Origin of the sequence: Mesorhizobium sp. M1D.F.Ca.ET.043.01.1.1, assembly GCF_003952385.1 — a bacterium.
Classification (GTDB): Bacteria; Pseudomonadota; Alphaproteobacteria; order Rhizobiales; family Rhizobiaceae; genus Mesorhizobium.
The window spans coordinates 4,068,436-4,126,106 of sequence record NZ_CP034444.1; the positions used below are offsets into that span (position 1 = coordinate 4,068,436).

General features: G+C 59.4%; 48 protein-coding genes and 4 pseudogenes (1 of these 52 running past the window's edge). 24 read left to right on the top strand and 28 right to left on the bottom strand.

The window, feature by feature from the left end:
* Positions 1–1,010: 1,010 nt before the first annotated feature.
* A complete protein-coding gene (locus EJ067_RS19755; protein ID WP_245454733.1) occupies positions 1,011–3,125 on the top strand; it encodes a hypothetical protein in 2,115 nt (704 codons plus the stop codon).
* A gap of 525 nt (positions 3,126–3,650) precedes the next feature.
* Here the strand turns inward: EJ067_RS19755 and EJ067_RS19760 are convergent.
* From EJ067_RS19760 to EJ067_RS19815, 12 genes are all read right to left on the bottom strand, one after another.
* Positions 3,651–4,454 carry a hypothetical protein gene (locus EJ067_RS19760; protein WP_024505378.1) on the bottom strand — a complete coding sequence of 268 codons (804 nt, stop codon included), beginning with the start codon at positions 4,452–4,454 and terminating at the stop codon, positions 3,651–3,653.
* Between the two features lie 356 nt (positions 4,455–4,810).
* Entirely contained in the window at positions 4,811–5,848 is a 1,038-nt protein-coding gene (locus tag EJ067_RS19765; RefSeq protein ID WP_024505377.1) for an EscU/YscU/HrcU family type III secretion system export apparatus switch protein, read from the bottom strand.
* Entirely contained in the window at positions 5,845–6,663 is an 819-nt protein-coding gene (gene sctT, locus EJ067_RS19770) for a type III secretion system export apparatus subunit SctT (protein WP_024505376.1), read from the bottom strand. Before sctT ends, EJ067_RS19765 begins: the two co-directional genes overlap by 4 nt.
* An 8-nt stretch (positions 6,664–6,671) precedes the next feature.
* Complete coding sequence (locus EJ067_RS19775) at positions 6,672–6,947, bottom strand: EscS/YscS/HrcS family type III secretion system export apparatus protein (protein ID WP_024505375.1); 276 nt, start codon at positions 6,945–6,947, stop codon at positions 6,672–6,674.
* Positions 6,948–6,949: 2 nt separating this feature from the next.
* On the bottom strand, positions 6,950–7,615 hold the full coding sequence (sctR, locus tag EJ067_RS19780) for a type III secretion system export apparatus subunit SctR (RefSeq protein WP_029354851.1): 666 nt from the start codon (positions 7,613–7,615) through the stop codon (positions 6,950–6,952).
* Positions 7,608–8,636 carry a type III secretion system cytoplasmic ring protein SctQ gene (sctQ, locus tag EJ067_RS19785; RefSeq protein WP_095769044.1) on the bottom strand — a complete coding sequence of 343 codons (1,029 nt, stop codon included), beginning with the start codon at positions 8,634–8,636 and terminating at the stop codon, positions 7,608–7,610. Before sctQ ends, sctR begins: the two co-directional genes overlap by 8 nt.
* An 89-nt stretch (positions 8,637–8,725) precedes the next feature.
* On the bottom strand, positions 8,726–9,238 hold the full coding sequence (locus EJ067_RS19790; protein ID WP_032899688.1) for a hypothetical protein: 513 nt from the start codon (positions 9,236–9,238) through the stop codon (positions 8,726–8,728).
* On the bottom strand, positions 9,214–10,572 hold the full coding sequence (sctN, locus tag EJ067_RS19795) for a type III secretion system ATPase SctN (protein WP_024505372.1): 1,359 nt from the start codon (positions 10,570–10,572) through the stop codon (positions 9,214–9,216). The genes EJ067_RS19790 and sctN overlap by 25 nt, the downstream gene beginning before the upstream one ends.
* Positions 10,569–11,192 (bottom strand): type III secretion system stator protein SctL, encoded by a 624-nt coding sequence (gene sctL, locus EJ067_RS19800; protein ID WP_024505371.1) that lies wholly within the window; start codon positions 11,190–11,192, stop codon positions 10,569–10,571. The genes sctN and sctL overlap by 4 nt, the downstream gene beginning before the upstream one ends.
* Positions 11,189–11,827, bottom strand: a complete 639-nt coding sequence (locus tag EJ067_RS19805) for a nodulation protein NolU (protein WP_306462680.1) — start codon at positions 11,825–11,827, stop codon at positions 11,189–11,191. Before EJ067_RS19805 ends, sctL begins: the two co-directional genes overlap by 4 nt.
* On the bottom strand, positions 11,820–12,683 hold the full coding sequence (gene sctJ / locus EJ067_RS19810; RefSeq protein WP_024505369.1) for a type III secretion inner membrane ring lipoprotein SctJ: 864 nt from the start codon (positions 12,681–12,683) through the stop codon (positions 11,820–11,822). Before sctJ ends, EJ067_RS19805 begins: the two co-directional genes overlap by 8 nt.
* Positions 12,684–12,692: 9 nt before the next feature.
* On the bottom strand, positions 12,693–13,202 hold the full coding sequence (locus EJ067_RS19815; protein WP_024505368.1) for a nodulation protein NolB: 510 nt from the start codon (positions 13,200–13,202) through the stop codon (positions 12,693–12,695).
* 187 nt (positions 13,203–13,389) lie between these two features.
* On the opposite strand from EJ067_RS19815, the gene EJ067_RS19820 reads away from it, so the two are divergent.
* Complete coding sequence (locus EJ067_RS19820) at positions 13,390–14,088, top strand: secretin N-terminal domain-containing protein (protein ID WP_024505367.1); 699 nt, start codon at positions 13,390–13,392, stop codon at positions 14,086–14,088.
* A gap of 301 nt (positions 14,089–14,389) precedes the next feature.
* Positions 14,390–16,324 carry an HrpF/NolX family T3SS translocon protein gene (locus tag EJ067_RS19825; protein ID WP_024505366.1) on the top strand — a complete coding sequence of 645 codons (1,935 nt, stop codon included), beginning with the start codon at positions 14,390–14,392 and terminating at the stop codon, positions 16,322–16,324.
* Positions 16,325–17,461: 1,137 nt separating this feature from the next.
* On the opposite strand, the gene EJ067_RS34670 is transcribed toward EJ067_RS19825, so the two are convergent.
* Positions 17,462–17,662, bottom strand: a complete 201-nt coding sequence (locus tag EJ067_RS34670) for a hypothetical protein (protein WP_024505365.1) — start codon at positions 17,660–17,662, stop codon at positions 17,462–17,464.
* Positions 17,663–17,762: 100 nt separating this feature from the next.
* Here EJ067_RS34670 and glyA point away from each other — a divergent pair.
* The 9 genes and pseudogenes from glyA (at position 17,763) to EJ067_RS19880 (ending at position 28,933) form a co-directional block, all read left to right on the top strand.
* Positions 17,763–19,083 (top strand): annotated as a pseudogene (gene glyA, locus EJ067_RS19840) (serine hydroxymethyltransferase).
* Positions 19,084–19,140: 57 nt separating this feature from the next.
* Positions 19,141–20,316, top strand: coding sequence for a methionine adenosyltransferase (gene metK, locus EJ067_RS19845; protein ID WP_063169265.1), 1,176 nt, complete (start codon positions 19,141–19,143; stop codon positions 20,314–20,316).
* A 100-nt stretch (positions 20,317–20,416) separates the two neighbouring features.
* Positions 20,417–21,430, top strand: a complete 1,014-nt coding sequence (locus tag EJ067_RS19850; protein WP_126063919.1) for an adenosine kinase — start codon at positions 20,417–20,419, stop codon at positions 21,428–21,430.
* Between the two features lie 65 nt (positions 21,431–21,495).
* Positions 21,496–22,530: an L-threonine 3-dehydrogenase gene (tdh, locus tag EJ067_RS19855; RefSeq protein ID WP_126063920.1), complete on the top strand. Its 1,035-nt coding sequence runs from the start codon at positions 21,496–21,498 to the stop codon at positions 22,528–22,530.
* A gap of 714 nt (positions 22,531–23,244) precedes the next feature.
* Positions 23,245–23,413: pseudogene (locus EJ067_RS35490) on the top strand (transposase); the annotation flags it as partial.
* 812 nt (positions 23,414–24,225) lie between these two features.
* Positions 24,226–24,912, top strand: coding sequence for a response regulator transcription factor (locus EJ067_RS19865; protein ID WP_024505585.1), 687 nt, complete (start codon positions 24,226–24,228; stop codon positions 24,910–24,912).
* Positions 24,913–24,983: 71 nt separating this feature from the next.
* Positions 24,984–26,405: a type II and III secretion system protein family protein gene (locus EJ067_RS19870; protein ID WP_050580548.1), complete on the top strand. Its 1,422-nt coding sequence runs from the start codon at positions 24,984–24,986 to the stop codon at positions 26,403–26,405.
* 12 nt (positions 26,406–26,417) lie between these two features.
* Positions 26,418–26,978, top strand: coding sequence for a CpaD family pilus assembly lipoprotein (locus EJ067_RS19875; RefSeq protein ID WP_063169261.1), 561 nt, complete (start codon positions 26,418–26,420; stop codon positions 26,976–26,978).
* A gap of 83 nt (positions 26,979–27,061) precedes the next feature.
* Entirely contained in the window at positions 27,062–28,933 is a 1,872-nt protein-coding gene (locus tag EJ067_RS19880) for an acyltransferase family protein (protein ID WP_126080682.1), read from the top strand.
* 482 nt (positions 28,934–29,415) lie between these two features.
* Here EJ067_RS19880 and EJ067_RS19885 read toward each other — a convergent pair whose 3' ends face one another.
* Positions 29,416–30,555 (bottom strand): porin, encoded by a 1,140-nt coding sequence (locus EJ067_RS19885; protein WP_126063922.1) that lies wholly within the window; start codon positions 30,553–30,555, stop codon positions 29,416–29,418.
* A 682-nt stretch (positions 30,556–31,237) separates the two neighbouring features.
* On the opposite strand from EJ067_RS19885, the gene EJ067_RS19890 reads away from it, so the two are divergent.
* A complete protein-coding gene (locus EJ067_RS19890) occupies positions 31,238–31,594 on the top strand; it encodes a hypothetical protein (protein ID WP_024505577.1) in 357 nt (118 codons plus the stop codon).
* Positions 31,595–32,064: 470 nt separating this feature from the next.
* A pseudogene (gene hemN, locus EJ067_RS19895) lies at positions 32,065–33,390 on the top strand (oxygen-independent coproporphyrinogen III oxidase).
* A gap of 234 nt (positions 33,391–33,624) precedes the next feature.
* On the opposite strand, the gene EJ067_RS19900 reads toward hemN, so the two are convergent.
* From EJ067_RS19900 to EJ067_RS19945, 10 genes are all read right to left on the bottom strand, one after another.
* Positions 33,625–35,268 carry an MFS transporter gene (locus EJ067_RS19900; RefSeq protein ID WP_126063923.1) on the bottom strand — a complete coding sequence of 548 codons (1,644 nt, stop codon included), beginning with the start codon at positions 35,266–35,268 and terminating at the stop codon, positions 33,625–33,627.
* A 173-nt stretch (positions 35,269–35,441) separates the two neighbouring features.
* On the bottom strand, positions 35,442–36,425 hold the full coding sequence (locus tag EJ067_RS19905) for a beta-ketoacyl-ACP synthase III (RefSeq protein WP_126063924.1): 984 nt from the start codon (positions 36,423–36,425) through the stop codon (positions 35,442–35,444).
* Positions 36,422–37,687, bottom strand: coding sequence for an adenosylmethionine--8-amino-7-oxononanoate transaminase (locus EJ067_RS19910; RefSeq protein ID WP_126080683.1), 1,266 nt, complete (start codon positions 37,685–37,687; stop codon positions 36,422–36,424). The genes EJ067_RS19905 and EJ067_RS19910 overlap by 4 nt, the downstream gene beginning before the upstream one ends.
* Positions 37,687–38,322 carry a dethiobiotin synthase gene (gene bioD / locus EJ067_RS19915; protein WP_063169254.1) on the bottom strand — a complete coding sequence of 212 codons (636 nt, stop codon included), beginning with the start codon at positions 38,320–38,322 and terminating at the stop codon, positions 37,687–37,689. Before bioD ends, EJ067_RS19910 begins: the two co-directional genes overlap by 1 nt.
* Positions 38,319–39,458, bottom strand: a complete 1,140-nt coding sequence (locus tag EJ067_RS19920; protein WP_024505572.1) for an 8-amino-7-oxononanoate synthase — start codon at positions 39,456–39,458, stop codon at positions 38,319–38,321. The genes bioD and EJ067_RS19920 overlap by 4 nt, the downstream gene beginning before the upstream one ends.
* Positions 39,455–40,423, bottom strand: a complete 969-nt coding sequence (gene bioB / locus EJ067_RS19925; protein WP_245454882.1) for a biotin synthase BioB — start codon at positions 40,421–40,423, stop codon at positions 39,455–39,457. The genes EJ067_RS19920 and bioB overlap by 4 nt, the downstream gene beginning before the upstream one ends.
* Positions 40,424–40,597: 174 nt before the next feature.
* On the bottom strand, positions 40,598–41,479 hold the full coding sequence (gene nadC / locus EJ067_RS19930) for a carboxylating nicotinate-nucleotide diphosphorylase (RefSeq protein ID WP_024505570.1): 882 nt from the start codon (positions 41,477–41,479) through the stop codon (positions 40,598–40,600).
* 1 nt (position 41,480) lies between these two features.
* Positions 41,481–43,022: an L-aspartate oxidase gene (locus tag EJ067_RS19935; RefSeq protein ID WP_024505569.1), complete on the bottom strand. Its 1,542-nt coding sequence runs from the start codon at positions 43,020–43,022 to the stop codon at positions 41,481–41,483.
* The gene (gene nadA / locus EJ067_RS19940) at positions 43,019–43,993 is read right to left on the bottom strand and encodes a quinolinate synthase NadA (protein WP_126063925.1); all 975 of its coding nucleotides are present in this window, start codon (positions 43,991–43,993) and stop codon (positions 43,019–43,021) included. The genes EJ067_RS19935 and nadA overlap by 4 nt, the downstream gene beginning before the upstream one ends.
* A 62-nt stretch (positions 43,994–44,055) precedes the next feature.
* Positions 44,056–45,018: a hypothetical protein gene (locus tag EJ067_RS19945; protein ID WP_126063926.1), complete on the bottom strand. Its 963-nt coding sequence runs from the start codon at positions 45,016–45,018 to the stop codon at positions 44,056–44,058.
* Between the two features lie 171 nt (positions 45,019–45,189).
* On the opposite strand from EJ067_RS19945, the gene panB reads away from it, so the two are divergent.
* The 4 genes from panB (at position 45,190) to EJ067_RS19965 (ending at position 48,474) form a co-directional block, all read left to right on the top strand.
* A complete protein-coding gene (gene panB, locus EJ067_RS19950) occupies positions 45,190–46,026 on the top strand; it encodes a 3-methyl-2-oxobutanoate hydroxymethyltransferase (RefSeq protein ID WP_126063927.1) in 837 nt (278 codons plus the stop codon).
* Positions 46,023–46,931: a pantoate--beta-alanine ligase gene (gene panC / locus EJ067_RS19955; RefSeq protein ID WP_024505565.1), complete on the top strand. Its 909-nt coding sequence runs from the start codon at positions 46,023–46,025 to the stop codon at positions 46,929–46,931. Before panB ends, panC begins: the two co-directional genes overlap by 4 nt.
* Positions 46,932–47,029: 98 nt before the next feature.
* A complete protein-coding gene (locus EJ067_RS19960; RefSeq protein WP_126057768.1) occupies positions 47,030–47,749 on the top strand; it encodes a LuxR family transcriptional regulator in 720 nt (239 codons plus the stop codon).
* Between the two features lie 92 nt (positions 47,750–47,841).
* Positions 47,842–48,474, top strand: coding sequence for an acyl-homoserine-lactone synthase (locus EJ067_RS19965; protein WP_126057769.1), 633 nt, complete (start codon positions 47,842–47,844; stop codon positions 48,472–48,474).
* Between the two features lie 366 nt (positions 48,475–48,840).
* Here EJ067_RS19965 and EJ067_RS35495 read toward each other — a convergent pair whose 3' ends face one another.
* Positions 48,841–49,089, bottom strand: a complete 249-nt coding sequence (locus EJ067_RS35495; protein ID WP_063169245.1) for a DUF6074 family protein — start codon at positions 49,087–49,089, stop codon at positions 48,841–48,843.
* A gap of 599 nt (positions 49,090–49,688) precedes the next feature.
* On the opposite strand from EJ067_RS35495, the gene EJ067_RS19975 reads away from it, so the two are divergent.
* From EJ067_RS19975 to EJ067_RS19980, 3 genes are all read left to right on the top strand, one after another.
* Complete coding sequence (locus EJ067_RS19975) at positions 49,689–50,159, top strand: hypothetical protein (RefSeq protein ID WP_245454734.1); 471 nt, start codon at positions 49,689–49,691, stop codon at positions 50,157–50,159.
* A complete protein-coding gene (locus EJ067_RS35695) occupies positions 50,152–50,286 on the top strand; it encodes a hypothetical protein (protein WP_256754986.1) in 135 nt (44 codons plus the stop codon). Before EJ067_RS19975 ends, EJ067_RS35695 begins: the two co-directional genes overlap by 8 nt.
* A gap of 174 nt (positions 50,287–50,460) precedes the next feature.
* Positions 50,461–50,706 (top strand): hypothetical protein, encoded by a 246-nt coding sequence (locus EJ067_RS19980; RefSeq protein ID WP_063169243.1) that lies wholly within the window; start codon positions 50,461–50,463, stop codon positions 50,704–50,706.
* 189 nt (positions 50,707–50,895) lie between these two features.
* Here EJ067_RS19980 and EJ067_RS19985 read toward each other — a convergent pair whose 3' ends face one another.
* Positions 50,896–51,285, bottom strand: a complete 390-nt coding sequence (locus tag EJ067_RS19985) for a hypothetical protein (protein WP_024505560.1) — start codon at positions 51,283–51,285, stop codon at positions 50,896–50,898.
* 707 nt (positions 51,286–51,992) lie between these two features.
* Between EJ067_RS19985 and EJ067_RS19990 the strand changes: the two genes are divergently transcribed.
* The gene (locus EJ067_RS19990; protein ID WP_306462679.1) at positions 51,993–53,192 is read left to right on the top strand and encodes a cation:dicarboxylase symporter family transporter; all 1,200 of its coding nucleotides are present in this window, start codon (positions 51,993–51,995) and stop codon (positions 53,190–53,192) included.
* A gap of 6 nt (positions 53,193–53,198) precedes the next feature.
* Here the strand turns inward: EJ067_RS19990 and EJ067_RS35500 are convergent, their stop codons facing one another.
* Both EJ067_RS35500 and EJ067_RS20000 read right to left on the bottom strand, forming a co-directional pair.
* Positions 53,199–53,768, bottom strand: coding sequence for a hypothetical protein (locus tag EJ067_RS35500; protein WP_245454735.1), 570 nt, complete (start codon positions 53,766–53,768; stop codon positions 53,199–53,201).
* An 854-nt stretch (positions 53,769–54,622) separates the two neighbouring features.
* Complete coding sequence (locus EJ067_RS20000) at positions 54,623–55,795, bottom strand: IS110 family transposase (protein ID WP_189343228.1); 1,173 nt, start codon at positions 55,793–55,795, stop codon at positions 54,623–54,625.
* A 355-nt stretch (positions 55,796–56,150) separates the two neighbouring features.
* On the opposite strand from EJ067_RS20000, the pseudogene EJ067_RS20005 reads away from it, so the two are divergent.
* Both EJ067_RS20005 and EJ067_RS20010 read left to right on the top strand, forming a co-directional pair.
* Positions 56,151–56,819: pseudogene (locus EJ067_RS20005) on the top strand (ArdC-like ssDNA-binding domain-containing protein); the annotation flags it as partial.
* Positions 56,820–56,869: 50 nt separating this feature from the next.
* On the top strand, positions 56,870–57,671 hold the 5' portion of the coding sequence (locus tag EJ067_RS20010) for a zincin-like metallopeptidase domain-containing protein (protein WP_126085774.1). It continues 95 nt past the right edge of the window; 802 of the gene's 897 nt are visible here — the first part of the coding sequence; it begins with the start codon at positions 56,870–56,872; its stop codon lies beyond the right edge, outside the window.

Genomic DNA, 57,671 nt, shown 5'->3' on the forward strand with positions numbered 1-57,671 from the left:
CTCGGTCTTTGCATCACCATTCTCTCGCCTGCACATCACGGCCCGGCGCGGTGAGCTCATTGGCTTCGAGAAGGTCGGCGACCGTACGAACATGGGATGGTCTGCCGGCTTTGGGAGGCCGGTGCGGATCCTCTTCTCACCATATCGAAAGCTTGAAGCGGTCGGATTTTCTTGCCCTGTTCGTGAGAACTCCCATCGTCAGCTAATCGTCAGCCAAGCGGTCTATCTAGGCCGGCCGTGCCTGACCTTCGGATCCAAAGGTCCCGTCTCGACACTTTTTGTAACTATAGATCGAAATGGTCCGCGTGATACGCAACGCACACGCTTCTCTGAAGCAAATGTGTGACTTTGTCGGTGGCGAACGAGAGGAGTGACGCATCAATAAAATCGTCAGGCACGTGTCTAGGAAGGGGAGCTAGCCGAGTTGGTCTGATTTCATTCGCTGTTCCTGGAAATCGGCGGACTGAAGCGCTGATAATCTCAGGACATCGATGGCAACGTTGCGAAAGTCCTGTGAGCTCGGGCCAATCTTGGCCTGCTACTGAGAAGCACTTTGGCGGGAACATTACGCCGTCGCGGGTCTGGCTGACCGTGACGTTAACCGAAAGATGCCGCTGGTCTCGTCAGCCGCCAGCACAATAGCAGCACATTCTCGCCTACTACGGAGACGCAATATGAAGGGCATTGGCCGACCACGGAAATCGCAGGCTGAAACTGGAGCCAGCCGCGCGGGGCGGGCGAGCAGTTCCCTTTCGCAATCAAGTCTTGCTGCGGGAGAAGGTGGACAGTCATTCGATTCCGTTGTGGAGCAGATGCGCTCTGGGGACGCCGATAGGAGGCCCTCCTCCCTTCCAGTTGCGCGCGGTCCAGGCGATGCCCGCGAAAGTCTGCCAGGCGCCTCGATTGGCGAAGATCAAATCCTGAACACACCGCGACGTGGAGCCGCTGCGCCACCACGCGGAACCGTAGCGCCACGTGGCGCAGCCGCAAGGCGGCGCGGTTCTCCCTCCATGTCTGAGGGCGAAGCCATGGCGCCGGTCGGTAGCCAACTATCAACCGCGCAGGTGGAAGGCACCAGCTCATCGTCAAATGAAGATATCAGTCCGACACAGCTCAGAATGAACAGTCTTGTTCAACAACTGACTGATTGCGAGGCTGCGGCCAGGAAAACCGACGTCCCCGAGGAGGCGGTGGAGCTGATCAGTCGGGTCGTCGATGCAGCCTCAGCAATTCTGGAGTACCGCGCTAGCCTGCCTGCGGCTGAGGCGCAGACAATTATGCCAGACGACAAGGTGCGTAGATGTTGCCAGATCGTGTGCGACGCCGCGAATGAAGTAGACAAACTTGGCCTGTCGACGATCACGAAATTGGACAAAAAGACCAAGAAAGCGGCAGGTATGGTCGATAAACTCTACTCCTACTCCCAGGCGGACCGGCAGGAGCTGTTGATTTTAAATGTGGAGAACCACCATACGGCGGCAATTAAGTGGTGGGAAAAAAAGGCATGGCGCTCCGAACGGCAGCGATCCGCCTGCGCTGCCACCGCTAGCCTATCCAGTGGAACGCCCGTGATGCGGGAAGCCGAGCGGTGCGCACTGCGGCTGCGTGCCGGCTCGGTACTGAGTGTCAGGATCTGGCTGGTCCGTGAGCGGATCGGTCTTGCGCGGGCCAAGATTGAACTGCGGGCGAGCAGGTTCGAGCCAGATTTGAAGGAACTCCTCGTCGGTCGAAATGGAGTGGTGCAGCTGATGGCAAGCGCCGCTCAAGAAGCTCTTCGCGCCCTCTCTTTGGCGAAGGGCATAATGGATGATGGCAAAACACTCAACGCTCATGATTGCGCGGTTGTAGAAAAAATCATGGAGCGGCTTTCGGATTTTGGATTGGCGTTGCACGAGGTGCATACCAAGCTAAGCCATACCTACCCAGATGCCGGCCTCCCATTGAAACTGTTCGAACGGATCGTGGACGATGCATGGATCACTGCGCACGATGCCATGCACTTGTTGAACCTGCAGTCTCCGCCGTCAGCCATCATGGCGCCACAGGCCCAGGCGGGCGCTGCGATGCCGGCCAGGGCAGGCGCTGCGATACCGGCTGGCACTGCTGGTACGGCTGCAGTGTCAGAAGGCACTACAGCGCGAAGGAAAGGGAAGTCAAAGCATAAGTCGGCAGCTCGCGCCGGGACTTCTGCCGCCGGGCAGCCATCAACACCAGTCGCTGCGAACGCCGGCACAGTGCCAGCAGCCAAGGTTCTCGCGCGCTCGGATCAAGTTGCGAGTACACAGGTGAGAGCGCAAGAGGTGGCTGCGAGTTCGTCGGGGGCAGGCTCGACAATCGGGGGCGCCGCGTTGTCAATGGAGGTATTGACGGAGCGGCTCAAACGATTGGACGAACTTTTGCAGTTCGATCTGGCCGGTCAGCAAAGCGTCGTCTCCCAAGTGCGCCAGATGAAGCCTGAGGAGGCCGGTAAGGTCGTGGACGATGTGGCCCAGTACCTGCGAGCCCAGGCCATTGAGATGCAAACCTGTCTCGCCGGGTTGCAGGGGCGTAATGTACGCCTGCTACTCACCTCCACCCAGCTACCCAAAGTGCACGAACGCACAGACCAGCTCAAAGGGTTGCTGAACATGGTGCTGGGACAGGCCAACGCATTGAATGAAGGAAAAGCCGGCATTACGACTGATTGCATGAAGACCTACGCATTTCCGGCGCAAAAATACCTGGAACATTTGTGCAATGCCGACGAATTGATGCCGCCGGAGGCACCGGTCGCGCTGCGTGGCGAGCCAGGAAAGCTGTTTGAGATGAAGCTGCAGCCCAAGATGCTGGTCAATGGTGCGATGCCGAGCCCGATGTGGGTGCACATCCACACGAGTCGCCCCGTCATGGCCAGAAACTTGGAAGGGCTGGCTGATTCCGAATTCACCGCTTGCCACGTTAAATCCAACGAACAGCGCGGCTACAATCGAGAGCGAGAGGAAGCCGATGCTAGGTCCGGTCGCGAGAAGGTCATAATTCATCGCGGCAAACTCACCCCCGCTTTCTGTAAGTCCTTGTTGACCTCAGGGCTTGGCCGCCAACCACGCCATTCGCGTGCCGAGCTCCCGTCGGCGCAGGCTGCATGACAGGGCACTCAGAATGCGGCCGGCCACGCTGTGAGTCAGCGAGCATTTCTCCTGGCCAAACCGCGAATGCCGCTGCGCGAGTTGCGGTCCGGCGATTGGAGTCGATCGGCTACCGTCAGGGCCGATTTGCGATGTCGCGTTACCGGCTGTTGACGTGGCGGCGTATCTTGCCTCCCATCCAACTTATCGCCGAGATCGCGCCGCCAAGATCGAGGCGGAAGGTCTTCCTGCGAGCGCGGAGCAGGCATAGCCGATCCGATCGGGATCGGCGCATCGCAACGACCCAACGGTGTGGTGGAGAAAATTGGATTCGGGAGAGCTCGGTTCCAAGAGGCGGAGTTCCGGCCCGAATACAATCCGCTCGCAAGCACCCACGATGCGCATCCGCAGTTTATTGTCTGGGAGATGGGCTGGATTGCTCGGCGGCGCTGGCGCTAAGGCGGGGCTGTCGCCGGACAATTAGCATTCACTGCCAACAGCCTTGCAACCGTCACCAGTTGCAAGGCTCGGCGGCGGGTCGACAAATCACATGAAATCGTCGTCGGACCCGCTATCGCTGCTGTCGCTATCCTCGGTTTTGTGGAGATAGAGTGGAGGTTTGCCTGCACGCTGCCACTCACCGGCACTGTTCTTCGTCCATTTGTCGGGATGCTGCGTAGGGTCAAGCACCAGGTCGCCATGATCCACTTCAACAAACCCCATCGTCTGCGCGCGCGCTTGTGCTTCCGGATTAGCCGCACGCCAATTCAGCAACGGTCGGTCGCCGTCTATCCGAAGTTGATGCTCCAGCAGAATATCGCCCGCATTTTCGACGAGCGGATGGGCGACTTGAAGATCCACTATGGAAGTGACCTCAGTTCGACCAGGAAATTGTTCCCGCCAACTTTCCGATTCGAACTCGTTCATGCTGAATCCGCCTTCCATTCTCAGCAGTCCGGCACTCCGGTCTCCCAATTGGTAACTGAAATATCGCGCGTGCTCCGTATCTCGACGGATGCCATATTGCTGAGCAACGTCCGCGGTGCGCCTGGCTCGTGACGATACGAACTCCGAATACTCTTGAGGATTGTCGGCGATGTGCGTGATTTCATCACCATGAAATTGCCTCACCTGTCTCCTGAAGGAAGTCCTGTTGATCTCCACCACAGGAGGTCGGGAATTGAGGGAGTATGCTTGGGGAGCCGCCGATGATGAGGCGCCGCTACCTTCCGATCCGGATAAGTGCATTCGGGCAAATGTGTCCGCGAACCCTTCGCTTCCTGCATCCGATTGCTCGCCGGCATTATGCGCGCGGTAACTATCGGATGAGCCACCAATTCGACCATACATGACGATTCGTACTCCTATGTTTCGCAACCGAGCTCAAGTTAGCACGGCTGTTCAACATAGGGCGCTTAGTTGACGACTAGCTGACGAGGGCATTCCAACGGCTGCACCAATCAAATCCGCACTGCCGGCCTCAAAACCTCGGACTGCGCCACGCACCGGCCAGCAGAGGCTGCAAGGTCATGCCCGGAGGACTTGCCGTAGTTGCTGGGTGGCAGATCCGAGGGGAGTGATTGCCCCAGGCCCGCGGTTGCGCGGTTGGCCTGACAGAGACACTGGGGCACGGATGGCCAGCCGACATTTGCCACTAGCATGGAGCCAGGTCAGTTTTGAACTGGGCAGTCGTGGACTTCCAATGACTAGGCCAAGCCTGCGGCAAAGAATGCTTTCGCGACAGGCTGGAAATATTGCATAGGAACCGCGTGGCCGAGTTTTGTAGTGCCTATCAGCTGACGCGCTAAGACATGGTCATGGACGATCGTCAGGCGTAGTGCCCGCGCCTCGCTCAACACATGTGAAACGCGCTCACCTTCGGCACGGCAAACTAAGAACGGCACCCCGGTTTCACCGCGAACGTAACGCAGACCGATCAGGACCGCCCTTCCTGTTAAGACCAGCGTGGCGCGATGCACGCCAAGCGCAGGCTCGTCGGCCGCCTCCTCGCGGATGCGACGCTGTTCACCTTTCAACTCTGGCGCTCCTTGCTGATCCTTCGACTCGCGCGTCACTTCGGTATTGGTCATGCGCATTTCGCGCAGATACAACGCGCGCTGGAGCAGAAGATCGATCAGTCCGCCGACCAGCAGTGCGCCGGCGCCAATTCCCATCAGCAATTTTGTCTCCATAAAGATGAGGCCAACACAGCCCATGCCGCAGATCGGCAGAGGGACCATTGTCTTCCACATCCCGAGAAGGACAATGGAAAAGGTTGCGCTGAGAACCAATACCTTGAACATGGTCTTGCAGACTTCGACCATGGAACGAGCAGACCCCAAGCGCTTCAGCCCTTCAAAGGGGTCAATTTTCTTAAAGCTGAGCTTCATCGGCTCCAGAGAGAAGACAAATCCACCATTGGCTAGCAGGCTGGCCAAAATCACCGCGGCGACAAGGGTTCCAAGCAGCGGGCCAACAGCCGCGACTGTGAGTTGGACGAGCACAACCAATGCCTGCGGCACCGCGGTATCGAAAGGTAGGCTCTGCAACTTGGTGGCTAATAGGAGCGCTTCCCGGCATTTGTCCTCGATCACGCTGCCTCTTAGCCAAAGGTAGCCGAGCCCAGCGCAAGTCCCGACCGCGCGGACGAAATCGGAGCTACGTGGCAGCTGTCCTTTTTTGCGCGCTTCACTTAACTTCTTCGGGCTGGCGGCGTGTGTCTTCTCTTCACTTGTGTCGCTCATGGCAGCAATTTGTCGAACCACTCCAGCACGCCGTTGGCACGTGTGACCTCCAGTTTCATGCTCTCCACCAGATAGGCAGCGTAGGTGACCATGAGAACTGGAAAGACAATGTTCTTGATTGCCGGAGACAGTTGGCTCGCCTTAAATTGCGGGGCAAAGCGACGCAGCAGCATCATCGATATATCAATCAGTATCAGGAAGAACACGACAGGCCCCGATACCAATAATGCCGTGCGCATTATGCTGTCGAGAAGCCCCAACAACTCCATTGCTCCTGGCCCACTCAGTGTCGGGTGAAACTGATACACCGGCCAGATCAAGTAGCTGCGGTACAGGACACTGATCAAAGTTTCCAGGCCTCCTGATCCGACGAATATGGCAATCGCAGTGATCCCCAGAAAAACGCCCATCGCGGAAGCCTGACTGTTCGTCGCGGGATCGGCCGAAGCGGTCGGGCTGCTGATGCCGCGTTGGTTGTCGATAAGCTCCCCGGCAGCCTGAAGGCCCCAAAGCGGAATGCCAAGAAAAGTGCCAAGGAGTACACCGACAAAAACTTCCTTGAATCCGAGCAGGGTTAGCTGGATCAGGCGCGTATCAGGATCCAGCGCCGGCAATCCGCCGCTGACGTGTGCCAGGCATGGTAGTGCGAAGCCAACAGCCAAACAGCCCCGGATCAGCCCACTGATCTGCGAGCGTGTGAATACGGGAAAGATCAGCATGATGCCCATCGCGCGGGCTGCCCCAAGACCTGCCGCAACGACGAGTTCGAGAGCCGTCTGGATCAGAATTTGAATATCGGCCGATGGCGCGTCCATGGGGCGGACTAGTAGCTAAGTGTCATTGCGGGAAACTCGGTGAAGATCTGATCGGCTAGCTCTATGAGCGGGGCGCTTAGCACAGGAGCAAACAGCCCAATCACCGCGACAACGACCAGAAGCTTCACGGTGAGCGGCAAGCTTTCATCCTGGATCTGCGTCGCCGCCTGGAGGATGCCGATGACGAGGCCGACAACCACTGATGCAATGAGCGGCGGTAGAATCCAGATCATGAAAACCACCAGTGATTGGCTCATAAGAGTAATGATGCTGGATTCAGTGATGATCAGCCTCCCGGTAACGTATAACTCAGCACAAGCCCATGCATCAATTTTGACCAACCATCAATGGCAACAAACAAGAAGATCTTGAACGGGACAGATATAACAGTTGGTGAGACCATCGACATACCCATTGCCATCAAGATAGTTGTCACTATCAGATCTATAACAATAAAAGGCAGATAAAGTAGAAATCCTATCTCAAATCCGCGCTTCAATTCTGATAGCAAGAAAGATGGTACAAGTATTGCAAAGTCATCAGGCGTGGCTGCAGCGTGCATTTCCTCTGGCCAGACCTTTTCTGTCGAAGATAGGAAAAATCGCCGCTGCTCTTCATTTGTGAATTTCTTGAGATGCTCGCGCAAGGGCTCACTTCCGGCTTTAGCGGCGCTTACCCAGTCGTCGAATGTCTGATAGTGGAGCTTGGGATCCGACATGCGGTCATAGGTCTGCTCAGCAACGGGCGCACTAACGAACATAGTGAGGATCATCGCCGCGGCGTACAGCACCACATTGGGTGGTATGGTCTGGGTCCCGAGCGCATTGCGGACGAGGAAAAGAACAATTGATACCTTTACAAAGGCCGTTGTCGTGGCAACTGCTAAAACCAGCAGACCGAGTCCGGCGGTAACCGCAAGAAGCGCCAGGATTGTCGGCTGAGCTTCACTCATTGCATGCAAACCCGCCACGGAGCCTGATGCCCAGCTCTTCTCCGATGCGGACAATGTCGCCACGCCCGATACGCTGACCATTGGCCACTATGTCGACCGGGCCGTCGATCGGCCATCCAAGTTCAAAAATATGCCCTTCGCCGGCACTTCTTAATTCCCCAAGAGAAATAGGCCAGCGGCCGCATTCAAAGACAAGCACGATCTCGACATCGTCGAGATCCTTAGTAAGCTCCAGTTGCGATCCGGGTTGTGTCATATGCGCACTCTCCAAAGGACACGGTCGCGGGCGGAAAGGCCCCCGCAAGATTAATTCATCGCCGTCAAGATCCGCCTCGGCGCACAACTGGCCGACAGCTAGGGTGATCTGGCCGCGGCCGAACGGCGCAATATCGGGCAACAATGCATCACCGACACATGCGCTTCGAAGAAGCGCCGCAGGAAGGCGAAGCGTGCCGACCTCTCCTGCAACAATGAGCGGGAGCTCTGGAGGCAGCCCGCCCAGCTGCCGCGGCAACTGGGCAAGCAGTTCGCCTAGCGCGCGAAACGCAGGCGGTACTAAGCCGTCAAGTGGCGTGAACAGGAATAGACGGCCCTTGCCCTTGACCGCGCCGAAAATGATGTCGAGTTCAAGATGAGGAGCCAGCATCGTGGCTTCGCATACCCGCACGAGTTGCACGTTCAGACGCGTCGTCTCCTCCAGTCGAGTGACAAGCGGCTCCAGAGCGAGTTCGAGAATTAGCGAAGCAGTTGGCTCGGAAGGGAAGGCCAAGCCGTTCTGCACTGTCGTGATGAACTCCTCTACGAGCGGGCGCGACAGTGACAAGATGACCGTTTCGGCTCCCACTCTCCAGACGCAGTCAAGCATCGGAATGGCAGCAGGTTCCTGCTGCCAGACAAGCCCTGCCGTTCGCACCGATAGCGGCACCTCGTTGATCCGGCTTTGAAACGGCGTGCGCGGCGCTGCTGTATCATTGAGCCACGAGACAACCGTGTGGGACAGTTTCAGAACTGGTTCGAACATGGCGGGTGTGACCGCAGCGCCTATCAAAGACTGCACGGTCGTGTCATTCGGACGACCTCTTGCGACCGTCGGATCCGGTTGCGCGGCATTTAGGCAAGCGACCCCCTCGCATATTTCAGCAGTATCTCATCGTCGGCCTCGATCTCGGCTGCGGCCTCCGAATGAGTCTCGACGGCGCGCCGCACGTCGTCCTCGATTTGTTGCCATTTGTCCCTTGCCGCCGAACATATGACCCATAGCTCCCTCGTCCTGGACGCCGCCATCTCAGCCTCCTCTTGAGCGATTTGGGTATCATCAAGCATCTGCCGTCTGGAATTGATCTCAGCGGCAAGTTGTTCAGTGTGAAGGCGGTGACGGTCGAGCGCTGCGCTAGACAAGTTGTCGAGTGACATCAGATGCTGATAGAGCGCTGCTTCTTTTCTTGAACAATGTTGCTGTATCATTGCAAGCTCCCTAGAGGCATTTTGTACGGCTGAGGCGGCCACATCGCGCTGGGCTTCCTTCTTGGACAGCTCGCCAAGGGCACGACGCTCTTGCATTTCCTTCAGAAGCCGTAACCTCGAAGACTGAATCCAGTTTACGCGGTCAGACGCGACATCCATGCGACCGTCTCCTCGAAATCTGACGCGTCATCTTCGCTCTGGCGCAGAAACTCCCTCAGTTCGTCGATTGACGCGACAGCCCGGTCAGTCAGGGGATCTCCACCTGGCTTGTATTCGCCAACATTGATCAAGAACTCGGTCTCGGCATAGCGCGACAGGAGCTCGCGGAAAATGGATGCTGCCTTGCGATGTGTCCCCGAAACGACTGCATCCATGACGCGGCTGCGACTCTGCAGCACATCAATAGCGGGGAAATGCGATCGCGCCGCAATAGCGCGTGAGAGGATGACATGGCCATCGAGAATACCACGCGATTCCTCGGCGATTGGATCACCCGTGCCATCACCCTCTACAAGCACCGTATAGAAGGCCGTGATTGAGCCCCGCTCACCCATGCCGGCGCGCTCGAGCAGGCCTGGCAGCATGCCAAAAACGGAAGGAGGAAAGCCCCGTCGCGTCGGCGGCTCACCCGCAGCAAGGCCTATTTCGCGCATAGCGCGGCAGAAGCGCGTCAGCGAATCCAGCATGAGAGCAACGCGTAGGCCTTGATCGCGGAAATATTCCGCGAGCGCAGTCGCCATTGGAGCGCATTGCGCACGCTCTACCGCCGAGCGGTCGGATGTTTCAACCACGACGACCGTACGGAGAAGGCCCTCTTCACCAAGATTCCTTTCGATGAATTCACGAACTTCCCGTCCACGTTCGCCTATGAGCGCCACTATGACGACGTCAGCGGCGGCACCCTTTACGATCTGTGACAACAGCGTCGACTTGCCACCACCTGGCTCGCCATAAATCCCGATCCGCTGGCCCTCGCCGCACGTCAGCAGACCATCGAGGACACGGACCCCAAGCGGGAATGGCCGCTCAATCATGCGCCTCGTCATCGGATTGGGGGCTCTGCCATGCAGGGGCCGAGTTTCGACGGTCTTGATTTCGCCTTTGCCGTCCAATGGGCGGCAACGACTGTCGATCACGCGACCGAGCAAATCGCCGCCGACGGGCACCTCACGCATTCGGCCAGTGGCCACGACCTCTGCGCGGCTGGATAGGCCCACCAAGTCCCCGATCGGTGTCAGCAATACACCATCACCCGACAGGCCGATCACCTCGGCCTCGAGCGACAGCCCGGTTCGCGGGTCCTCTAGGAGGCAAAGTTCCCCAATACGAGTGTCTGGCAAGACGGCATGAACCAGTGTGCCGATAGCCCGCGTGATCCGACCGCGCACCGCACGCGTGTCAATTCGCTTGGCCGCAGCCCTCAAAGACGAGATTGCTGGAACGAGAGCTCGAGTGTCGGCGTCAGCGTTATGTTCTGGGACGGGCTTTCTCATAGCTCGCCTTTCTCACAGAGCGTCCCGAAACCAAGGCGCAGCGCGCGCATCTGGGCGTCAAGTCCAAGGTCAACATTGCCGTACTCGCTCCACAGCACGCAGCGTTGCGGCGACAATGTCGGGTCGGGCTCGATCCGCACCCTTGGTCGACCATCCTGGCCGTCGCATCGAGCAAACTCTCGTGCAAGCATGTCGACTTGCATGGGAGAAACATGAAGGCAAACGTCGGCGCCGCTGTATTGACACTCTATGGCGTGACGAACAGCCCTCACCAATAGCTCGCCCGGATCGAAAGCGCCGATAAGATCGCTCAATATTTCCATCACGAGCTGCGGCAATTCCTGCTCCAGAGCCGCCTTTCGTCGCGCGATTTCGGAGATTGTCTCCGCAATCAACCCTGCCATCTCCTCGGTGCCTGCATTCGAGCCCTCCATGTGGCCGCGCGCCCACGCCCGCTGGTAAACCGCGCGTGCCCAGTTTCGAACGCGCTGCCGATGCCGTTCTGCCGCGGCAAGGGCTTGCGCGGCGCTGTGCCAGGTTTCGAGCTCGCTCGCGGGTATCAGTGGTCCGACTGGACGCATCTGCGGCGCTATTGGCCCCTCGGAAAGTTCGACTGTCATTTCACCGGGGTCTCTGTCTCAAAATGAGCTACTACAAGTGAAAGCAATTGGCCGGCGGCGGTCCAATGCTCATGTGCTGGAGTCTCCGCGGCAGTCCCCTCGGGCAATCGAAGAAGCACGCGGTTACGCTCGGTCGCTGAACTGTCCTGGAGCCAAGCTCCAAGACATGCGTGTCCATCGTATTCGATTTGCTGAGCGAGTTTTTCTGGGTCCGAGATCAGTCTTTTGTCAACAGCATGCAGCAGGTGTCGGATTCCGAATGCGTGTGCATCCACGCCGATGCGTTTAACAAGGATGGCAAGCTCAGGCTGAGAGACAAACGCGACCAGCGAACGGGCATGCCAGATACTACCAGCAAGAAGGGCCGCTCGATATGGATCATGCCCGCGTAGAAGGTCCGGCCTGCAGCCGATGTGGTTCAGATCCACGTCATCGTTGCCCAGCAATTCTGCCAGCCTTGGATGCAGTCTGGAACACTTCTGCAACTTCACTAACGTTTCGGCCGATAACGCTGGATCAAGACGCGCCGCAAGACGGGTTGGATGGGCCGAAGCCGCAAGCTCGCTCGCGCCCGGAAAGTGCGGACCATCAGGTCGGGCGGTCTGTATAGGCATTGGCAATGAGATGTCACCCACGTCCAATTGCAGGCATTCTTTTGCGAATGGCCTCGACAGCAGAAGCATCCCGGCGCCCCTCGACCTTGGAAACGCCGGTTGATTGCTTGCGCCGACGCGTAACAACGCCGATCAAGAGATAACAGGCCACGGCGAATACGGCTGCGGCAAAACCTGTTACGGTCGCCAGAAGTGGCGCAGGAAGAGGTAGTGATGCTTGTGGCAAAACAGCAGTCGGATCGGGCCGTTGCTCGTGTGCGGACCGTTCTACCGGCACCAAAACCACTTCCACCTTATCGTAGGACAGGCCTTCGATGCTGTCGGCTACAAGCATCTTTATCTTTGGCAGCAGAGCCGCGACATTTGTTTTTGCGTCGTGCCTGATAAACACCGAGGCCGAGGATGGCGTGGCACCGGCTCGCACAAGGTCGTTATGCGGCAGCACGACGTGAACACGTACAGAAAAAACGCCATCGATATCGCTGATCGTCCGCGACAACTCTTCGCTCAGGGCATACACGTAACGGGCACGCTCTTCGGTCGGCGAGGCAATCAGGCCTGATCCTTGGAATATCTCACCGAGGTTCTTGAAGGATTGGCGCGGCAGCCCCTTGGCGTTCAGAAGGTTGATTGAGAAGGCGAGCAGCTTTTCGTCAACCTGGATCGTGCTGGTTCCATCCTTGGCGACCACCCGGATCGCGGCGACCCCGTTGTCTTCAAGAAGTGCGAGCATTTCATTTGCCTCACGCTCTTGCAATTGCGTGTAGAGGTCGGCTTTGCAAGCAGTGAGGGCGACGAGAACTGGCAGCATGACAAGTCTAACCGACCGCCACCCTGACAGGCCACGCATGATTTCGCCCTCGGCCAAGCCAATCATGCGCGCGGTTCAGCCTTCCTTCAAAAGTTTATTCACGGATGATGTGACGCCGCTGACGCCTTTGGAGATAAGCGCCACCTGGGTGACGCCGTTGTAAACATCCCGAAGACCAGCCATCATCGTTTCGAAGTCTTGCCCTTGTTGGGGAATGCCCGAGATTCCGGTTCCCGCCTCACCTGGAACGGGAAGCTTCTGCGCCGGTCCCGGTAGAGCGCCCTTCGAAAGGGCTATGTCATGGTCGAGCGCGGGGAAGGAAACAGTGTTGTGTGGATATAGGGAGGAAATCGTCTGCAACACGCGATCGCCCATGCCGCTCGTCGGCGCAGCCGCGCGCTGAACATCCATCGCCGCAGCAACTGGCGCCGCACTCGCTGGCCCCGCGGCGGCATCGTTTTTCAGCGAGTCGGCTGCATGCCCTAAGGCGCGCTCAAACTGGGCCTGCTCGACAATCGACGGTGATCCGACCCTGGGGAGGCCAGCCGTTAGAGTGGCAGAGATCGACGTGACAGGCATCATCATGTAAGGACTCGGTTGCTCTCTCTGACCGGGCGAGCCCCGCCCATTCATCACCCGGTGTCGGCGCAACACTCCTAGGGGGGCAAGCTGACAACAAGCTGACTAACGGCGGCGTCATTTCGACAATCTAAAATCTCTTCGGCAATTTAGTCACTTGTGATGATTTCAGCGTTTGGTTTATCAGTGCGACATGCCGAGAACGCTTATCCAACCCGTCACCCTGCATGTTTTGAGACTTCTTTGTGCCGGGTTTTTTCTGTCCACCGGGATTCACCCGGCGCATGCAGTCCCGCTGTCCCTTCCGGCGACACCCTATAGATACACGGTTCTGGATCAGGAGCTCGCTGCAGCGTTGCAGGAATTCGGCAACAACCTGAATATCAGGGTCAACATCAGTCCTGCGGTGAAGGGGCGAATTCGCGGACGTATGCCTGATTTGCCACCGCGCGCGTTCCTCGACCGCTTGACGAACCTTTACGGTCTACAATGGTACTATGACGGCCTTGTGCTCTATGTGTCTGCTGCACAAGAATCGCAAACTCGAATGCTTTTGATGACGTCGATTCGCTTCGATGCGTTCAAGGGGGCTCTCGACAAGCTTGATATCTCCGACGAGCGCTATGTGGTCAAACCCGTGCCAGGCAATGGCCTCGTCTTCGTTTCCGGTCCACCGCGCTTCGTCGCACTCGTGGAGCAGACCTTTAACGGCTTGGTGGCGCAGGCGCAGGCGCAGACTCACATAGCGGCAACGCCAAAGGAATCAGTGCTGATCTTGTTTCGCGGCTCCTCCACTACGGTCGTTCGCGACGGACGACCGGATGCTTCTTATTCTTCTGACATCCCACAACAGGATAGCGTTGGCGGGAAGCCTGAGCTGGGCAAGAAATGAACATTGAGGATTTCCCGCAGCTCTGAAGAACATGACTGCGGCTACCCCTTTGTGAACTCTTCGCAAACTCGTCAGTTTCTCGAAAGCTAATCCGCTCATGATGAGTCCCGGCAGCTCTCGCGGTGACTCCGGCCATTGTGTTGGACCGAACCTTGGAGCCGGCCCGGAACACAGCAATTGAAGGCAGGGCAGGCGCATTCGTGACCTGCCGACGCTTGGAATTGTCGAATTTTGTGAAACGCAAGGGATCTTCTGTCGGGGTCTCTTGTGGGGATTTCAACGTCACGTCTGAGGATGCATAATGTCGGCCAGTAATCTTTCAACTTTCTACCGCTCAAATTCGCTACAGTCCGCAAGGGGTTGGCCGGGCCTGAAAGTTTCCCATTTTGCGACCCAGCATCAGCAAAGTGCATCGTGCTTCGAAGCGATGCTGTCCACTTGTGTGCTGGCAGACAAGCCCGGCTCTTTCGCGCAAGGGGATCTGCCAGCGTCGAATCTTGATTCGACAATGGATAAATTGCGGCAGGACCCTTTGGGCCATCTGGCACCGGATGTCTTGACATTGAATGGCTTGGAGCAACACCCACTGGATCTGCTGCCGCCAAATATGAGGGCGGCTCTCAAGGAGGACCAATCGCAACGCTCCAAGGCGACTGAAGCCCAACATCTGCTCGGCGTCACTCCGAAGATCGAGCCGGCTCCCAGGCCGAGCCCCGGAATCACGTGGAACGGTGGGTCGCTGACCACGGCTGAGTTGCAGATTGTTGCGGTACTCAACCGTCACAAGGACCAATGCCCGCTTACTTGGAAGTCGTTGACCGACAAAGCCAATGATCCCTCTACGCCACCGGATCTGAAAGCGGCGATCCAGGGACTGCAGCAGGATTCGGGACTTTTTTATGCGATTGGCTCGCAGGGCGACGGCCGCTGTGGAGGCAAGATCAACGCCAAGGACTTGGCCGGATTTTCAAACCACCACCCACAAGTTGCTGCATTTCAGGAAGCCCAAGCGCGAAGCTACGAGCAGAACTACATACCATCCGACGGCAGCGGAGGTTTGCAGCCTTCGGTCATGACCTTGAGCGATGCCTTGCGGGAGTTTTACCGGTACTCCGAAAATCTGTCCAAGGACCTGAGTCTGGATGAGTTCAAGAAAATGGTCGGCGGCGAATCGAAAAACGGCAAATTTCCGCCCCAGGTCATTGCGGCGGCGCAATATTTCCTCGATCACCCCGATGCTTGGAACCAGTTGTGCGGTGGCTCGAAAGGGAAGATGCACAAAGAGGATTTCCTGCAAGTCGCCTCATCGTCGATGAGCCTCACGCAAACTGAGCTGAATACGGTCGAGATGATCAAGGACCATCAGGACACGTTCTTTGGAAGCGGTGTTCTGACTCGCGACAAACTGGCGAAAATGAAAGACGACAAGAGCCTTGATCCGAAAGTGCGGGAAGCAGCCTCTCAGCTCCTTTCAGATCCTCTTCTGTTTGGCCTCCTGAACAATTCGATCACGGGCTATAAGACCCATCATAAATTCTTCGACTTTGGCGGCGGGCATACGGTTGATTCCGGCAATATCAGCAAAAAAGACTTTGCCCATTTTTGCACAAACATGTCGTCTGCGAACCGCAACGTTCAGCAGCCAATCACCCACGGCGCCCAAACCGCAGAAGAGCAGAATGCCGTCGCGGACATGAAGATGGGCCTGATGGACCAGCCTGACATTAAGTCAGCCAAAAAGAACGGCGGGGCCGTCATGCACGTCGTCGACTCCGTGCTCAAAATCGAGACGAAAGTGCTCGACTTGGCGGCAACGGCGGTGGGACTGCTCAGCTTCATTCCGGGCCTCGGACAAGTAGCCGATCTTGCCTCGATGGTTCTCGAGGCTGAGTCGCAAGCAGCCAATCTCCTGCGTACGGCCATTAACGGAGGCGATATGAAGCGAGCGCTGGAGGAAGCTGGCCTCAATATGGCCGCGCAGGCGATCGGCCTTATCGCAGGCCCCGAGGTCAAGCTGGCCATTCGAAATGGGCTCGTAAAGCACCTGATGGAAGAGGCCTTGGCGGCAGGCATTGATCTTTCGGTCTCGACGGCGCAGGACTACGCAGAAGGCTATGTGAATAACCTCAAAGCGCGCCTTGCAGGCGGCCCTGAGCAAAGCCTAGGCCTTCCGAGCATGCCATCATTCCAGAGTGTGGCAAGCAATGTGCCCTTCGTCGGCATTGCCTTATCCTAGCCGTCGCCTTGCGCGGAAGCTTTGGCTCGCGCGCTGACATAAGGGTCATTGTGGCACAAGCAGGGGTTCATCCGCATCAACGCAGCGGTGTTCCTGACGCCATCTGGATCGGACTGTGAGGGGGATGTCCGAAGTCTGTGAAGGCTTCGGTATATGACGACTTCAGAGTTACGCTGAGCCCAGCCATCTCGAGCCGGTGCGCCGGGTCGAGGTTTTCACGGGCGCCGGCCGGCAGCGGGAATGGTCTCCGGAAGGCACGGCGCGGATGGTGGCGGAGCGGCGCAGCCGAAGGAACGGCTGTCGCGCGCCCAGGGCGGCCTCCCGAACAGCAGACGATGATCTCCTGCCTTGGGCCTATATCCTTGTGCCCACGCTCAAGGCAGTCGGCTGAAAACAGCGCTGATTTAAAACAGCATTATCCTGCACTGCACCCTCGATCCTTGCGCTCACCGATCGCTCGTCGACACGCACGCGGTCAAGTCGTTATCGGCGCTATGCCGATGGGCTTCGAGAGCAAGGTGGACGCTGAGCGGTGCGTCAGCCTCAGGGCGCGGCTGGCCAGCTTTGGGTCTCACGCTCTATGACGGCAACACCCGGCTGATCAACTTGGCCTGTTCGCGGGCTCCCGGCAGCGGCGCGGAAGCCACGGTCCGCCTTCCTCGGCTTCAGGCCAAAGATACCGCAGCATGCTCCAGAGCTATGTCTGCCGCCTCCGCCCCATCGTCGCTGGTCATGTGGAAAGGACAAGCAGGCTACGCACCCCATAATCCCGTCGGGCAGGATTCGACAGTCGACGGCGAGACATTCGCCAAACCTCACCCTTGATTCTCAGCAACGTTAAAAAAAATTCACATAATGTTCGTGAGTGTAGTCTCCTGTCAGGTGGTACATTAGCCCCAATATCTGGCGTCTTAGTCGTAGAAAGGACTGTGATCCATCTTCCATTAGCATCCATACCAGCGGATTTACAGCAAATGACGAGAGAGGTCTCATGCGGATTGATGGGGATAGAAGGGCTAGCGGCTTGCTGCATCCCGTCCGGGTTGATGCCAACCAATGTTGACACTGGTAAATCGCCTAAGGACGGCAGCGCATCTTGATCGCCTTCGAATCCTGGGCCTTTGCGCGCATGCGGATCTAACCGTCGGCGAGCTGGCCGATATTACCAGTCTGCCTCGCGAGCAGGTTCGACGCCACGTTCGGCGGCTGGGCAGAGCCAACTTTCTTTGCTGCAACGAACAACGTCCGCAGTCTTCGTACCATATGCAAGCAGGAGGCAAGGATGGCGGGCTGGCTCAATTGGTGGTCGATCTCCTGCCCCACGATGATGGCCATCATAAAAGAGACCTACAACGCCTGGAAGCAATACAAGACGCGCGGTTGAAGGGACCGCCTGCTTGATCGTGAAATAGATCAGTCCAAATGGAGCGCGACTACCATGGATAACTCCGCCGGCGGCGCCATCGCGCAGCCCGACACTTACGGGCGGCCTCACTTAGCCGCCGTCGACTCCCGCGTTCACGAACTGCTTCTAAGACAGGAGCGTCAGGAGCGGACAACTCTCAAACTGATCGCCTCCGAGAACTTTGCCTCCTCGGCGGTGTTGGAAGCGACCGGGTCGATTTTCACCAACAAGTATGCCGAGGGATACCCCGGTGCGCGCTACTACGCCGGAAACGAGATCGTCGATGAGCTTGAGACCCTCGCGATCGAGCGCCTGAAAGCGCTATTTGGCAGTGAACACGCGAACGTCCAGCCTTATTCAGGCTCGCCAGCCAACCAGGCTGTCTATCGCGCGCTTTTGAGCCCCCGTGACAAAGTCATGGGCTTGCCTTTACCCGAAGGCGGCCATCTGACTCACGGTTGGTCCGTCAATTTTTCCGGCAGCGATTATCAGCGCGTCCCGTACAGGCTGCACGAAAAGACACAGCAAATTGACTATGACCACTTGCGCGAGACCGCCAAGCGGGAACGCCCGAAGCTAATTTGGGTCGGCGGAACTGCTTATCCGCGTATTTTTGACTACGCGGCAATGGCCGAAATTGCTTCGGAGGTGAACTCGTATCTGGTGGCTGACATCGCCCACATCTGCGGCCTGGTTGTCGCAGGAGTGCATCCGAACCCCGTGTCCCATTGCGATGTGGTCACCAGCACCTCTCACAAGTCGATCCGCGGTCCCCGGGGTGGCTTCATTTTATCAAGGAATGAAGACCGTTATCAGCCCCTCCATCATCCGAAGAGCAAACACAATCTGCGCCGTGTTCCCTCTTCTGCAAGGCGGACCGCATATGAATACTATCGCCGCGCTTGCCGTCGCTTTGCAGGAAGCAGCGAACTCGTCCTTTCGTGTCTACGGTCAGCAGATCGTCCACAACGCCAAGGCTCTGGCCCAGGCGCTTCTGGAGCGAGGTTATGAACTCGTCACTGGGGGCACTGACAATCACATGCTGATCCTTGATCTTCGGGACCGGCCGCTGTCAGGCAAAGCCTATGCGGAGCGCTTATCGCGTGCAGGCATCATTGCGAATTTCAATATGGTCCCGGGCGACCGGCGGCATCCGGCGCTGACAAGCGGCATCCGCTTAGGGACACCAGCGGTGACGTCCATGGGCATGCGCGAAACGGAGATGGTGCAGATCGCCGCTTTCATCGACTCGGTCTGCCGCCAGCCCGATGACCAGGAAGTTCATGCGAGCGTACGAAGAGACGTTGCCGACTTCTGCACTGCGTTCGATGTTCCCGGCATCCGCGACCGATAAGCCACCCCAATCCAGAAACTCCTCACTAACTCCAGCACTTGAAGCGAGGGCATTTTTATGACCAGGCAGTTCGTGTTCTCTTCCGAATCCGTCGGCGCGGGACACCCCGACAAGATGGCAGACAACATCTCCGATGCCATTCTCGATGCGGTCCTGCGCACCGATCCGAAGGCGCGCGTCGCCTGTGAAGTGTTGGTGAAGACGGGGATGGTCGTTGTGGCTGGCGAGATCACCAGCCATGCCCACATCGATTACAGCCAAGTCGCCCGCGATACGATACTCGATATTGGCTACGACGATGATGCGATTGGCTTTGATGGTCGACGTTGCGCCGTCGTTCTGGCCCTCACCGAGCAGTCGCCCGACATAAGCCAGGGCGTTGATGAAGGACGAGGGCAGGATCTCGGGCAAGGGGCAGGGGATCAGGGCATCATGTTTGGATTCGCATGCAACGAGACGGATACATTGATGCCCCTGCCGATCCAACTCGCTCACCATTTGACGAAAAGACAGGCCGAGGTCCGGAAAGCGGGACAGCTTGGCTGGCTGCGTCCGGACGTGAAATCTCAAGTGTCGGTACGCTACGAAGGGCTCCGCCCGGTGGCGCTGGATACCATAGTCCTGTCAACGCAGCATGACGAAGCGGTCTCACAAGCCACGGTCCGCGAAGGCGTCATTGAGGAGATCATAAAACCGGTCCTGCCGGCCCACCTGGATACTTCGGGGATCAGATTTCTGGTCAACCCAACAGGGCGGTTCGTGGTCGGTGGGCCTGCCGGCGACTGCGGCCTCACAGGACGGAAGATCATCGTCGATTCCTACGGTGGGACCGGGCGTCACGGCGGCGGTGCCTTTTCGGGCAAGGACCCATCCAAGGTTGACCGCTCGGCGGCCTATGCCGCCCGGTATGTCGCGAAGAACATCGTTGCCAGCGGCCTTGCAGAGGTCTGCGAGGTTCAGCTTGCCTACGCGATCGGCGTGGCCAGTCCGGTTTCTGTCATGGTCAATACCTTCGGAACCGCAAGGATCGAGGAAAAAAGGATCGAGCGCCTTGTTCTCGAGGTTTTCAATCTCCGACCGAAAGGCATCATCAAGATGCTTGATCTCTTACGGCCGATATACCGCAAGACGGCGACATACGGACACTTCGGGCGTGAAGAGCCTGAGTTCACTTGGGAGAAGACGGACAAAGCTGACGATTTGCTGCGTGAAGCCGGACCGGCAGCTGCGTGAGGGCGGCTGGATCAAGCGCATGCGGCAACCCATTTCAACTCGCGAGACCACGCCCGGCCGGCGTGGCAAGAAGCCGGCTCGGGTTTTGGCGGAGATTTTGATGCCGGATTATGACGTGCTTTGCATCGGCAATGCCATTGTCGACATCATCGCCCAGTGCGACGAGGAATTCCTCGAGACCAACGGCATCATCAAGGGCGCGATGAACCTCATCGACACACAACGCGCCGAACTGCTCTACAGCCGCATGGGTCCGGCGATCGAAGCGTCCGGCGGCAGCGCCGGCAACACGGCGGCCGGCGTCGCCAGCTTTGGCGGCCGCGCGGCCTTCTTCGGCAAGGTCTCCAACGATGCGCTGGGCGAAATCTACGCCCACGACATCCATGCGCAGGGCGTCGCCTTCGGCACCACGCCGCTCAAGGGTGAGCCGCCGACGGCGCGCTCGATGATCTTCGTCACGCCCGACGGCGAGCGCTCGATGAACACCTATCTCGGCGCCTGCGTCGAGCTTGGCCCTGAGGATGTCGAAGCCGACAAGGCGTCCGGCGCCAAGGTCACCTATTTCGAAGGCTATCTGTGGGACCCGCCGCGCGCCAAGGAGGCAATCCGCCAGACGGCGAAGCTGGCGCACGCGGCAGGCCGAGAAGTGTCGATGACGCTATCGGATTCGTTCTGCGTCGACCGCTACCGCGACGAATTCCTCGACCTGATGCGCTCGGGCACGGTCGACATCGTCTTTGCCAACAGCCACGAGATCAAGTCGCTCTACCAGACATCGTCGTTCGACGAGGCGCTGGCCCAGATCCGCAAGGATTGCCGGATCGCCGCCGTCACCCGCTCGGAAAAAGGCTCGGTGATCGTGCGCGGCGACGAGACCGTGGTGATCAAGGCGACCGCCATCAAGGAACTGGTCGACACGACGGGCGCCGGCGATCTCTATGCCGCCGGCTTCCTGCATGGCTACACGCAAGGCCGCGACCTGCAGACTTGCGGCGACCTTGGCTCACTGGCAGCCGGATTGGTGATCCAGCAGATCGGCCCCAGGCCCCGTCAGAATTTGCGCCGCGAGGCCGAGCAGGCGGGGCTGACCATTCCGGACGTTCAAACGAGTTAGTGGCCTACCTTCCCGTTGTGCAGGCTATCTCGCCAGAAGCGCAATCACGGAATAGGGAAATCCTGATGTCGAACATGATGAAGGCGCTTGTGAAGGCCAAGGCCGAACCGGGCATCTGGATGGAAGAGGTGCCGGTGCCGGAAATCGGCCCCAACGACGTGCTGATCAAGATCAAGAAGACGGCGATCTGCGGCACCGACGTGCACATCTACAATTGGGACCAGTGGGCGCAGAAGACGGTGCCGGTGCCGATGGTGACGGGCCATGAATTCGTCGGCACCGTTGCCGATTTCGGCGCAGCGGTCACCGAATACAAGGTCGGCCAGCGTGTATTGGGCGAAGGCCACATCGTCTGCGGCCATTGCCGCAACTGTCGCGCCGGGCGAGGGCATCTGTGCCGCAACACACTCGGCGTCGGCGTCAACCGTCCAGGCGCCTTCGGCGAGTATCTGGCGATCCCGCAGCACAATGTCGTGCCGATCCCCGACGATGTGCCCGATGAGATTGCCGCGATCTTCGATCCCTTGGGCAATGCCGTCCACACCGCATTGTCCTTCGATCTGGTCGGCGAGGACGTGCTGGTGACTGGCGCCGGGCCGATCGGCATCATGGGCGCGCTCGTCGCCCAATGCGTCGGCGCGCGCAAAGTGGTCATCACTGACATCAACCCGGTGCGGCTGGCGCTAGCCAAGAAACTCGGCGTCCAGCATGTCGTCGACGCCTCGAAGGAGAAGCTGCGCGACGTCATGCCGGTGCTCGGCATGACCGAGGGGTTCGACGTCGGGCTCGAAATGTCAGGCGCCGCCCCCGCTTTCCGCGACATGATCGACACCATGAACAATGGCGGCAAGATCGCCATTCTGGGCATCGCGCCGACCGGCTTCGAGATCGACTGGAACAAGGTCATCTTCAAGATGCTGCATCTCAAAGGCATCTACGGCCGCGAGATGTTCGAAACCTGGTACAAGATGATCGCGCTTGTGCAGGGTCCGCTGGATGTCTCCGGCCTGATCACCCACCGCATCGGCATCGACGATTTTCAGATCGGTTTCGATGCGATGAAGAGCGGCAGTTCCGGCAAGGTGGTGATGGACTGGTAGGGATTGCCTTGGCCGCTATTCAGGAAAAGCTGACGACAGCACCTCTGGTCCGCCGGACATTTTCCAACTAGGGGAACATGGCTGGGTGGAGAGCTATGGCTCCGCTACGTGCGCTCGCTAATCATACACGGCGACGTATCGCGGCCCACCCGGTGACGGTCGATGGGGCAATTCGCTTCAGTCGATGACGGAAACCCGGTGAACCGATGCTGAGGCCCCGACGCGATCGTCTATTTCCTATGATCTGCGATTGAGGTCGAGGTGTTGCCGCTTTCAGCGGGTAAAATGCGATAGACGACTTCCGGTACCCTTCCGGTCAGCGAAAAGGAAGGCAACGAGCCGCATTGCCTCAAGCAAAATGTTACCAATAGTGTCCTGTTCCAAAGGGGATGGACAGGTCGTGCCATTCCGGTTCGGGGGAAGGATGGCGCGGCTCAGCATGGCGACACGGTGAAGCGGCGATCGTGGAGCTTTATTGCGGCGTTGACAAGCGGCGCATTCTGGATGAGTTCGAGGCGGTAACCGGCTATTATTCGCAAGCGCGCGATCCGTCTTATGAACCGTCGTGAGCAGAGGCCGTCTGCGGGCAAGAGCCGCAGCCGCTGTTACGGCAGCGATGTCCGCGACGCGCTCATCGTGTTGTGGGAGGATTCGGAGCGGCTGGGTCCGCATCGACGCTCGCGGCGGCCAGCGCCGCCGGGCAGGAATGAGTTCGCAGTTCGCCGCTCGGTGCCAGCCCGCACCTTCGGCGATTGGAAAGATCCGCCGCCCGGCTTTGTTGAGCGCATTCGGGCACGTCTTCGTCAGGGAGCTTCGTGCAGACGATGGTGCTGACCGGATTGCCGCCGGCTGGACCGATTGCATTCCGCTCCGCACGCGCGACAGCGGCAATGTGATCATGGCGATCAAGCAGGCCCGCTCCCGGTTTCGCTGACCCTGTGCTGCTGTTTGCCGGCATCCGCCCGCACAGGAAGAGCTTGTAAAAGCGGTCGGTGCGGAAATCGAGGAGCCGTTGGTCGTCGATCTTCAGCCTGAACGCGGTCGTTTGCTGGTGCCGCAAATCGGCTGTTGCATGTACATCCCTGTCAGACGTCAGTTTTCCTCGCCTATTTTGGTGTCGAGCGCGAAGTGCTCCAACCAGATTGCAAGGCTTTTTGGAAATGAGAGCGGCTTTGCGCAGGGCGCTCCGTTGTTGAGCATTCAAGCTACCAAGCCAATGACGCGCAGGTTCCACCAGGCTCGCCAGCCTTGAAGGACAGCGAAAAAAGCAGAGCACGACAGACACAACAGTGCATCAGGACGCCGCAGTCGTTGAAGATGGTGCGCTGCATCCATACCGTGGATGCATTCGATCCAAATAATCGATTTGTTCAATCAGTTTCTCGAAAGCTAACCCTACCCTCTGTGGGAATCGGGCTCTGAGCCGCGACGCTGCCTTGCGAGCGCAGGGGCTGCACGTAGGAGAGATGATGCAACGAGAAATCGCACGCGGGTTGCTGGCCTCGTGGGTTCGCCGACCGGCGTATTTGAGCCCGTCAGTTGGTCCTCACCCGCGCCTATTGCCACCGAGCGACTTGCATGTCCCTCCGACTCGGACCAGTTCCGAGAGCTGCGACGAGTTGCGCGCCGTGTGCTCCGATCAGATGGCCGCCGGTGACGCGTTCGATGGGCCGTCCCTCTTCGAGAGGAGATGAAATGCGAACGCTGCTCGTGGATCATCATGCGGATCTTGCGCGCGCCATGCGACTTGCGCTCGGGGATGGCGGCTTCGTCGTTGATGTCGTTGGTACTCTGGAACTGGCTTCGAGTGCATTTTCTTGCGCCAGCTATGAAATTCTCCTGCTGGAATTGGCTCTGCCAGATGGCGATGGCTTGGGTTGGCTGAGGCAGTTGAGGACCCACGGGCATTCAGTTCCTGCCGTCATTATGAGCAGCCTTAACGATCTCGATAAGCGAATTGCGATCTTCAACGGTGGTGCGGACGACTTTCTGCTCAAACCCATCTCTACCGATGAGCTTATTGCCAGAATGAGAGCCATTCTGCGCCGGGCGACACAGATGACCGACCTGAGGCTCGTATTTGGCAATCTCGACTTTGATCCGGTCGCCCGCCAGGTTTTCGTTGATGGGCACCCAATGATGATCGCACGTCGCGAACTCTGTATTCTAGAGCACCTGCTTAACCGGGCAGGCCGCATCGTGCCCCGTGCGCAATTGGAAGATCACCTCTATTCATTCAACGACGACGTGTCTGCCAACGCGCTTGAAGTCGGAATTTATCGTTTACGGGGACATCTGACCAGATCAGGTGCAACGCCACGGATCAAGACCATCCGAGGCATTGGTTACATCCTAGAATTGACTGACGCCTCGTCCGCATAGTTTGTCGAATCGAAAGAAGATCTATTTTGCTGATCCTTCAACATCCTTGCCATGCGCTCAATTGGCGGGCGATCGCCAACAAGGTTACAAGACCTGCAGTTCCCCGTTACCTGGGCCATCTCCTCTGCGCGCTTATTGTGACTTTCCCACTTGGTGTCGCGGCGCAAAACAAGCAGGACAAAGGCCCGCCGCATGCGGCTTCGAATAGCATCAACGCCACGCTGACCCTTTCCTCTTCGCTCGGGGAGACCGTTCATCTGCCCGCGCCAGCCACGACCATCTTTGTTGCTGACCCCACGATCGCGGATTTTCAGGCGCCATCGAGCAAAACAATCTTCGTCTTTGGCAAGAAATCGGGGCGGACCAGCCTATTCGCCTTGGATGGCAATGGCGAGCCTCTCGCCGAATTGCGTATCGTTGTCACGCAACCGATCGGGGATTTACGCGCCATGTTGCGGGAGCAGGTCGGCGACTATCCCATCCGCGTCAACTATACGCCGCGCGGCGCAATCCTTAGCGGGACGGCGCCCGACGCAGAGGTCGCCGACACCGCAAAAAGAGTCACTGAGCAATATCTGGGCGACGGAGCGCAAGTCGTCAACAACATCAAGGTCGCTGGATCCCTGCAAGTTAACCTCAGCGTGCGCGTAGCCGAAGTCTCACGCAGCGCCATGAAGTCACTCGGCGTCAACTTGTCCGCCTTCGGTCAAATCGGCAATTTCAAAGTGGGCGTTCTAAGCGGAAGCGCTGCAAGCGCTGGGTCTGGTTCAACCCAGGGTGGCGGTACAGCAGAAATCGGATTCGACAACGGTGCCGTCAACGTCAGCGCGGTTCTCGACGCGCTCGCCAAGGAGCATATAGCTTCCGTCCTGGCTGAGCCGAACCTCACCGCTATGTCGGGTGAAAAGGCCAGCTTTCTCGCGGGCGGCGAATTTCCCATTCCTGTCCTGCAGGAAAACAGGCAGGTATCGGTTGAATTCCGTCACTTCGGCGTCAGTCTGGAATTTGTGCCGACAGTTCTCAGCAACAATCAAATCAACATTCACGTAACGCCCGAAGTCAGTGAACTGTCGACGCAAGGTGCCGTGCAAATCAACGGAATTTCCGTGCCGGCAGTTTCCACGCGCCGAGCCGATACGGTCGTCGAACTCGCCAGCGGCCAGAGCTTCGCAATCGGCGGTCTAATCAGGCGGAACGTCAACAATGATGTCAGGGCCTTTCCCTGGCTCGGAGAACTGCCGATCCTGGGACCGCTTTTTCGCTCGACCTCGTTTCAAAAAGAGGAGTCAGAACTGGTCATTCTAGTTACGCCTTACATTGTAAGACCAGGCTCCAACCCAAACCAGATGAGCGCACCGACCGAGCGGGCGGCACCGGCTTTGAACGGAGGGGGCGCTCCGACGAATTCCGTGACAAGTCCCCCGCGAGACCGCGCTGCTATCCGTGCGGGCGCGCCAAGCGCCCAGGGCGGTCTCGGCTTCATCATCGAATAGTGTCATCCAAAGATGTTGCGTTTTATAATCCTCTTTGTCGCTCTGGCACCAAGCGTAAGTGGCTGCACAAGCACTACGCCAGTTGATGTCGAACCATCGGCACCAATGCTTGTCCGAGAGGAGACCACCGTCCTGACGTTGCAAAGCCTGCGCGCTTCCGAACGGCAGCGTTTGCGTGTTTTCCTAGACAAGGCCAGTCGCGGCCGGTTCGATGCCATCCACCTCCTCATCAGCGGTTCGCCCCAGCTCAGCGCAGGGGTAGCCCATCAGGCCAGGCAGTTGGCAATCGAAGAAGACAACATTCAATTGCGCGATCAACACGACGCCGGCTCAGTGCGAATTGAGGCGATTGTCTATCACGCCCGTCCGCCGGTCTGTCCCTCATATGGTGCCTTACCCAATGAAGAATCCTTCAAACAGCCGCTTGGTTGTTCGACAGGACATAACCTGGCCGTGATGGTCAACGATCCGCGCGATCTGCTCGACAATCAGGCCGTCAAGGCCGGCGATGGCGATCGTGCTTCTGTACCAGTTGCAACTTACAGAACATTCGGGACGGATAAAGGTGGCTGATACCGCCCTTATCTCGGCAGCACTCCTACCGGAGATTGAAAGCTTCCAATCGCGTCCTGATCTAAAATAAAAGGAACCGCTGGATGCAATATAGGCGCTATATCGAGGGCCTTAGGGCCGTTGCTGTACTTCCGGTCGTACTCTTTCATTTCGGAATTTCGGCGATCCCGGGTGGCTTTAGCGGGGTCGATATCTTCTTCGTCATCTCCGGCTACCTAACCAGCGGAAGCCTCCTGGATGACCTTGAACGCGGCCAATTTTCCATCGTCAACTTCTACTGGCGCCGTGCCCGGCGCATTCTGCCGGCGCTCGTCTTTGTGATGCTTCTCACCTGCATTGCAGCATTGTTCATTCTTCTGCCACCGGATCTGCGCGGATTCAGTCTTAGCATCATAGCTACCTCGACCTTCTGGTCGAACGTTTTCTTCTGGAAAACGTCAAGTTACTTCTCTATCGATGCCGCGCTTCTACCACTGTTGCACACTTGGCCGCTTTCCGTAGCGGAGCAGTACTACATCTTCGCACCAATCCTGATGTTCCTAATCTATCGCTACATCGGGAAGCGCTGGCTGACGACACTTCTTCCGATAATTCTCTGCAGCTTCGTAGTGGCGGTGATGGCGACATCGCTGGCACCCACCGCCGGATTCTATCTGCTGCCGACCCGAATCTGGGAACTCATGTTGGGCGCCCTGCTCATGCTCAAATGCCCCTCGCCGCTGGGCAACCGATTCCTGATGGAGTCGGTGGGGGTGGCCGGATTTGGCCTTCTCGCCATCGGGTTCTTCGCGATTTCGGCGAGTGATCCGTTCCCAGGCTACAACGCCTTGTATCCATGCATCGGAACGGCCCTTCTGATCTATGTTGGCCAAAATACCCCCTCGACGGTCGCCACCCGCATGCTCGAAGTCCGGCCGCTGGTCTGGATTGGGCTCATCTCGTATTCGTTGTATCTTGTTCACTGGCCTCTCAATGCGTTCGCGCACTATCTTTCGTTCCAAAAACTCGATCCGTTGATGACCGGTGCGATGTTGGTGGCAAGCCTCGCATTGGCTGCATTCTCCTGGAAGTTTGTAGAGCAGCCGTTTCGACAGAAGAGGGCCTTCACCTCCCCGGGGCCTATCTTCGCCTTTTCAGCGCTCGCGATCGTTGTCCTTTGTGCCGGCGGAGCGGCGGGGGCGCTCGGCAATGGCTTTCCGCAACGGTTTCCGGACTATGTCCAGCGGCGCATTTCCGTCGGGGACTGGAGGAATGGCATCTGTTTCAACGAGGGCACCAGCCGGATCGAAAGCTGGAATATGGAGGATTGCACGCGCACCAGCGGTTTTCCAACAACGGTTTTTTTGTGGGGCGACTCCTTCGCCGCGCACTATGTTTCCGGCTTGGGTGCTAACATAAATCGATTGCAGGCGAACATCGTTGAATATACGTACGCCAGCTGCGCGCCGATACTCTATTACTACCCTTACGATCGTCTTGATTGTGTCCGGTTCAATCGCAAGGCCTTGGACGTCATCTTGGAAGCGGACATCAAGACGGTTATCCTCAGCGGTAGATGGAGTGACTATGAGGTCAGAGGTTTCGACGGTCTTCAGCAAACAATCGCTACGCTTCGTGCCCTGGGCGTGCGCGTGTTTGTCATCGGCCAGTCTCCGCAGTTCCCAACTGACGTCCGGAAAATTGCGTTCTTCGCCAAGCGCCAAAATCTGGACGATACGTCCTGGCCGATCGCGATGGACCCCGACATCAACGAACGTGTGCGCTCATTTACCAAAGGCGCCACATTCATCGATCCGCTGAAATTCCTGTGCAGCGCAGGACGCTGCGCCTATTCCGATAGAGGAGAGTTTTTATATTTCGACTATGGTCATTTCTCTTCAGCCGGCGCCACACTGGCAATCTCGAAATACTGGCCGGCTTTTGGCAAGGACAATGCTCTTCCTAAGACGAAGTAGCGGCTCAGCGGCTGACAAGCACCAGTACGGGTCCCAGTGATAGCTCCTGCTTCCGCAGCAGCCGCGACGATGGAGCTGTTCAGGTTTAAGGCCCCCCGATAGTGACCTAGGATGGGTGCTGCCACGCGGCTCGGACTCAGCGTGCATTATCACGTAAATGTTGAGAGAATGAATGGCGCCGCGAAGGGCAATTCCAGCCGTCCAAAGCGACAGGCGTGTCGCGGCCTCGACATTGCAGTGGCGCTTACCTAACACGGCCTCACACTGCCCTCTAAGCGGCCCCGAATTTGAACTGACGGCCCCTGGCCGGTTCATCGGGCAGGTCAAGGGCTAGGTGTAGTACACAGGGCTCATAACTTTCAGTTTCTAGTTGGTACGATGGGCCGTGGACGGTCGATGCAGACTTCAAGATGGCGAACGAAGCTCTCCATGCGTGCGTTGTCGAGGCAAGTGCCTTTGCCATGCTCGCGACTGGAGAGATTTCAAAATGAGCCTTGTAAGCGGAGAATGCCGCCGACGCTGTTCGGCTTGCTCGTGCCCTTGACGGCGGTAGGCTCGGCAGGGCCGAGGCCAGAGTTGCCGTAGTGGTCGTAATCGACCTCGGCTGTGACCGTGAAGCCGGGAACGACCATGTAGGCGACGTTTGCAGCCACACCAGCATCCTTGAGCTGATCACCCGAGACCTGAAGGTTGAACGAAGTTTTCTCGTCAAACTCGTAGGTGGCGCCCGCCCAGAAAGCCCACTGGCCGTTCCAGATTTTGTACGAGCCGCGCCCATGATTGGCAATTGCGCCGTTTGAGTCCTCGTTGAGACTGGCATTGGAACCGTAGCCGAAGAGTCCAAACAGCGACAGCTGGTTTGTGACAGCGACGTCGACGCGGATCTTGCCGGCAAAAGCTTCGTAATTGCTGTCATAAGCCGCGACGCCGGTGATCGAGCCCCAGCCTTGCGTGTATTTCAAGCCGGCGACAACGTGCGGAATATAGCTGTCGATAGTACCGGCTGAGCCCGATCCTTGTTCGAGCGAAATCACAGTCGAAATGCCGTTGCCGGCGTCGAAGTGGTACTGAGCCACGTTGGTGTCGAAGCCGGCCGACGGAACGAGCATACTATCGAGAACGTCGCCAGCGTAGCTTACAAACGTATCGAAGGCCGACCCCTCCTTGCCAACTCGCAGGCCTCCCAGCTCGACCCAGGCAGAAGCCAGTGCGAGGCCGCTGTTGAAATCATAGTTCTGAGGACTGTCATGCGAGTTAGCGCTGTTGCCAAAATTCACGTGGGTTTCGGTATAGGTCGTCAACGCGCCGAGCTCGGTCTGCTGGCCGGTCCAAGTTTTGAACGTGAAGCGTGTGCTGTTTCGCCAAGTGCCTTGGTCCTCGCCAGTTCTCACGTCCGAGGTTCTTGCGCTGTCATACGATCGGACGTCACCCAGGCCGATATCGTAACGGACATAGCCGCCGATGCGCAGGCAGGTCTCGGTGTTGGGAATATAGGAATATCCCGAGCCGAGGACGTCGCAGATCTTGATGTACTCGGCCGGTTCCCGCTCGGCGCCAGCTGCTCGACCGACGGAAACGGTCATCAGAGCAGTTAAGCCGAGAAGAGGACTCTTGATGTACATGTCTAGATCTCCATGAAGGAATAAAAAGGATAGAGGCGAAAGAGCAAGCTTTTCCTCTAAATTTTGTGCGTGTTGTCTCCAATATGTGGACGCCAAAGCGCTTGACACGAGAGGTGAGCCAGCGTAAAAGCCACATGTACTTATAATAGTGTTTTCTGTTAGGAGATTCATTATCGTTTACATGTGAAACACTCCGGTCGGACCGCTGCAGCTCTCCGAAATAGAGCAGCAAGCGACATGCCAACCTGAAGCGTAAATGCGGCCGACACCAAAATCGGGCCGACGCGCCTTCGTCTCGCTGGAATCACTTTTTTTGAGGGTCACTGCGAAAAGCAATGTGCGACACGGTTCGCCATGTTCGATATGTGACAGTCTCGTTTAACAGCGACGGCTTCCCGTCTGACCGCAACGGAGGCCGCGCCATGCGCTACCGAGAAGGATCACTGCGCGTACGCTCCGCAAGGGCTGCGCCAGGAACAGAGGGCGTGCGCGTCCGAGGCGTCGCATGGTGGCCGCAGCACCTTTTCGCCGCTGTAAGTTCGCCGTGCAGGTACATTGCGCGGCCGGAAGCGAGAGGGAGCGCACCCTGAAACGGCTGCCTACGGCTCGCCTCGAGTAATTGGCGATGAACAGCATTCTCGAGAACTTAGTCTCGACGGAAAGAGCAACGAAAGGAAGCCGCTTGGACGAGCACGATCCGAAGGAAGAACCGATCGAGACCATTTTCCGCAACGGCACAATCACTGCCGTGGGTATCCTGCTTGCCTTTTCGCTCGGCTTCCTCACTCATTGGGCCGCGAACCCCTTGCCATGGCAACTCTACGATCTGTTCGCCGTAGTGCCGATCCTGCTCGGCATCGCACTGCAGATGAGAGCGCTGTCCATGCTGCTCGACATGAGTTCCTTGCGGCGCCCCATCTACGAACGCGCCAATCGCATTTTCATGGTCGGCCTCATCCAGACCGCGTGTGGCGTCGGCATGGCCATCTTGGTCGATCTTTTCGGGATATCGGTAGGGGGCACGCTGCCCGGCGCTTGACGACAAGCCACACCGCCGCTCTTCGCTCGAAGCGACGTCAAGCCGGGGAACCTTGTGCACCCCCTAGCGGCGTCCTCCTTTCATCAAATGAGCCGACGTCAGCTTTAGAGCGTCTCGGTGGCTAAAGCCGGTATGGTTTTTCGGCCGGCAGGGAAGGCCGCTGGCTGGACCTGGATGGCGTCTGAACGAGGCTTGACAGGTCCGTTGCGTCGGACATGAATTTCGCATTGCAAAGTTCTTCCGCAGACGCCTCAAGCACACTGCACTGGCGTCACGTACTACTCAGACGTTGAATGCGGCACCGCACCATCACCTCAGGCGCAACCATGGCACGCGCGCTCCCCGGCGTGGTTGACCCCATCCTGTCCAAACGAGACTGCGACATAAGCGGGACGCACTGACTTAGGTCAGAGACCAGGACGAGCGCGCAACGAAAGAATGATGGATCAGCGACGTGGGATGACAGCTCCTTGCACACCTCAATCCTGACAAAGTACCGGGACCCCCGGCCGCCTTGGTATACCATCTATCCGACTGTGCCAGACTTCTCTGCGGCAGTTGGTGCTGACGATTATGAGGAATGGCTGGGGGCCTCCCGGCCGACGAATCGGTGTCGCTCTATTTCCACATTCCGTTTTGCCGATCCATGTGCTGGTATTGCGGCTTCCCTACCGCGGTCATCCGTCGCAACGGCCCGATCCTTAATTATTTAGCGGTGCTGCGTCAGGAGATCAGTTTGGTGTCGGAGCAAGTGCGGCAAGGGCTGCCGGTGAGCGATGTGCATTTCGGCGCGGAACGCCTCACCTTATCGGGCCAGCCGAGCACTTGGCGCTGATGGAATTTCTACGCCGCCACTTCGCTTTCAGCAAAACTGCTGCGATCACCGTGGAGATCGATCCCCGAACGTTCACACCGGAAATGGCCGAAGCCTTGGCAGCTAACGGTGTCAACCGCGCGAGCATCGGCGTGCAGAGCTTTGATCCCGATGTGCAAAGGCGATCAATCGGATCCAGAGTAAGGTGCAGACGGCCGCTGCAGTCCAAAATCTCCGCCGGCATGGCGTTGGCCATATCAACTTCGACCTCATCTTCGGTCTACCGAAACAGACTGTGCAGTCCTGCATCCAGACCGCGATGGCTGCGGTCGCCATGCGCCCCAACCGGCTTGCGGTGTTCGGATACGCGCATATTCCTTCCGTGATAAAGAACCAGCGCCTATCGAGCAGGCAGGTCTACCGGACGGCGATCTTCGCGCCGAACAGGCTGCAGCTGTCGCCGAGACACTGGTTGGCGCTGGCTACCGGGAGATCGGGCTCGATCATTTCGCTCCGCCGGACGACGAACTCGCGCTAGCGCAGAAGACCGGGCGCGCCTACGGCGTAATTCGCTGGGATACTCGGCCGATACTTGCAAAACGTGATCGGCTTAGGCGCGTCGGCTATTGGCCGAGTCCGCGAGGGGTATGTTCAGAACGAAGTAACACGGGATTCTTACGCCCGGCACATCGCAAGTGGACGTCTGGCGACATCAAAGGGTCACCGTCTGACCGACGATGACCGGGTGCGCGCAGCGATCATCGAGCGACTGATGTGCGATTTGGAGGCCGACGTGCCGACCATCTGTGCCGCCCACGAAATCGAACCAGCTCGTTTTCTCGATTCAGTTGAGAGTTTGGTGACGCTGGCTGAGGAGGGGATCCTGGACGTCGAAAACGGCTTCATCCGCGTGCGGCCGGAGCACCGCTTTGTTGTTCGCGCCGTTGCTGCTGCATTCGATGCTTTTCTCGCGAATCGATGAGTTGAGGCCACGACGCCGAAAGGCATCAAACCTTGTTTGGCGCTCGTCGGCATGGGCTCTCGCAGAAGACTCCGCAAGCGTATGCAGGGGACTTCCACTTGACGCCGCGTTCACCATCATCTCGCCTGGGTGCGCGCGAAAGCGCACAACCCGGAGCACGCTGCTCTCGGTGTGAGGCTGTGCTCTGCAAAGCACCGGTGATCCACCCTGTCCCTGGACAGCAGCTTGATGGCGTCATCTTGGAGGACGAGAAAAGATTGTCGAGGTACGGGTACGAATTGCCTCGGTCGTCCGTTCAATCGAAAGCACTGTCTGCGGAGGCACCTCTCCTTCATGCAGTGACAGGAGATGCTGGGCGACTTCCTTATCTGCTGCGGTGAGTCGATGATTTAGGCGGAGAAAGTCCATCCAGGTGGGGGTGCGGAATGTCTCCGTCCAAAGTGACGGTGTTTGCAGATTTCGCTGGAGCGTCCAGTTTCGTGCACCGGCACGGCTCTGGACGTGTCGCCGCGTGCGCATGGAGCCCAGAAAGGCCTCGATATTTTCCTCCGATATCAAATACTCGACCTTGGCCACGATAGGGCCACTTCTGGGTTTCAGATCGAGAGCCACGTCCGGCGGATGAAAAACTGAACTTTCTTGATCGGTTTCTTCCCAGGGACGGACCGGCAACACGATCCCCGCTGCTGCAACCAGCAACAGAGCGCCTGCGGCGCCCTCCAATGCTAAGGTCAAGGAATAGTTTTGCGCGACAGAACCCCAGATCCAGCTGCCAGCAGCCATACCGCCTGCGCTCAAGGCGTAGTAAATGGAGAGCGTGCGGCCTACAACCCACCTTGGGCTTGCCAACTGCACCGACACGTCAATGCCCGTCCAGGTGATAAGCCAACCCGCTCCGCCGAGCGCCAGCGAAATGGCCGCCACAGGAATCGACGATGTAAGGGCAAGGGAGAGGCAACAGACTGCACAAGCCACAGAGGCGAAGGCCACCAGCCTGTTTTGAGACGTGACCTTCCTCAAGAAGCCGTTGCCCATGCCCGCGATGAAAGCACCCATGCCGAAGCCGGCCAATAAGATACCGTAGACAATTGGCCCACTCTTCAACTGATCCCGGACGACGAGGGGGAGCAACGCCAGAATGGAGATGCTTGCCAATCCGAAAAGAGCGGCTCGGGCGGTCGCTGCCCTGATCTCCAAAGACATCGCAGTAAAGCGCACTCCGTCATGAATTGCCGTCGTCATTCTCTCACGAGGGAGAGGCGAAGAGCGGACCTCCCATTTGGTGCGCCATATCGCGCTTATGGGCGCCAGATCACTCACCGCAGCCAAGGCGAAAGCGGCCAGCGGCCCAAAGACGGCCAGGATCACGCCCCCCAAGGCCGGACCAACGCTGCGCACAATGTTGTATCCGACGGACATAAGCGTCACTGCGGCCGGAATGTCGCGTTTGTGAAGGATATCGCCGACCGAAGCGTGCCAAGCCGGATCATTCAAGGCAAAGCCGCAGCCGGCCAGGAAACCTAACCCGAGAATCAGCCAAGGACTGACAAATCCCAGACCCACAGAAATCATCAGCGTCGTCGACGCCGATGCTATCAGGCAGTGTCCCGCAAACATCACCCACCGGCGGCTGAAGTTGTCGGCAATGGCTCCGGCGAAAACTGAGAGGAAGAACACCGGCAATGTGGATGCGGCCTGGACGAGTGCCACCATGAGGTCGGACGCTGAAATCGTTGCCATAAGCCAACTGATGGCGACCGTTTGCACTAGCCAACCGAGGCTGGAAATCTGGGTGGCCGCCCAAATTGAGCGAAACACCTTGTTTCGAAATGGGGCGAGCGTCTTTGAAACGGGCGGTTGAGGATTTTCGCTCTGCATGAGGTATTGCTGGCCTTCGATGAGCGCTGCGATTTGAGCAAGCGGGTCGATACTTAGACATCGCGGAGCACCGCACGGAACCCAGCTCTATGGAGCTTGCCGGCGACTATTTACGTATTGAGCCATTCTCATAGTCTCATTCATGAGCAGTCCTGTGCGCAAGCATTGCTTTGCTAAATTCCCACCACAAGCGCGCCGCCGCTGAGACCCGCACCCGCTGCCGCCAAGAGGACTTTCTCGCCAGGCCGAAACGGCTGCGCCCGATGGGCCAGCGACAATGAGAGCGGGATCGTCGCGGCGGAAGAGTTGCCATATTCGGCGATCGTCTTGACGATCGAGTGATCAGCGATGCCGAGGTTCCTGCCGACCGCGTCGAAAATGCGCGCATTGGCCTGATGCGGCACGAAACGATCGAGGTCTTGCGGCCTCAGTCGGGCAGCAGTGAGCGCATCTCTCGAGCAGGCGGTCATCATCTCCACGGCCTTGCTGAATACTTCACGGCCGTCAGTGATCGTCATCCGTGTCTGCGCGAGGTCGAGGTCGGCATGGAACGGAGTGTTGCTTCCCCCGGCGGGAATCTGGATTAGCCCGTAGCGCGAGCCGTCGGAATCCACCGAAGCGCCGAGAATGCCTCGATCCGGGTCATCGCAAGGACTGATCACCATGGCGCCGGCGGCATCGGCAAACAGCACGGCGCTGGCGCGCTCGGCCAAATTGATGCGGTGGCTGAGGATGTTGGCGGCGATGACAAGGCTCGCTTTGCCGTGCAGGCGGGTGAACCCGTCGGCGAACATCAGCGCATAGATGAAGCCGGCGCAGGCGCCGGTCAGGTCGATCGCTCCGGCGCGGCCTAGCCCCAGCCGATGTGCGACCAGCGGCGCGCTTGGCGGCAGAAGGTGATCGGGCGTCGACGTGGCGAGCAAGAGTAGACCGACGTCGCCGCGGTCGATACCGGCATTGGTCAGCGCCATGTCGCCGGCAGAGGCGGCAAGGCCCGACAGCGTGTCTTCGTCTGTTGCCCAGAAGCGCGAGCGAATTCCGGTGCGCCGCTCGATCCAGCCGGGCTCAAGCCCGAGCCGGTCTTCGATTTCCGGGTTCTCGACCTTGCGCGCCGGCGCATGATGGCCGAAGCCGAGAACGCGCGACGATAGGTTCATGGCCGCGAGCCGAAGCGTTCGCCGGCCTCCTCTATCGCGTCATAGAGCCCGCCCAATTCGTCGCTGGTGATGCAATAGGGCGGTAGAAGATAGAGGACATTGCCGAGCGGGCGCACAAGTAGCCCCCGCTCAAGGAAAAAAGCGCGCAGTTTTGGCCCGATCTCGGCCAGATAACCGGCTGAGCCGGTGCGTAGGTCGAGTGCCGCGATGGTGCCGGTTGTCCGGCAGTCGGTGAAATATGGATTGACCCGGAAGCGTTGCAGCCCGGCGGCCTGCCTCGCGCTCAAGACCGCGATCCGCTCGGCCACCGGCTCGTCACGCCAGATCTCGACATTGGCAAGTGCTGCCGCGCAGGCGATCGGATTGGCGGTGTAGGAGCTCGAATGGAAAAACGTCTTCTTGCGATCCTCCGAAAAGTGAGCGTGGAAGATGGCATCGGTGGCGATCGTGGCGGCCAGCGGGATGGTACCACCGGTCAGACCTTTCGAGGTGCACAAGATGTCGGGCGAGACGGACGCCTGTTCGCAGGCAAACATGGTTCCGGTGCGCCCCCAGCCGGTCATCACTTCATCGGCGATCAGCAGCGTGCCGGAGGCTTCGGCGATCCTCTTCAATTCGGCAAGAACCCAGGCCGGATACATCAGCATGCCGCCGGCGCCAAGCACCAGCGGCTCGACGATCAGCGCGGCTGCGCGCCGGTCGCGGCTAACGGCCTCGAACCGATCCAGCGTTTCCTGCTCGCGCCCGGCGGCCGGGAAGGGGATGGCGTCGACCTCGAACAGCAAAGGATCATAGGCGGCGTTGAAGACGCCGCGGGCGCCGACGCTCATCGCCCCGATCGTGTCGCCATGATAGCTGTGCTCCATGACGGCGATGCGCGAACGCGGCGCGCCGATGTTGCGGAAATAGCCGAGCGCCATCTTCAGCGCGACTTCGACTGAGGTGGAGCCACTGTCGGAATAGAACACCCGGTCGAGGCCGGCGGGTGCGATGCCGATAAGCGCCTCGGCCAGCCGTTCGGCCGGCTCGTGGGTGAAGCCCGCGAAGATGATCTGGTCGAGGCTCGACGCGGTCGTCTCGATGGCCTTCATGATGCGGGGGTGGCGATGGCCATGGGTGACGACCCACCAGGAAGAAATCGCATCGAGGATGCGGAAGCCGTCGGCCTTGTGGAGATAGGCGCCTTCAGTCAGCACGATTTCAGGGACCGAGGGCTCTAGCGCGTGCTGCGTGAACGGATGCCAGACTCGAGACTCCGCCATCAGTCGCCTCCGGCAATCATGGCCAGGTCGAAGCCGGAAATCATTGCATCTCTCAACGTTTCACCCGTCAGCGGACCGAGGTGCGGCAGCCTGCCCAGCTGCGGCACGCCGCCGAATTCCACGATTGTCCTTTGTGTATCGGCCACCTCTTCGCCAATGAAGGCAATGCCGATGAGCGGGATGGAGCGGGCTCTCAGGGCCTCGATCGACAACAGCGTATGATTGATGGTGCCAAGCGCGGTGCGGGCGCACAGTATGACCGGCAGCCGCCATTGTTCGAATATGTCAATGAACCTTGTCTGTCGATTGAGCGGCACCATCAGCCCGCCGGCGCCTTCGATGACGAGCGGTGTCGGCAGGACCGGAAATGAAAGATCGTCGGCCTCGATCGCGACGCCGTCGATTTCGGCTGATCGATGCGGCGACAGCGGCATCGTCAGTCGATAGACTTCGGGCAGCACGCGTCCGTCGGGCAAGCCGGAAAGCCGGGCGACGACCTCGCTGTCGGTCTCCTCGTTGAGGCCCGATTGCACCGGCTTCCAGTAGAAGCCGTCGAGCAGCCCGGCAAGTCCGGCCGAAAACACTGTCTTGCCAATTCCAGTGTCTGTTCCGGTGACGACGATGCGTTTGGTCATGCTGTGGCCAACACTCCGACGAGAGCCTCGACCATGGCGGAAATGTCGGCTTCGTCGACGTTGAGAGTCAGCGAAATGCGCAGGCGCGACGTACCCTCAGGCACTGTCGGCGGGCGAATGCCGCGTATGTCGAAGCCGCGTGCCTGCAGTCCTGCCGCCACCGCCATGGTGCGGCTGTTATCGCCGATCACAAGCGGCTGGATCTGCGAACCGCTGGGCATCACGCCGCAGCGTTCGGCCAATTGCCGGCTCGCGAAAGCGACACGCTCGTGCAACTGAGCACGACGCATAGGCTCGTCAGACAGAATAGTCAGCGCCTCACGTGCCGCGACTGCCATCAGCGGCGATGGTGCGGTCGCATAGATGAATGGCCGGCACCGGTTGATAAGATAGTCGCACAGTGTTCGCGGTCCGGTAACGAGCGCGCCGGATGCGCCAAGCGCCTTGCCGCATGTGTGGAGCGTGACGATGTTGTCGCGGCCTTCATACGCGGCGGCCAGTCCCCGGCCGTCCGGTCCCCAGACGCCGGTGGCATGCGCTTCATCGACGACGATGAATGCCTGGTACCGATCAGCCAGCGCGACCAGGCTCTCCATCGGCGCACGGTCGCCATCCATGCTGTAAAGGCTTTCGAAGGCGATCCACACCCGCCCCATGCCGCCTTCGGCGCGCCAGCGGGTGATTGCGTCCTCGACAGCGTCGACGTCGTTGTGCGCGGCCAGCTTGAACTCAGCGCGCCCGGCCTGGGCACCCTCATGCATGCTGGCATGAGCGAGCTCGTCGAGGACCAGCAGGTCGCCTTTCTGCGGCAGGGCCGTCAGCAGAGCGAAGTTGGCGATATAGCCGCTGCCGAAGAACAGTGCACGCTCGGCTCCGAAAAATGCCGCTGCGTCCGCCTCCAGTTGCTCATGTTCCGGTGCATTGCCGCGCAACAGCCGCGATCCGGTGGCGCCCACTGGCGTGCCCCGCGCAATCGCCGTCGAAACCGCATCGCCCAGTCTTTTGGAGGCGGCAAGTCCGATATAGTCGTTCGACGAGAAGTCGAGCCCGGCGCGCGGTGCGAGCGTCCGCAACCGGTCCTTGCGCCCCAGTCCCCGCAAGGTTGCGTCATAGCGGGCAAGAATTGCCTCCTTCATTGCGTGGCGAGTTCCATAGGCTCAATGCCGAGGCGCCGGAACAGAAGGGTATCCTTGTCCTCGCCGGGATTTCCCGCCGTCAGCAGCGTGTCGCCGACAAAGATCGAATTGGCCCCGGCAAAGAAGCACAGCGCCTGCGTTTCGTCGCTCATCGCCGTCCTGCCGGCGGACAGCCTTACATAGGATTTCGGCATCATCACCCGCGCGAGCGCAACGATGCGGACGAAATCGATCGGATCGATGGCGTCGGCCGCGGCAAGCGGCGTGCCTTCGATGGGAATAAGCATGTTGATCGGCACGCTTTCCGGCGGCTCGGGCAGGTTCGCGAGCGTGACCAGCATGTCGATGCGATCGGTCTTTTCTTCTCCCATCCCGACAATGCCGCCGCAGCAGACTTTCATCCCAACCGCGCGCACGTGCCCAAGCGTTTCCAGCCGGTCGGCAAAAGTCCTGGTTGAAATAACCTCGCCATAGTAGCGCTCAGAGGTATCGATGTTGTGGTTATAGTAGTCGAGACCGGCCTGCTTCAGGCGAGCAGCTTGCTCAAGATCGAGCATGCCGAGCGTCATGCAGGTCTCCATGCCGAGGGCCTTGACGCCCTCAATCATGGCGACCACAACCTCCATGTCGCGCTCCTTGGGACTTCGCCACGCCGCGCCCATGCAATAGCGCGTTGCGCCGCCATCACGCGCCATGGCCGCTTCGTCGATGACATGCTTGACGTCCACCAGCTTCGACGCCTTCACACCGGTTTCGTAATGCGCAGACTGGCTGCAATAGCCGCAATCTTCGGGGCACCCGCCGGTCTTGATGCTAAGGAGCCGCGACAGCTGCACTCGGTTTCGATCGAAGTTCTGGCGGTGGATCGTCTGAGCTAGGAACAGCAGATCGTTGAATGGCATGCCGTAGATGGCCTCGGCCTCTTTGCGGTTCCATCGCGGAGGCGTTCCATCGACCGATTGCATGGTCTGGTTCACGTCGAACTCCGAGTTCATTCCAATCGTCATCGTCAAACCTTTGTTTGCTAGTCCGGTACGCCTTCTTGGCTTTGGGGCGCACTCGCTAAAGGCGAGCTGCGGCACGTCTTTCCAGCACCTCCTACGCCTGCCGAGCTGATGTTGCTCCTCACGCCGTAATCCTCAGTTCAAGTGCTTGCAGATGTTCTGGTGGTCCGGCATGTCCAGGCCGATGTCGAGGATCGGGGCGCTGTGCGTCAGCCAACCCATGGAGATGAGATCGACACCGGTCGCCGCAATCGCCGCCGCCGTTTTCGGCATCACCCGACCGGACGCCTCGGTGATCGTACGGCCATCCACTATAGAAACCGCGCGGGCAAGATCCTCGACCGACATATTGTCGAGCAGCACCGCGTCAACACCAATCGCGAGCGCTGCATCGAGCTGCTTCAGCGTGTCGACCTCGACCTCGACCTTCACCATATGCCCTGCTGCGGCGCGCGCCCGCTCTATTGCTGTGCGGATATCGCCGGCGATCGCGATGTGGTTGTCCTTTATGAGCACGCCGTCATCGAGGCCGAACCGGTGATTGGCACCGCCGCCGACGCGCACGGCGTATTTCTCCAATGCCCGCAGCCCGGGCGTCGTCTTTCGCGTCGATACAATCCTCGCCTTGTGACCGCGCACGGCCTCAACCATGGCCGCTGTGGCAGTGGCAATGCCGCTCAGCCGGCATAAGAAATTGAGGGCCGTGCGTTCGGCCGTGAGCAGGCCTCGTGCGGGTCCGGACAATCTTGCAATGGTTTCCCCGGCCCCAACCTCGCTGCCATCAGGGCGCCAGATCTGGATGTTGATCGCCGGTTCCACGAGAAGGAAGGCATACGAGACCAGATCGAGCCCGGCAACGACGCCCGCCTGCCTCGCTTTGAGCACCAACGTGGCAGTGCAATCATACGGGATAACCGCATCGGTGGTCAGGTCGCCGGATCTGCCCAGGTCTTCGAGGAGCGCAACGCGCACAATCGGTTCGATCAGGGTCGCGGGGAGGGGGGAGAATGAAGTCATATCAAGTGCTCCGTATGGTAGCCCGGCAATCGAGTGCGGCCGCGGCCCGCATTGCGCTGTGCAGTGTCAGCCGTGATGGGCGCACGTTGGCATCGTGGAGCGGGAAATCGGACCGACAGTGCGCGCCTCGACTCTCTTCCCGCCTCAGGGCCGCCGCGGCGATCATCAGTGAGACCAAAGCCGGACCAGAGGCAGCGACACTATTGGCTGCGATCGGCAGCAGGGTCGCCACCGCTTCGCGCATTGCCTCGCCGTCGCGGATGATACCCAGGGCGGCGGAGACAATCGGGCGGACCACGGAAGCGTCTGGTCGTGGAGGGACGAATGTGGAGCATCTGCGCGGTCGCCGGGTATACGACGTGCCGGCAACGCTTTCGGCAACCCAGCTCGCGGTGACCGCCGCTTCGGTGAGCGAGTTGCTGGCCAGGCGGTTGGCGCCGTGCAGGCCGGTACAGGCCACCTCACCGCAGGCCCACAATCCCTCGATGGAGCTGCGGCCGGCGCTGTCTACGGCGACGCCGCCCATGTGATAATGTGCCGCCGGGCGCACCGGGATCAGGTCGGTCGCGGGGTCGATTCCTGCGCTCCGGCACAATTCGGCGATGCCTGGAAAACGCTTGCCAAATCTCGGGCCGAGACTTTGCCGTGCGTCCAGGAATACGCGGCGTCCAACGGCAAGCTGGTGCCAAATGGCGCGCGCTACGACGTCGCGAGGCGCAAGTTCACCGCCAGGTGTGTCGGCGAGGAAGCGCTCTCCTCGCTCATCGATGAGCACCGCGCCTTCGCCACGCACGGCTTCGCTCACCAGCGGCATCGGCCGGCGCGGACCGTCGAGCGCAGTTGGATGGAACTGTATGAATTCCAAGTCGGCGAGTTCCGCCCCCGCCCATGCGGCGAGCGCCAGCCCGTGACCCCATGAGCCAGCGGGGTTTGTCGTGTCGCAAAACAGCCCGCCGACGCCGCCGGTCGCCAGCACCGCGCGACGCGTGGGCAGAGCGAGCGCGCCGGCTCGTCCTGCTGCGACCACGGCGATGACCGACCCGTCCTGCACGACCAGCCGGCGGACCTCCACATTTTCGATAATGGTGATCGAGGCTGTACGCCGAACCGCGGCGACGAGCGCGCGCACCAACTCGCGACCGGTGGCGTCGCCGGCTGCATGCACAATTCGCCGTCGCGAGTGTGCCGCCTCGAGCCCAAGTCGCAACGCGCGGTCAGGGTGCTGGTCGAAGTCGACGCCGAACCTTTGGATCGTCCTAATCGCTTCGGGTGCAGCTCGTACCACTCGCCGCACCGTGGCCTCATCGCAGAGTCCGTCGCCGGCAGCTATCGTGTCGCAAAGGTGAAAATCTGGGCCGTCGTCGCCCCCGAGACTTGCCGCAAGACCGCCCTGGGCAAGTTCACTGCAGGCTCCGGTTCCAAGCGGCGCGTTGGTCAAAAGCACGACCGGTTCCGGCGCCAGATGAAGCGCCGTCATCAGGCCGGCAATGCCGCCGCCGATGACGACCGGCGCCCCGGCGATGTCGCGAACCTCCAGACTCATAGGGAAAGCATGCGCTCGACCGCGCGGCGGGCGGGGCCGGCAATTTCGGGATCAATCCGGACCTCATGCCGGTTCTGCTCGAGTGCGGCGCGAATGTTGGCCAGGTTGATGCGCTTCATGTGCGGGCACAGATTGCATGGGCGAACGAACTCGACGTCGGGATGCGCGACCGCGACGTTGTCGCTCATCGAACATTCGGTCAGAAGGACGACACGCGTCGGTTTCTCACGCTCGACATAATCCGACATCGCCGCGGTCGAGCCGGAGAACTCCGCCTCCGCGACAACGTCTGGTGGGCATTCTGGATGGGCCAGCACGATGACGCCTGGATGGGCATCGCGCAGTTCCCGGATGTCTGCTGCGGTGAAGCGCTCATGCACCTCGCAATGGCCTTTCCAGGCGATGATCTCGACGTCTGTATCGGCTGCCACGTTCCTCGCCAGATATTCGTCCGGGAGCATCAGCACACGCGCCACGCCAAGCGATTCCACCACCGCCTTGGCGTTGCCGGACGTGCAGCAGATGTCGGACTCCGCTTTTACGGCGGCGGAAGTGTTGACGTAAGTAACAACGGGGACCCCCGGATACCGCAGCCGCATTAGCCGCACGTCGTTTGCCGTGATCGATTCGGCCAGCGAGCAGCCGGCGCGGAGATCCGGGATGAGCACGGTCTTGTTCGGATTGAGCAGTTTTGCCGTCTCGGCCATGAAATGAACGCCGGCAACCACGATGATGTCGGCGTCGACCGTCACCGCCTTGTGGGCCAACGCCAGGCTGTCGCCGACGATGTCTGCCACGCAATGAAAAATTTCGGGCGTCTGGTAATTGTGCGCCAGCACCACCGCATTGCGCTCACGCTTCAGCGCTAAGATGGCTTCAATATCGCCGGCGAACGCGAGCCATTCAACGGGTGGGATCACCCGCCGGACACGCTCATACAGGGACGCAGCCATAGGTAACGCCCCAGTCATTGGCGCCTCGATTATATTCGGTTTGACAATAAGGGAATATATCTACCTTGACTATAAGTATGTCAAGCCCGCGCCAGCGGTAATTTTGTCCCGGCGATAGCCCTGTCGTCGAGGACGGCATGCCGGAAGCGATAAAGCTTCGCCGGTCGGCCGCCCGTGTCGAGGGAGGTCTCCCCGGTCTCCTCAACAAGTTCCTGCTGCTCGACCAATCTCCGGAAGTTCGGCTTGTTGATCAGCCTGCCAGCCAAAGCTTCCACGGTTCGCTGCAGTTGCAGCAGCGTGAAGGAAGGCCGCATAAGCTCGAACACGACCGGCCGGTATTTGATCTTCGAACGCAGCCGCGCGATCCCGGTTGCCAGAATACGACGGTGGTCAGCGACCATTGGTTTGCCAGCCGCGGCCGCAATCGCGTCCCTGCCGCCACCGGCCTCCTCAATCAGACCAGCTTCATAGAGCAACTCGTAGCGTTGGAGCGTGAGTTCCTCGTTCCAATGGCGGTCGTCGAAGCCGAAGGCTATCGCAGCGCGCTGCCGGCGCTCGCGTTGAGTGGTCGGCTCGCTGGCGCCGCCGGCCCACTCAATCAGGCGGGGCCGCAATCTATCGAGCAGCACAGGCGGCGTGCCGAAGCGGTGGTCCTCCCAGGGAAAATATTCGTACCAACTTTGCCAGCCGCACGCGGCCGAGTTCGTTGCCTGTTCCTTCCTGGTCAATGCGAGATAGCTGATTGAGATGACGCGCTGGTGGCGCTCAGTGCCGATGCGATCGCGATCGGCGAAGGTGTAGAGTTGCTCGATGTATCCAAGTGCATGGCCGGTCTGCTGCTCCACCCACCCCCTCAAACCCGACTGCAGTGATCGATGCTCAAGGGCAAAAGGTCCAGAAGGGAGGGTGTCCGCATGACCGACTGTGAGGACACAGGGCTCACTGTCGTTTACGGCGACCACGACGGCAGTCAGGTCCACTTTGGCTTCGTCAGCTTTGACGGCGGCTTTGCCTTTCTTGGTTCTTCTTGTCTGAGGATCCATGTTTGCGAAAGCGGGTTGGCCCAACGGAGCGCCTTAATCGATTGAATGTAACCTTGGAAGCCAGCACGTCAACACCAGAGTACTCAAGCGCTGTTTTTAGCTCTTCGCAGTCGCACAAAAATATGCCAAACGCGACACCCGCTGTTGGTAACGTAAGGGAAGGGGCCTCGGTTGAGCGCGGCTGGTGAGATAAAAGGGATGACTCCTCCAGATATTCGATCGCGAAAAGGCCAGACGCCACTTGTATGCTTGACGGCCTACACCACGCCGGTCGCGAGGCTGCTCGATCGCCACTGCGACATCGTTCTTGTCGGCGACAGCGTCGGCATGGTGCTGCACGGCCTGTCGTCGACGCTGGGGGTCACGCTCGACATGATGATCATGCACGGACAGGCCGTTCGCCGCGGCCTTGAACACGCGCTGATGGTCGTCGACCTGCCCTTCGGTTCCTACGAGGAAAGCCCAGAGCACGCTTTCGGCAACGCTGCGCGCGTGATGGGTGAGACCGGTTGTTCAGCGGTAAAGATCGAGGGCGGCGAGACCATCTCGGAAACCATCCGCTTCCTTACCGCGCGCGGCGTACCTGTCATGGCCCATGTGGGCCTGACGCCGCAGGCGGTAAACACGTTTGGAGGCTATCGTGTGCAGGGCCGGGGAGCCGATGCAGAGCGGATCAGGCGCGACGCCAGGGCGGTAACCGAAGCGGGCGCCTTCTCCTTGGTGCTGGAAAAGATACCGGAGCAGCTTGCACGGCAGATAACCGCCGATATCGACATACCCACAATCGGCATCGGTGCCTCGCCAGCTTGCGACGGCCAGATTCTGGTGAGCCACGATATGCTCGGGCTCTTCACCTCATTTCGGCCGAAGTTCGTCAAACGCTATGCCGAGCTCGGTGAGCAGGCTGAGGCGGCAATCGCCGCTTACGCCACCGATGTGCGGAACCGGCACTTTCCGGCGGTCGAACATCTCTATGTCAACGCCTTGAAGGCCGGTGACTTCACATGAGCGTGCCGATCGCTCGAACCGTGAGCGAGCTGCGCGGCGTCGTTGCGCAATGGCGTCGCTCGGGTGCCACGATCGGTATTGTGCCGACCATGGGAGCCTTGCACGACGGGCATCTGAGCCTCGTGCGGAAGGCGCTCGAAAGGGCCGAGCGGGTGATCGTGACGCTGTTCGTAAACCCCAAGCAGTTCAACAGCCCCGCCGACCTGATTGCCTACCCTCGGACGGAAAGCGACGATGCTGCCAAGCTCGCTCTGCTGGGCACGCATCTGCTCTATGTGCCGGACACAGAGGAAATGTACCAGGTGGGCTTCGCCACGGCCGTTTCAGTGTCCGGCATCAGCGAATGCCTTTGCGGCGCATTCCGGCCCGGCCATTTCAATGGCGTGGCGACGGTCGTGGCCAAGCTCTTCCTGCAGGCCGGCGCTGACTTCGCCTTTTTTGGCGAAAAGGATTTTCAGCAACTTCAGCTTGTCAGGCGCTTGGTCCGGGATCTCGACATTCCGATCACTATTGTGCCCTGTCCGACAGTCCGCGAAGCCGATGGTCTTGCGCTATCGTCGCGTAACGTGCGGCTCTCCCCAGCCCAACGCGCCATTGCCCCAAAACTAGCATCGGTCCTGCTCGATACGGCCGAGCGGCTTGCACGCGGCTCCCCCATCCTGCCTACGCTTGATGAAGCGCGTGCAGCAATTCTGGCTGCCGGCTATCGCGAGCTCGAATACCTGGAGCTGCGCGGAGAAACAGACCTGCAATCGTTAGCAAGCCTTGACCGACCGGCACGCTTGCTTGCTGCGGCTTGGCTTGGCGACACGCGGCTCATCGATAACGTCGCAATATCACCCATCGGTAGTTGGTCAGGTGGGCGGAGCTCTCTCCAATCGGAAGCAGCACAGCAATTGCGGTGATGACGGCGGCGCGTCGTATGCCCTGCAGGGACAGGCCATCATTTAGAACCACGTCTCCGTCGGCTTCCAGCAACCTCCGCGAGGTACGCTAAGCGCAGATGCATCGCGTATTTGAAACCTTGGTCGAGCAACTCTCTGCAAGCGTCGATGCCGTCGATCTCCATGAGGCAATGGCGTCCGCCGCAGCCGGGTTCGACTTTCCGCTCTTCGCTTATTTCACCTACCCATCCGCTTCCGGCGACAGGCCGCGATTGATCTCGAATTATCCATCATCATGGACATCACATTACCTGCAACAGCGCTACCACAGCGTGGATCCCGTGATCCTGCGGGGACTGCGGGGCTGGGATACCTTCGACTGGGGTGTGGACCGCGATCACCGTTATTTGCCGACCTCTCAGCAGGAAGTCCTGGAAAAAGCAGCTGAGTTCGGCATTCGCGGCGGACTGACCATGTCGATGCATGATCATCGCGGCCGGTTCGCCGCACTGACCTTCGCCTCCAACGAGGCGCATCCGCCATTTCTGAGGTCGCTGACGCGCTACGAAAAAGCAATGCAACTGGTTGCGATCAACGTTCATATCCATGCCCGGCGCAGGCTCGCCGAAGATTGCGTGGTAGATGGCATAACGCTCACCCGGCGGGAGTTCGAGTGCCTGAAATGGGCGGCGTGCGGCAAGTCGGCCTGGGATATCAGCCAGATTCTCGGTGTCTCGAAACGCACCGTGACCTTCCATCAGGAAAACGCCAAGGCGAAGCTTGGCGTGCGAACCATCAACCAGGCCGTAGTGCGGATGGCTGCTCGGGCGAGATCCTGATCCTCTCCAAGTCTAGCTGTAAAGGTCTACAGGCTGCATTCATGACGGCTTTGCCCTTCGATTGCGTGGACACATCCCGCACGGAGACGACAATGATGCAGCTGATAACACCCGACTGCTACGCCGAGTTTGCGAGCGAACTCAAGGAAATGCACGGACTTAGGTATCGGGTTTTCAAGAAGCGGCTCGATTGGGAAGTGCAGACCGAAGGCGAAATGGAAACGGACCCGTTTGACAGCCTGAACCCCGTCTACCTGCTTCTCAAGGGGTCCGATTGGCGAACTTGCGGCTGCGTCCGCCTTTTGCCGACCACCGGACCGACAATGTTGCGCGATACGTTTCCGACGCTGCTGGATGAGATGGTGGTCCCTGCGAGTGCCGATATCTGGGAGAGTAGTCGTTTCGCGCTCGATCTCCCTGCGACAGCGCCGAAGGCAGCTGGCGGCCTGGCCCAAGCAACCTACGAGCTCTTCGCGGGGATCATCGAATTCGGCTTGGCCAACAATCTCTCCGGGATCGTAACGGTGACAGATACGCGCATCGAAAGGATCCTTCGTCTCGCCACCTGGCCGTTGTCACGTATCGGACAGCCCAAGCAGGTCGGCAACACCGAGGCAGTCGCCGGCTTCCTCGATATTTCCTACGCCAGTCTCTTGCGCATCCGCTGGAGGGGACGCCTCAACGGGCCGGTGTTGTGGCAACCAGTTCTCATCCAATCGGCATAGCGCCTGCGGATGCTCAGCCGTGACTTGAGTTAAGTCTGCTCACGGCCGCCACCGCCGCCGTGAGGGTGAGCGGACCCGCCCCCACGAGCTTTCGACTGTTCCGGTCGATTGGCTCGCGCGGCCGGACTTTGGATTTCCGTAGGCGCAACCCGCAGTCCAGCGTGAGCACGCCAAAATGGCGCCCCTCCGCTTCGTCCAAAGAAGCCAACGTGGCTTCTGAGGTCGTCTTAGAATATTGGACCGGCCGCCGTGAGCGATCGCAACCTCAAACCTTTGCCGGTATGCCGGTTTGGCCGGACCGTCGGCCAGTCGGAGCAGTCCCCTGATAAGGACCCGAGCTGACGCGCGGTCCAACAGCGCCCGAGCCTATGCTTTGTGCATTACCGTTCGGTTGGCCATGTCGTCCAAGACCGCATGAAGAAGGCTTCCAACCTCCTGCGCAGCGAGCTCTGGCGCAATTCCTACATCGGACAATTGAATGAGCATTTTCTTGGCAGCACAGCGCCAGAACGCACTCGCCGCCTCGCCGTTCTTGGTCTCGAGGGCCTGGGCGATACTTTCGACCAATATACGTCGCCGATGCAGCGGAAATACGCAAATGTTTGATTCATGCATCAATCACCTCACAGATTCAGTTCCACAAAGAAAAACACCGGCGTCTTCAAAAGAGCCCCGCTAGCGCGGTGACGGTTCGCGGCGACATGACGAGTTCCACTTCCCCATCGACAAGCTATTGGGAGATGAGCCGCCGGACCGCATATCCGGGACCGCACATAAGGTGAACCACCATTGCTCATCCGGCTGCATTTTCCTGGGCCGTTCGACGAGGCGTTCCAGCCGAATTGACGTCCAATGACTTGATCTCTGAAAGGGCAGGGCGGTACGAATCACCCGATTGTTCCGCTGCTTACATTCCTGCGAGCTTGTGTATGAACGATTAAAGCGTGCCCGAGCCGTTCTTGGTGGCCGCCGCAGAAGGGAATCATGTCATCCGCTGCCTATCGTAGGCGGCGCGACTTCTAGCATGACTGCACTGCCCCGACAGGGCTTTGCAATCGCGCGTTTCGAAGCCTATGCTTTGGCATCGGCCGGCATTTACTTCGGTGCAGCCGACAGTAAGACGTACGCGCTCTTGCCCCGTTGGAAGAGAGCCTTGCCCGATCCCTCTTTCGCGACCAGGTGCTGAAGCCCTCACCCCGCAGGACTTCGCGCTTTTGCGACCATCGCTGCATCACGTCGAACCGGGCATCAAGGACCAGTTGGAGGTCGCGCATCAGCCGATCAAGAACGTATATTTTCCCGAGAGGGGCATCGCGTCGGTGGTCGCCACCATGACCGGCGGGCGGCAAGGTGAAGTCGGCATTGTCGGCTATGACGGGATGAAAGGAATTGCCGTCATTCTCGGAAAGGAAAGCACTACCTGGCGCCTGCCGGTTGAAAACCTTCGCCCTGCGATTAGCCCGTCGCTTCGCACCTCAGTGCTGGATTATGCCCACGCGTTCCTCGTCCAATCATGCCGGACGGCACTGGTCAATGGCCACTCCAAGATCGAAGAACGGCTGGCCCGCTGGCAGCTGATGGTCCACGACCGTGCGGAAGGAGATAAGATCCTCCCGACGCATGAATTTCTGGCGACCATGCTCGCGCCCACCGCCCGGGGTCACCACGGCCCTGCAAATGCTTGAGTATCGAGGACTGGTGCACGCCAAGCGCGGCGAGATCACGATCATCGACCGTGCCGGATTGATAAAGCTCACACATGGCGCTTATGACAAGGAGGAGCAGCGTTATTTCGGCCTGGCCGCTGCCTGAAGCATGTCGGTTGAAACGGGTTCAGCCGACGTCTCCTTGCCCCTCACCAGGTCGCCCAAAAGCATCAGCGGTTTTGAACGAATCGCAGCTATTGTCCGCAATCGGACATAGGCTTGAAGGCGGTCGAATTCGTGCCATAAGTCGGGTTGGTCAGGGTTCAGGGAGGAATTCGTCATGACCAATTCGTTTCACACCGTCACCGTCGAAAAAGCCGCAGAAGCCTATGTCCTTTCCAGGGGAAGGGTCCGCTTTCTCTCCATGGCGCAGGCGATCCGCGCCATCCGAACACTAATGCCGGCATGCAAGGCCACCGACCGCGAGTTGGAGGAACTGTTGGCGGCCGCTTCCTTCGTTCATGGCGTGCCCGTCGCCTTCGACACAAAAACAGCCGATGGTGTAGAACCACGGCTGCATTCCTAAGAGGGCATGCCGCGCCATGCAGACTGTCAGAGGGCATTCGTCAGATGGTAGTCCGCTAACTTAACTGCAGAGTCTAAAGGACGTGTTCCAGCATTGCGAACTCACCGATCGCTTTGTTGCCAAAGCTGCCAGCAAGCGATCGCCTCATCCAGCCGTTTGCACCATCTCATCACAGACATCATCGCGATGCTACCTGTCCAGCATATGTCCAGCATTTCGCAAGGCGGCCAGAAGGAGCCTCGCATAGCCTGTGACATCGATCTGGGCCTGCATCGAAAGGGGCATGCTGGTCCAGTTCTCCAACGGTGCAATGAAAGGTGAGAAGGTGCCATTGACTAGGCAACAACAGCTAACAAGGCCCTCTCGGTCCAATGCCACCACACCGATCTTGTCGCCTGGATATCCAATGGCTGCGACTCGCTGGACCTCCAGGTCACCGTCCACCCGCACGTCAAAAAGAAGGCTACCACGGCTCCTCGTGGCTATCTCAGCCGCCTTCTCATCAAAGCTTGAAGAGAGCAAGCGGACGCTTTCCACCGCCATCTGGAAAATCACCAAATCCAGTTCATTCACGGCCATATGGGCATTTCCGCGCAACGGGTGGTGATTGCAATGACACATACTGCTTGTTCACAGATGTCGGTCACGAACGATCATTCGTCGGGTTCCGGTTCCGACCAACGGTGTCGCCACCTGATCGTGCTGCGGTTCGAACCTTCCGAACGCGAGCCGAGCGCGCTATGAGGTTGGAGTCTAGGTCTCGGACCCTGCCTCGCGGCCTTCTCATCTTTGGCAGACCCGTTGCAACGCCGCCGCGATGGCGCAAACGCCAGATGACGCTGATCCATCGCTTGATCGTGAACTGAGCTTCTGAACACCATTGGGACAGCAGGGTGGAAGGGCTTGACCAACGCTGCCCCCGTTTTCCAAGAGGACCCGTCCTCGATTGAATCTTTCGAGCCCCGTGCGGCGCGCAGCCAAATGATGACGATCTGGACTCAGCTCGCAGACCGCAAGGCAAAGAGGGAACCTTCCAGGCAGCCAAGCTGCTCGACGCAAAGAGCGGCCTTTGGAGTTCCCAAGAATCGACCCTTCCATAGTTGCGACAGGCAACCACTGCACGAGTGTGGGAGAGCGAATCGCAAGCATTGCGTGAGGTCCTGCGCGTTTTCCCCTCTTTGCTATTTGGCACATCGTTTGCGCCGAAGTGGGCGCAGCGTTCGACCGGAGCACTGCATGGGAGAGGGAGGAGCCCCACCCCGATCCGGTCAAGGAGAGAGACGGTGTTGGTTCCAAGAGTTCCCCGCGCGATCGCAGCGCCCCGCAAGCGCCATTTTGCCCGGACCTACGTGCAGGTACTTGCCGCCATAATCCTGGGTGCCGCAATCGGCTATTTCCATTTGGAGACCGGCCACAGCCTGAAGCCGCTCGGCGATGCCTTCGTCGATGTCGTCAAGATAATCACCGTACCTGTCATCTTCCTGACAATGGCGACCGGCATTGCCGGCATGAGCGATCTGCAGAAGGTCGGCCGAGTTGCCGCCAAGGCGATGGTCTATTTTCTCACCTTTTCGACGCTCGCTTTTGTTGTCGGGCTGATTGTCGCGAATATCGTTCAGCCTGGCGCCGGCCTCAACATCGATCCGGCCTCGCTCGATGTCCAAGCCGTTAAGGGCTATGTGGCCACGGCTCACGAGCAGTCCGTGACCAGCTTCCTGATGAACATCATCCCGTCAACGATTGCCAATGCCTTCGCGGAAGGCGACATCCTGCAAGTCTTGTTCCTCTCGGTCCTGTTCGGCGCGGTCTGCCGCTACAACGGCCGCTCGCTCTTCTCTCTCGTCCGATACATCAAGGACGAGCTGCTGCTCGCAATGTCCTCCTCAGAGGCCGCGCTGGCCTCGCTCATGGAGAAGATGGAAAGGGCCGGCGCCACGCATTCGGTCGTGGGTCTCATTCCATTCAATCTGGACGGCACGAATATGATGCTCGCCGCCCTTTTCATCGCCCAAGCGACGAAAACTGATCTCCCGATCGGCTGCCGGATCCTCATGCTGTTTGTCGCATTGTTCCCTTCGAACGGAACAACCCGCATTACCGGTGCAGGCCTCGTCACAATGGCTGCAACGCTCTTTCTTGTTCCGGCCGCACCGGTCACCTCCGTGGGGCTTATTCTTGGCGTCGATCAGCTTATGTCCGAATGCCACGCGCTGACGGTTTTTCTCCGCAGCGTAGCGGCAACGCTGGCTGTCACCCGGTCCGGGGCGAGCGGGATAAACGACGATTCGGGGAGCGCCTCACTAGCGGACCGTTCAGCGCTCCGGCGGTGGACGGTCAAGTCGCCCGGCGTGGTGAACACAATTCCCCGTGCGAACGACGCTCAGCTATTGGGGTGGACCCGATGGCGCAAAGCCGTATTTGAGAAACCGCCAGATCGCACCGGCACCTGTGCGCCTGTAGCAACTGCGGGGCACGATCAAAACTGACCCATTTTACACCAAAAAGGCGGCCGTTGCTGCCACGCCGTCCATGGATTGGAGACTCATGTCTAAGCCGACTGCCATCACTGTCGCAGCTCTTCTTTTACTCCTCGCCTTGCTGGCGAGCCAATATAGCGCGAACCTGCACCGGCAGGCGTGGTCGACCGACAGGCAAAAGTGGAGCGGCGCATTCGACAACGATCTCCTTCGCCAATCGCCGGCAACCCGCAAGGCGATGCCGTTCTGGTCATATTCAATGACTACCACAACTGTCCGCATTGCAGACTGGCTGATATCAACTACCAAAAAGCCTTCAAGCATGAACCCAATCTGAAGCTTGTGATCAAACAGTTCCCGGTCCTGGGACCGGATTCCCAATTCCCAGCCTTCGCCGCACTCGCCTCGAGAAAACAGGGAAAGTTCGACGAATTCCACCGCGCCCTTATGATTTCCCCCAGTTGAAGGGTCACTCTCAAGATCGCAGCGCGTGTAGGCCTTGACGTTGAGCAGCTCAAGCGGGAATGCAAGATCCGGCCATCGCAGATGAAATGCGCGGTCCGCGCACTCGCGAAAGGTCTGCACTTAGACGGTACGCCCGCGTTGGTGGTCGGCGATATAGTGGTCGCCGACCTTGTGGACATGGCCAGCTTGCAACGCTTGCATCGCCGATGCGCGCTCAAAGCGTGCTGGCTCTCGTGCGGGGCAGCATCTGTAGACCGGCCACGCTGTTGTTGCCGGAGCGTGCCGTTTGTGGCAGCTGGCTTTGCTGTCGCTCCTCGTAATCTTGTTGCGGTCATCCAGCTGCCGTGGGCGCCAACAACAATCCTGAGCGCCCGCGCCTGAAGTCGCTGGCCGGGTGCTCGTGAACCGAGCCCGCTTTTCTTCGGCAAGCTCAGGCGGTCTTGGCCCTGCGGCATCGCCCCCTGGCGCGGGGCAGCCTTCGGCTGCTGACGGTCGCCGGCCTGTCGGCCGGCGTCTTTCTATTGTGGCCTTCCCCCTGGCGCAGGGTGGGCAGCACTCCCTTCTAGGCCCGCCGCGGCGTCCCGCAACCCTTCGCTTGTCGCTTTCGGGTCCTCCACTCCGTTCCGGTCCTGCTGATGCAGTCCGCCTCCGACGGCGGGCCTTTCCGGTCGCTTTTGCCGCCCACCCCGCTCACATGGGGACTTTGTCGTCAAGGCTGTCTTCGCATATCTACCTCAATGCGTTGTGATCCTAGGTCCGAGCCTGTCGTCTTGGCGCGGTGATAACACCGGTCCAAACTCACATACGGTCGCTGCGCTGTGGCAGCTGCACCAACATCCCGCTTTCGTCGGTAAGGCTCAGGGGAACGCGACCAATCTTCCGGACGGCATTTTAGGCCAAGTGGGGTGGGAGGTTCGTTCGCCCAGGATCAGCCGGGAGCGATCAATCCCGGCGGATGGAAAAGAGTACGTTGATCATGCCGGCTTCATGACAGCGCCCTCAATGACAGCACCATGATGAACATACTTCCATAGCGCGATCAGAAGTTTTCTCGCGAGCGCAATAATGGCCGGCTTCCGGCGCCTGCCACCGTCGAGCGCGACCCTCTCCTGGAACCATTGTGCTAAAGCCGATCGAGGTTGATGCAAAAGCCAGAACCACGACAATTGCACCATCACGGTCCTCAGCCTCGGATTGCCCGCTTTCGATACGCCCTGTTCCCGGCTGATCGATCCGCTTTGCCACGGTGTCGGCGTCAGACCGGCATAGGAGGCAAGCTGCCTTCGATTCGCAAATTCGCGATACAGACCCTCGGACCAAAGCACCTCGGCAAAGTCCGCTCCCACGCCGCGCAGTTGCTTGAGCATCGACATTCCATTGGCGACTTTTGATGGGTCGCATTCATTGCGAGCCACTTCGTCACGCGCTGCTTCCACGTCCTTGATTTGCCGAAGCACGAGCTCGATCCGGTCCAGTGCACGGACAATCTCCGCTTTGAGATTAGACGGTAGTTCACGACCGTCTCCGGTCCTAAGTTCTTCCAGTCGAGTGCGGCGGTCCCGCTTCAGCGGCTCAAATCCAACGATGCCCTGCGAGAACAAGAGCCCCTTGACCCGATTCACGATCTTGATCCGCTCCGCGATGAGAGCGCGTCGCTCACGGCTGTTGCGCTTTCGGTCCTCTTGCTCGGGCGATGGCGGAACGACCATGGCGCATACCCGCGGCTCGCCGCGCTTGTAGGCAAGCAGGGCGCGAAGGAGGGTCTCGCCATCCAGCTTGTCCGTCTTCGCCCGGCGCTTCCTGCGTGACGTGGCAATGGATGCTGCATCAACCACATGGCTTTCGATACCGTCACGCTCAAGGATCCGATGTATCCAGAAGCCGTCCAGGCCAGCCTCCTGGATTGCGATCATCGGCACGTCACGGCCCGTTCTGCGCCGAACCGTCGACTTCAACTGGCTGATAAGGTCGAACAATCCGGCCGTATCGCCTGCCTTGACGACGCGCTTTGACATCTTCTCTCCGTTGCACGGCAACAAGCTTGTCACCAACCAGCTCGAGCGACTGAGTTCCAGGGACAGGAAGATAGCGCCGAGTGTCGTATGGACCGCATCGGTTTCAATCTCAGTCACGTTTTCAGCTTTCATGTGTTCTATCCCTCCAAGTTGTTCATGAGCAATACGCCGGCCAAAGCGAGTTGATCGCAGCTGCAGTCATCGCTTCGCGATGTGGTTTTGGTTGTTGCCTGCCCCCGCTCGCGGGGTGGGCGACGCTCCTTTCTAGGCCCGCTGCGGCAGGCCGCAATGTTCGCTCCGCTCACATCCTCCACTCCGTTCCGGCCCTTCGGGTGCGGCCTGCCTCGTTCAGCGGGCCAAGCCAGTCGCGTTCTGCCGCCCACCCCACTCACGGGGGCAGGCACGCGAGATCGGGATCGAGCGCTGCCTCCACCGCCCATGGGATCTTCCGGGGAGGGCGCGCGATTGTAGAGCGGAGGACATCACGATGCGTGCAAACAACAAACGTTGCGGCAGCCGACAGGCTGGCGCAGACAGTGGCGGGCGCACCGGCGCCAGCCTTTATCAGGAAATCACCGACCGCATCATTGCCGAACTGGAGCGCGGCACCGTGCCATGGGTCAAGCCGTGGGGCAGGGCAAGGACAGGCCTCGGCCTGCCGCGGAATGCGGCCACCCAGCGCCGATATTCCGGCATCAATATCCTGATCCTGTGGGGCGCGGTCATCGAGCGCGGTTTCCCCAGCCAGAACTGGCTCACCTTCCGGCAGGCGCTTTCGCTTGGCGGCAATGTCAGGAAGGGCGAGCACGGCACCACCATCGTTCACGCTGACCGCTTTGTTCCCAAGAACGAAAAGCAACGCGCCGACACCGATGGCGACGAACCGCAGGCGGTGCCCTTCCTGAAGCGCTTCACCGTCTTCGATGTCGCGCAGTGCGATAATCTGCCCGAACATCTTTACGCCGCCGGCGAGCCTCTGCCTGAGCGCGAGATGGTCCCGCAGGCCGAGGCGCTCATTCATGCAACCGGCGCTGATTTTCGCATCGGCGGCGAGCGCGCCTTCTACATGCCCGGCAGCGACACCATACAGGTGCCGCCGCAGCCGGCTTTCTTCCACCAGATCGACTATTACCGGACCTGCTTTCATGAGTTAGGTTTCATCGCAAGTGTCCTTCCCGCTGCAGCGCATGCAGGGAGGGCTTAATCATGACCTCTCAGAAGCGCGCAGGCGTCTACGCTCAGGTTACCGAGGCGATCATCGCGGCAATCGAAGCCGGTGCAGGTGACTTCGTTATGCCGTGGCATCATGATGGAACGGCGACATCACGGCCCACAAACATATCTTCCGGAAAGCCTTACCGCGGCGTGAACACTCTCACGCTTTGGGCCGCGGCGCAGAGCGCCGGCTATCCCAAGGGCGTGTGGGGAACTTATCGCCAATGGCAAGCCCTGGGCGCCCAAGTCCGCGGAGGCGAGCGATCCACGACGATCGTCTTCTGGGGCCCGGTCCGGGGCAAATCCGACGAGGGCGAGGCCGACGCTGATGGTTCAGAGCGCACCATGCTGTTTGCGCGTGGCTATTCGGTGTTCAACTGTGCTCAAGTTGACGGATTTGAGCCTGAGCCAGTGGCTCCTCGTTCAAACAACGACCGCATCAGCGAAGCCGATACATTTTACGCTAACCTCGGGATCAACACCGTCTTCGGCGGCAGTGAGGCATATTACCTCCCCTCTGCCGACAGGGTGCATGTCCCGGCTCTCGCTGACTTCAAGGACAGTGCGTCGCATTATAGCGTTCTTTTTCATGAAGGCCTTCATGCGACAGCAGCCAAGCACCGGCTGGACCGGGACCTCTCGGGTCGTTTTGGCTCGGAGGCCTATGCGATGGAGGAGGTTGTGGCAGAGCTTGGAGCCGCAATGGTTCTCGCTGACTTGTCGATCTCGGCTCGCCCGAGGCCCGATCACGCGGCTTACGTTGCCAGTTGGTTGAAGGTCCTTCGCAATGATT

Coding starts and splice junctions, on each gene's coding strand:
- EJ067_RS20000 (WP_189343228.1), bottom strand. CDS start 55,795: ATGAAAGCTGAAAACGTGACTGAGATTGAAACCGATGCGGTCCATACG.
- bioB (WP_245454882.1), bottom strand. CDS start 40,423: ATGCAATCGGTCGATGGAACGCCTCCGCGATGGAACCGCAAAGAGGCC.
- sctL (WP_024505371.1), bottom strand. CDS start 11,192: ATGACAGTCGAACTTTCCGAGGGGCCAATAGCGCCGCAGATGCGTCCA.
- EJ067_RS19850 (WP_126063919.1), top strand. CDS start 20,417: ATGCCGGATTATGACGTGCTTTGCATCGGCAATGCCATTGTCGACATC.
- EJ067_RS19815 (WP_024505368.1), bottom strand. CDS start 13,202: ATGATGATGCCTGTCACGTCGATCTCTGCCACTCTAACGGCTGGCCTC.
- EJ067_RS19960 (WP_126057768.1), top strand. CDS start 47,030: ATGCATCGCGTATTTGAAACCTTGGTCGAGCAACTCTCTGCAAGCGTC.
- EJ067_RS19980 (WP_063169243.1), top strand. CDS start 50,461: ATGACCAATTCGTTTCACACCGTCACCGTCGAAAAAGCCGCAGAAGCC.
- EJ067_RS19905 (WP_126063924.1), bottom strand. CDS start 36,425: ATGAACCTATCGTCGCGCGTTCTCGGCTTCGGCCATCATGCGCCGGCG.
- EJ067_RS19920 (WP_024505572.1), bottom strand. CDS start 39,458: ATGAAGGAGGCAATTCTTGCCCGCTATGACGCAACCTTGCGGGGACTG.
- sctJ (WP_024505369.1), bottom strand. CDS start 12,683: ATGATTGGCTTGGCCGAGGGCGAAATCATGCGTGGCCTGTCAGGGTGG.
- EJ067_RS19965 (WP_126057769.1), top strand. CDS start 47,842: ATGATGCAGCTGATAACACCCGACTGCTACGCCGAGTTTGCGAGCGAA.
- sctT (WP_024505376.1), bottom strand. CDS start 6,663: ATGGACGCGCCATCGGCCGATATTCAAATTCTGATCCAGACGGCTCTC.
- EJ067_RS19875 (WP_063169261.1), top strand. CDS start 26,418: ATGTTGCGTTTTATAATCCTCTTTGTCGCTCTGGCACCAAGCGTAAGT.
- EJ067_RS19820 (WP_024505367.1), top strand. CDS start 13,390: ATGCCGAGAACGCTTATCCAACCCGTCACCCTGCATGTTTTGAGACTT.
- sctR (WP_029354851.1), bottom strand. CDS start 7,615: ATGAGTGAAGCTCAGCCGACAATCCTGGCGCTTCTTGCGGTTACCGCC.
- EJ067_RS35695 (WP_256754986.1), top strand. CDS start 50,152: ATGCTTGAGTATCGAGGACTGGTGCACGCCAAGCGCGGCGAGATCACG.
- EJ067_RS19985 (WP_024505560.1), bottom strand. CDS start 51,285: ATGGCCGTGAATGAACTGGATTTGGTGATTTTCCAGATGGCGGTGGAA.
- EJ067_RS19760 (WP_024505378.1), bottom strand. CDS start 4,454: ATGTATGGTCGAATTGGTGGCTCATCCGATAGTTACCGCGCGCATAAT.
- EJ067_RS19910 (WP_126080683.1), bottom strand. CDS start 37,687: ATGGCGGAGTCTCGAGTCTGGCATCCGTTCACGCAGCACGCGCTAGAG.
- EJ067_RS19885 (WP_126063922.1), bottom strand. CDS start 30,555: ATGTACATCAAGAGTCCTCTTCTCGGCTTAACTGCTCTGATGACCGTT.
- EJ067_RS19945 (WP_126063926.1), bottom strand. CDS start 45,018: ATGGATCCTCAGACAAGAAGAACCAAGAAAGGCAAAGCCGCCGTCAAA.
- EJ067_RS19790 (WP_032899688.1), bottom strand. CDS start 9,238: ATGGATGTCGCGTCTGACCGCGTAAACTGGATTCAGTCTTCGAGGTTA.
- EJ067_RS35495 (WP_063169245.1), bottom strand. CDS start 49,089: ATGCATGAATCAAACATTTGCGTATTTCCGCTGCATCGGCGACGTATA.
- EJ067_RS19880 (WP_126080682.1), top strand. CDS start 27,062: ATGCAATATAGGCGCTATATCGAGGGCCTTAGGGCCGTTGCTGTACTT.
- sctQ (WP_095769044.1), bottom strand. CDS start 8,636: ATGTTCGAACCAGTTCTGAAACTGTCCCACACGGTTGTCTCGTGGCTC.
- EJ067_RS19865 (WP_024505585.1), top strand. CDS start 24,226: ATGCGAACGCTGCTCGTGGATCATCATGCGGATCTTGCGCGCGCCATG.
- EJ067_RS19825 (WP_024505366.1), top strand. CDS start 14,390: ATGTCGGCCAGTAATCTTTCAACTTTCTACCGCTCAAATTCGCTACAG.
- EJ067_RS34670 (WP_024505365.1), bottom strand. CDS start 17,662: ATGATGGCCATCATCGTGGGGCAGGAGATCGACCACCAATTGAGCCAG.
- panC (WP_024505565.1), top strand. CDS start 46,023: ATGAGCGTGCCGATCGCTCGAACCGTGAGCGAGCTGCGCGGCGTCGTT.
- bioD (WP_063169254.1), bottom strand. CDS start 38,322: ATGACCAAACGCATCGTCGTCACCGGAACAGACACTGGAATTGGCAAG.
- sctN (WP_024505372.1), bottom strand. CDS start 10,572: ATGAGAAAGCCCGTCCCAGAACATAACGCTGACGCCGACACTCGAGCT.
- metK (WP_063169265.1), top strand. CDS start 19,141: ATGACCAGGCAGTTCGTGTTCTCTTCCGAATCCGTCGGCGCGGGACAC.
- nadC (WP_024505570.1), bottom strand. CDS start 41,479: ATGACTTCATTCTCCCCCCTCCCCGCGACCCTGATCGAACCGATTGTG.
- EJ067_RS19935 (WP_024505569.1), bottom strand. CDS start 43,022: ATGAGTCTGGAGGTTCGCGACATCGCCGGGGCGCCGGTCGTCATCGGC.
- EJ067_RS19755 (WP_245454733.1), top strand. CDS start 1,011: ATGTCTGAGGGCGAAGCCATGGCGCCGGTCGGTAGCCAACTATCAACC.
- nadA (WP_126063925.1), bottom strand. CDS start 43,993: ATGACTGGGGCGTTACCTATGGCTGCGTCCCTGTATGAGCGTGTCCGG.
- tdh (WP_126063920.1), top strand. CDS start 21,496: ATGTCGAACATGATGAAGGCGCTTGTGAAGGCCAAGGCCGAACCGGGC.
- EJ067_RS19900 (WP_126063923.1), bottom strand. CDS start 35,268: ATGCAGAGCGAAAATCCTCAACCGCCCGTTTCAAAGACGCTCGCCCCA.
- EJ067_RS19765 (WP_024505377.1), bottom strand. CDS start 5,848: ATGAGCGACACAAGTGAAGAGAAGACACACGCCGCCAGCCCGAAGAAG.